The organism is Chitinophaga chungangae (assembly GCF_017742215.1).
Classification (GTDB): domain Bacteria; phylum Bacteroidota; class Bacteroidia; order Chitinophagales; family Chitinophagaceae; genus Chitinophaga; species Chitinophaga chungangae.
Genome location: NZ_JAGHKP010000004.1, coordinates 1 through 57,671 on the forward strand (window position 1 = coordinate 1; position 57,671 = coordinate 57,671).

The window sequence follows — 57,671 nt, forward strand, 5'->3', positions numbered from 1 at the left end:
AATACATCCGTTACTATAACAACGACCGAATAAAACTCAAATTAAAAGGCTTGAGCCCGGTACAATACCGAACTCAAGCCGCTTAAACTTCATTATTTAATCCGTCCAAACTTTTGGGGGCAGTACAGTTCAGGGCGGCTTTTTTTATGATATTTTATTCACGTAGCCTTCGCCTGTACGATCGGTATAGGTTGGGTATCGGAGAGGTATAGGAGAGCGCTATCCTGAGAGTGTTAAAATAGTATAAGAACAGGTGTCAGAACAACCGGATGTCCGGGATGATGGGCGTAACCTTCTCGACTTTGACGAGCTGGTTGAAATCCGGGAACAGCGGGTTGAGCAGGTAATTGTATTCCTGCTGCAGCACGGCGGAACGTACTTTTACGCCGATGTAACGGAGGTCTTTCATCAGCGCGTCGCCTTCTTCTTTCAGTTTGATATTTTCCGCTTCCATCCAGTTTTCGGGGAGTTTGTCGTCGGGGAAATAGAGGATGGGCGCTTTGTCGTTCACTTCGATCTCCATAATGAACATATCCGGGGGCATTTCCGATTCGTCTACATGCACGAGGGTTTCGAGCATGGCGAGCGAGCGGTTTTCGCTGGCGTAAAGCACAAAAGTGCCGGGATTGTTCCAGCGGCCGCCGAATTTAAATGCGCCGGTGCCGGAGAGGTCGCGGGTTCTTTCTTCGTTTTGAACGATTCGGTAAATGAGCATAGATCAGGAATAAACGCCTTCTTCCAAACGGCCCAGCACCTGGGTGACGAGTTTGATGCCCGTGGGAGTATTGAGCAGGTCGAACGGTTTCTGGTTGCTGAGGGCTTTATTTTCCTTGTTGAACCAGCGGGTGACCTTGCCCGCGTCCTGGAAAATGCCGAAAGCCATGGCATAGGTAGCAGCGATCTCGTACATGTGGCTGCTTACGTAGTCTTCCAGTTTCTCGTCCTCTTTTTTGCGGATGAGCGTTTTGTAAGACATGTTCAGCAAAGGCGCCATGAGCGTCATCGGTATGTCGAGGAATTGGGAGAAGTGGTCTACGGCGCTTTTGGGAATGCCTTCATGAAGAATCCGGAAAACGTCGATGGTGGAAGTGGGCGTTACTTTAATGAAACTGGCGGCGCCCAGCAGGTACCAGGTGAACTGGGACACGGAAAAGTTGCCCCTGGCGGTATAGGCCGAGGCCGGCGCAAGGGCGGCCAACGCTTCTTTTTTGTCGTGTCTCCTGATCATTATGGGTAATTTTACCCAAAGATACAGATAATTTGTCCGTTTTTCAAAATCATCCGCTTTTTTCATTCCTGTTGATAACCAGTCGAATGACATTCGCGGCGCGTTAAATTACATCCGATTAACATATCAATTACAAGATATGTATCCATATTGCTGTAATATTGCGGGGTGAATACGCTTATAAACGTGCTGATTGGTAGATTTAATATATACGCATGTTCTTAAAGAAAAAAAACCTGCTCGTGAGCGGCCTGCTGTTTACCACTATAGCCGCCTCCGCGCAGAAAGCCCCCAAAAATTACATCAAAAAGTACTCACCCGTTGCGGTTAACCTTATGAAAGAGACCGGCGTGCCCGCCAGCGTGATACTGGGCATCGCCATGCTGGAATCCGGCAACGGCACCAGCAAAAACGCCAAACTCCTGAAAAATCACTTCGGGATCGTAGGCAAAAACAACCTCGCCAAACGTGGCGAAACCTACCGCAGCGTATACCGCGAATTCGAAACGGATTCCGCTTCGTACCGTTCCTTTGTGAAGATCGTGCTGAAAAGAAAATGGTACCCGGCCATGAAAGGAAGCACCGATTATAACGCCTGGCTCGAGAAACTGATCCAATCCAATTATTCCTCCGCAGGCAACGTCTGGATCACCCGCGTACGGTCTATGATCAAAAAATATAAATTATATGAGCTGGATGGTGAATTAAATCTGGCAAAACGATAGATTTGTACCGGGTAATGCGGGGGTATAACCGGGCCGGGTATACGATCCTGCTACCAATATGCCGACTATGCCATCCGGAAACAAACATCCCTATCCATTTAAGATAGTGCTGGGCACCCTGCTCAGCCTTGCCGCGATCTCACTCGTCAATAACACCGTTTCTTTCGGCGGCTATACGCTCCGCCCGCTGGACATCCTGGCCGATTTTCGTACAGGCGCGCCGGTTGAAGACAGTGCCCTCGTTGCCGAAGCGGCCCTGGCAGATTCGCTGAAAGCGGATTCGCTCGCGGCGCCTATCCATAAAGACTTTGCGACCTACACCGGCATTCTCGACTACGGCTTCAACGCCGGGAACGAGGGCGCCGGCATGCAACATTTCATGCACGCGCTGAAGGAACTGAAAACCGGCCGGCGGAAAAAAGTACGCATCGCGTATTTCGGCGATTCCATGATAGAAGGCGACCTCATCACCGCCGACCTGCGGGACAGCCTGCAGGCCTACTTCGGCGGCGAAGGCGTGGGTTTTGTGCCCGCCACTTCCGTGGTATCGGGCTTCCGCACCACCATCACCCACAGCTTTTCTCCCAACTGGACCGATTATCATTTCCGGAACAACCCGCCCGCCGGTACCGAGCTGGGCCCTTCCGGCCACGCTTTTGTGCCCGCGCCCGAAAGCTGGGTAAGGTACCAGCCCGTAAAACATCACCGGCTGGACCAGTTCGAGGAAGTGAGCCTGCTGTACGGCAAAGGCCGGCGCAACATTATCGTGAACAATAAAACGCTGGAACTGAAAGGCAAAGGCAAGATCAACGCCTATTCGTTCATGAGCGATTCCACCCAAAGGTCCCTCACCCTCAAATTCCTCAACGAAAACCCCGCCCTCTTTTACGGCGTATGTTTCGAAAGCCCCAGCGGCATTTTCCTCGACAACTATTCTTTCCGCGGCATCAGCGGCATAGAGCTCGGCAAACTAAGCCGCACCATGTGGGACGAGCTGCAGGATGTGCGCCCGTACGACCTCATCGTGCTGCATTACGGCGCCAACGTGCTGTTCTGGCCCGAAAACACCAAGTTCGACTGGTACGAAAAACCGATGGTGAAAGTGGTGGATTCGCTGCGCAGGTATTTCCCCCAAACGTCTTTCCTGATCGTGGGCACGGCAGACAAAGCCTACAAAAAGAAAGGCAAATACGTAACCGCGCCCGGCGTAAAAGCGCTGATGAAAGTGCAGCATAAATTTGCCGAAAGCCGCAGCATCGCTTACTGGAACCTGTTTTCGGCCATGGGCGGCGAAGGCGCCATGACGCGCTGGGTAGACACGGCGATGGCCAACAGGGATTACACGCATTTTAATTTCCGCGGGGCTTCCAAAGTAGGCGCCCTCTTATATAAAGCGATTATGGATGAATATCAGCAGGCGGACATGTAAACGCCTCATACTGGTTTGGTTTTTCATGGGCAGTTGCGCGGCGTTCGCGCAGCGCAAACATCTGTACAACGACACGAGCCTGTACCCGGTGTATGCCCTGATGCGGCAAACCGGCGACACGGTGATATCCATCCTGCATGTGGGCGATTCGCATGTGCAGGCCGGCTTTTTCCCGGATGCGGTAAAAAACAGGCTGCAGGAAAAATTCGGCGACGCAGGCCCCGGCTGGGTGTTCCCCTACAACCTGGCCGGCACCAACGGTCCGAACGGCTACCGCTGGAGCAGCAATGTGCGCTGGAACGAAGAACGCATGGTGCAGCGGAACATCAGCCAGTGGACCGGCCCCGGCGGCATTTCGATCGGAAGGCCCGAAGGCCCGGCGCAGCTGAACTTTACGGGGCAGCCAGTGAAAAAAATGACATACTGGTTCGAAGGAAAAGCGATGCTGCCTGAAGATAAAAGCAGCAGCGTGTTTGAAGACGAACTGGAAAAAGATCTCCGCGTGGCGGAATTGAACGGAGATTCTGCGCGAAACGTGGCGAAGGCGAACTTTTCTTTCATCGGGCGTTTTTACGGTGCGGTGGCGGAGAACGGCGAGCCGGGAATACTGTATCATGCCATCGGCATCAACGGCGCGCAGTTCTCGCATTACAATCAATTCGGCGGGCGTACTGCCGTTTCGCAGATGGAACTGCTGAAACCCGCGCTGGTGATCGTTTCGCTGGGCACGAACGAAGCGTTCGGGGGAGTGGCTGCCGCGCAGCTGCGGCTGGAGATCGAAAAGATGACCGGCGAAATGAAAAAGATCAACCCGGAAGTACGTTTCCTGTTCACCACCCCACCTTCGGGGATGATGAAAAAGCGGCAGGTGCCATATAAAAAGAAAGGCAAAAAACGTACATACTACCGCGTTAGTTACACGAAAGTGCCCCAGGCCACCACCCTCCGCGACGCAATGATCACGCTGTGCAACGAAAACGGCTGGGCTTACTGGGACCTTTTCGGCGCTATGAAGGCAGATGCGCGTTTTGCCCGTGCCTGGAGCGGCGACCGCGTGCATTTTAACGCCTACGGTTACGGCCTGCAGGGCCAGCTGCTCGCCGAAGCCGTGCTGGCCTCTTACGAACAATGGAACCAAACAAACGTCAAACCATAATCCATGTCTTTTGAAAACCTGACATCGCTGTTGCTTTACAACAGGGAGGAATTACCCCTCTTCAACAGCGCGTTTTTCCTGTATTTTTTCACGGCTTTCCTGTTTTGTTACCAGCTGGCGAGAAAGAACGAAAGGGCCAGGGTATGGGTGTTCACGCTGTTTTCGCTTTATTTTTTCTACAAAGCCTGCAACGAATACGTGCTGCTGGTGATCCTTTCCGCCGTCGTGGACTTTTACATCAGTAACCGCATCCATACCGAAGAAAGGAACACCGTGCGCAAACGCCTGCTGTGGTTCAGCGTGGCGATCAACGTGGGCATGCTGTGTTATTTCAAATACACCAACTTCTTCATACAGGTCATAAACGATGTAACGGCGGGAAATATCAGTCCGCTGAACCTGGTGCTGCCCATCGGCATTTCGTTTTACACCTTCGAAAATCTCAGTTACACCGTAGACGTATACCGGCGGGAGATCAAGCCGGTGGACAAATTCATGGATTATCTCTTTTTCCTTTCCTTCTTTCCGAAACTGATGATGGGCCCCATTGTAAGGGCTGCGGACTTTATCCCGCAGATCAGGAAACCGTATGTGCTGGAGATGGAAGACGTGGGGAAAGGGATGTTCCTGATCATCAGCGGGCTGTTCAAAAAAGTAGTGCTTAGCGATTTTATCAACCAGAATTTCGTGCAGTACATTTTCGACGACCCGGGCCGGTATTCCGGCATCGAGTGCCTGTTTGGCGTGTATGCCTATGCGCTGGTGATTTACTGCGATTTTTCCGGTTATTCCGATATGGCCATCGGCATTGCCCGCTGGCTGGGCTTCAGGCTGCCGGCGAACTTCGATAAGCCTTACCGGAGCAGCTCCATCACCGAATTCTGGCGCCGCTGGCATATTTCTTTATCCTCGTGGCTGAAAGATTACATCTACATCCCGCTGGGCGGCAACCGCAAAGGCACGCTCAGGCAGTATGTGAACCTGATGCTGACAATGCTGATCGGCGGTTTCTGGCACGGGGCCAGCTGGAATTTCATATGTTGGGGCGGCGTTCACGGCGGCGCTTTGGGGATAGACAAATTGTGGGTCCAATGGCAGAAAACCCGCGGCTGGATGCGGGAAACCCCGTTGCGGGCGCGCCTCTGGAAGGCGGGGGGCGTGCTGTTTACCTTCCACCTGGTGTGTTTCTGCTGGATATTTTTCAGGATGGAACATTTCAGCGGCGCATGGACGCTGCTGGGGCAGATCACCGGCGAATTCCGGGGACATCTGCTGCCACAGCTGTTAAGCGCCTATCCGCAGGTGTTTATTCTGATGGCGGCGGGTTATTTCCTGCATTTTTTGCCGCCGGTGGCGGAAAAGAAACTGGAACTGGGGCTGCAGCGGATGCCCGTTTGGGCCTCGGTGGCGGTGATGGTGACGTTCATCTGGTTCCTGAACGAGGTGAAAACGCTGGAGCCGATGATCCCGATTTATTTGCAGTTTTAGGCCTTTTCATAGTGAGCGCATTTAAAATCTGAAGTGTATGCTGTTTTTTTTACATGCGTATGCTCAAACCTGATAATAAGTGAGTACCTTTGCGACCTAACTTTTGTCTTTAAAGTAAAACTTATGCGTACTGTTACACTGAGGAGAGTAGTGATAACCGGAATGGGAGCTATCACACCGATCGGTAATGATGTGAACACGTTCTGGAATAACCTGAAAGCCGGAATGAGCGGTGCGGGCCCGATAACGAAGTTCGACACCACTGAATTCAAAACGAAATTCGCCTGTGAACTGAAGGGGCTTGATATAGAAGCGTTTATTGAAAAAAAGGAAGCCCGCAAAATGGACACCTTTACGCAATACGCGATGGTGGTGGCACAGGAAGCGATCCAGCACTGCGGTGTGGACCTGGAAAAGACCGACCGCAGCAAATTCGGTGTGATCTGGGCGTCTGGCAACGGCGGTATGCAAACCTTCGAAGACCAGATCGTGGAGTTCACACAGGCCAACTTTGTGCCGAAGTTCAGCCCGTTCTTCATCCCGAGGCTCATCTCAGACATCGCGGCCGGTCAGATCGCCATTAAATATGGCCTGATGGGCATCAACTATTGCACGGTTTCTGCCTGCGCCTCTTCCAACAGCGCGCTGGTAGATGCTTTCAACTACATCCGCCTCGGCAAGGCCAATATGATCATTGCCGGCGGTTCCGAAGGCCCGATCACCCGTGCGGGCATTGCCGGTTTTAACGCCCTCAAGGCGCTTTCCACCCGCAACGACGATGCGGCGCATGCATCCCGCCCCTTCGATAAAGACCGCGACGGTTTTGTAATGGGCGAGGGCGCAGGCGCAGTGATCCTTGAAGATTACGATCATGCCATTGCCCGCGGGGCCACTATCTACGGAGAGATGGTCGGCGGTGCCATGAGCTGCGACGCATATCACCTTACCGCAACGCACCCTGAAGGCGTGGGCGCGCAGCTGGGCATGAAGGAAGCGCTGGCGGATGCCGGCCTTTCCCTCACCGATGTGGACTACATCAACGCGCATGCTACTTCTACGCCGCTGGGCGACATCAGCGAACTGAAAGCGATCAAGTCGCTGTTCGGCGAGCATGCATCCAAACTGAACATCAGTGCAACGAAATCGATGACCGGTCACCTGCTGGGCGCTGCCGGCGCGATTGAAGCGATCGCCTGTATCAAGGCGGTGCAGGAAGATATCGTTCCGCCGACCATCAACACGACCGCGCTGGGCGAAGACATTCCCGAAGGGCTGAACCTTACGCTGGGCCAGGCTCAGAAGCGTACGGTGAATGTAGCGCTGAGCAATACCTTCGGTTTCGGCGGTCACAATGCGATCGCAGCATTTGCGAAATTCAATGGATAAAAACAACGAACGTAATATTCTTTCAAGGGGTGGGAATAACAACTTCCACCCCTTTATATTTTTACATATTATCAAATCAAATATCCCGGTTTTTGCCGCCGGTGAATAAAAACATTCGTTAATTTTACGACCGTTAACCTTAATATTAAAATGATGTTTTGATTTGTTTGTTAGTGTACCCGCGTACTCGCCGTTTTATTCAGCACCGATTTGCAGATGTTTGTGAATGCCTTACCTGGCAAGCGTTTTCGCGCATGTTCACGGATGTTTTGTGATGTTTTTATCAGCAGGATGCGATGTTTTTTCCGGTTGTTATGTTTTTGCCGGCGCATGTATTGTAGCGGCATTGAAAGATCCGGCGGAAGAAATTCCGCGGGGGCAATGCTGTGAGAAATGTTGATGGTGGCAGGATGTTGCAACAGGAGAAATTATGCCGTGCTGCATGATGATTGCCGCAGTAAAATGCAAAAATCCTTTACATGCATGTCTGTAAAGTGTTGAAATGAACGGCCCGTACGCATCACCCGGATGTACGATGAACTACTTGTTAACCCGGCTCCCGGAGAGCCCTTAGTCCATTTTTTAATCTTTTAAATCACACGTGAAAAAATGAAACAGTTGAAAAAAAGTTTCGGGCTGGTGGCAGCCGCTTTTGTAATGTTAACCGTATCCTGTCAAACCCAGCATGAACTCGTAAAACCCATTCAGTACAATTTCCTGGAAGACCTCGACCCGGATTCCGTACTGATGCTTTGCCCGCCGCCGTTTACCGGTCAGTTGAGCAACGGCGTCTGGAACGGCAACCTGATCCGGTACGAACAGTACGCCGCGCCTCAACAGGCGTTGCGGAAAAGCGACAGGTAGTATTTTCTAAAAACAGGAACGGGAGAGTGATCCTCCCGTTCCTGATATACCCATTCATTCAAATCCATTCAAATGGTCTTATTAAACCCTCCGCTGCCGGTATTAACTCCCACCCCCCGTCACATATCCGAAACATGGGAAGGGAAAAAGAGAGCTCATGAAAAACGCGAAATCCACCTGATTATCAGCGAGATAGCCGTTCGCGGTATTTCCGCGCCCGGTGAGCGGCCATTTTATTTTTCATTCCCTGTACAAATACGTAGTTTAGTACTTTGAATTTCGTGTTCGGGAACTATATGGCAAAACAAAAGCAGAAAACTACAATACAACCCGCCCCGGCAGCTCACCAACAGGAGGAAATGATCGAAGTGTACGGCGCCCGGGAGCATAATCTTAAAAACCTGGATATCCGCATCCCGAAGAACAGCCTGGTGGTGATCACCGGTATCAGCGGCAGCGGAAAATCTTCTCTCGCATTCGACACCATTTACGCCGAAGGCCAGCGCCGGTATATGGAGAGCTTTTCCGCCTACGCCCGCCAGTTTATCGGCGATATGGAACGGCCGGACGTGGACAAGATCATGGGCCTTTCACCCGTGATCTCCATCGAGCAGAAAACCACCAACAAAAACCCGCGTTCCACCGTGGGCACCATCACCGAGATATACGACTTCCTCCGCCTCCTCTACGCCCGCGTAGGCGAAGCCTTCTCCTACAACACCGGCAAACGCATGACGCGTTTTTCCGAAGAAGAGATCATGGCCCATATCTTCGCCAATTTCCCTAAAAAGAAACTGGTGATACTCGCCCCGCTCGTGCGCGGCCGCAAAGGCCATTACCGCGAACTGTTCGAACAGGTGCGCAAACAGGGTTTCGTGAAAGTACGGGTAGACGGCGAAGTGCTCGACCTGAAAGAACGCATGCAGGTAGACCGCTACAAGATCCACGATATCGAACTGGTGATAGACCGCATACAGGTACAGGAAGACGCGCGCGTGCGCATCAGCCAGAGCATTCAGAAAGCGCTGCAGATGGGCAAAGGCCTCATGTTCATCATGGACCACGACACCGGCAAAGTGAATCAATACAGCCGCCAGTTGATGTGCGAAGACACAGGTATTTCTTACGAGGAACCCTCACCCAACACCTTCTCCTTCAACTCCCCGTACGGCGCCTGTCCGCGCTGCAAAGGCCTCGGCACTATTTACCAGATAGACATGGACGAAGTGCTGCCGGACCGCACCAAATCCATCAACGACGGCGGCCTCGCCCCGCTCGGCGAAGCCAGGGACACCTTTACTTTCAAGCAGATCCAGCAGCTCGCTAAAAAATATAAATTCTCTCTCGCCGCGCCCATCGAAAAAATCCCGGAAAACGCTATGAACGTGCTCCTGTTCGGAGACGAGAACGGCAAACTGGAAGTAGACATGGGCTTCGAAGAGAACGGCGCGGAAATGTACGCCACCGAATTTGAAGGCATCGTAAACATGGTGCGCCGCTATTTCAACGACACTTCGTCCGACGCAGTACGCAACTGGGCCGAAGGGTTCATGAAACTTTCCACCTGCCCCGAATGCAATGGCGCCCGCCTCAAAAAGGAAAGCCTGATGTTCAAGGTAGACGGGCATAATATTTCCGAACTGGGCGAAATGAACCTGAGCAAACTCGCCATCTGGTTTTCCGATATTGAGAAACGCCTGGACAAAAAACAGAACGCCATCGCCAAAGACGTGCTCAAGGAGATCCGCGAGCGCCTCGGCTTTTTGCTGGACGTAGGCCTCACCTACCTCACGCTTAACCGCGCCACCCGCACGCTCAGCGGCGGCGAAAGCCAGCGCATCCGTCTTGCCACGCAGATAGGCTCCCAACTCATGGGCATCACCTACATCCTCGACGAGCCCAGCATCGGCCTGCACCAGCGGGACAATATGCGCCTCATCGACGCGCTGCGTAATCTCAAAACCATGGGCAACACGGTGATCGTGGTGGAGCACGATAAAGACATTATGCTGCACGCGGACCATTTGATAGACATCGGTCCGGGCGCGGGCATACACGGCGGCAGCGTGGTGGCGCAGGGCCACCCGGACGAAATGCTGAAGCTGGACACGGCCACCGCCGGGTATCTCAATGGCATCCGCGAAATACCCGTGCCGGAAAAACGCCGTAAAGGCAATGGCAAGTTCCTGGAACTAAAAGGCGCCACCGGCAACAACCTGAAGAACGTTACGCTGAAACTGCCGCTGGGCGTGTTTACCTGCGTAACGGGCGTTTCAGGCAGCGGAAAATCCACCCTCATCAACGAAACCCTTTACCCCATCCTCTCCAAACACGCCTATGATTCCAAACTCGTGCCGATGCCTTACAAAAGCATCAAAGGGCTGGAGGAAATAGACAAGGTGATCGAAATAGACCAAAGCCCCATCGGCCGCACGCCGAGAAGCAACCCGGCCACATACTGCGGCTTCTTTACGGAAATACGCCAGTTGTTTGCAGCGGTGCCCGAAGCCAAGATCAGGGGGTACAATGCGGGGCGTTTTTCGTTCAACGTAAAAGGCGGCCGCTGCGACGTTTGCGAAGGCGCCGGCGTAAGGGTGATCGAAATGAACTTCCTGCCGGATGTGTACGTGCATTGCGAAAAATGCAACGGGCGCCGGTACAACCGCGAAACCCTCGAAATCCGTTATAAAGGGAAATCCATCAGCGATGTGCTGGACATGACGGTGGAAGAAGCCGTAGAGTTCTTCCAGGCCGTGCCTTATCTTTACCGCAAGATCAAGACCCTGCAGGATGTGGGTCTTGGTTACATCACGATCGGCCAAAGCGCGGTAACCCTTTCCGGCGGCGAGGCCCAGCGCGTGAAAGTAGCCACCGAGCTGTCTAAAAAAGATACCGGCAAAACCATTTACATCCTCGACGAGCCCACCACGGGTCTGCATTTCCAGGACATTCAGCTGCTGCTGAACGTGCTGAACAAACTCGTAGAGCGCGGCAACACCGTGCTGGTGATCGAGCATAACCTGGATGTGGTGAAAGTGGCGGATTACGTGGTAGACCTCGGGCCGGAAGGCGGCGAAGGAGGGGGGCAGATACTTTGCACCGGAACACCCGAAGAGGTCAGCAAATGCAAAGAATCCCATACCGCCGTATTTTTGAAAAAAGAACTAAAGAAATAGGCGGCCGTGCCAACAAATTGCTGTATGAAATATGTAATGCTGATAGCGGTTCTCGTAGCAGTGCTTACCGCCTGCGACGACGATACCAAGGTTTGCGACCTGGACACGCGCACCGAAGCGCGTGCCCGCTTCCGTTATCTCAATCCAAATAATAATAACGTCGAAAAAGATACCGCTTTCCCGAAACTGACGCTGTTTGCGCTGGGGAAAGACAGCATTTATGCAAAAAGGCCCGGTCTTACCGGCATGCAGTTCCAGCTGGACAGGCTGACGGATAGCGCCCGGTATTATTTCCAGACTGATTCAGCTAAAATAGCCGATACGCTCACCTTCCGCTACGCGCGCCAGCCCAAATTCATTTCCGCGGGCTGCGGGGTAGTGATGTATTTTAATATCGACACAGTATTTTCCACCACGCATGTTGTAAAATCTGTAGAAATTACCAGTAAGCAAGTAACGGAAGAAAATGAAAATACGATCATACTGCATTTTTAGCCTGCTGCTGTTGTGCACGGTAACCGCCACGGCCCAGTCGAAAAAGGATTCGATCAAGACCATCATGCTGGAAGTGCCTGCAGGTTTGCGTGTGGGGGTAGACCTCACCCGTTTCGTCATTCCCTTTTTCCAACCCTACCGCCGCGACGCTACCGTTACGCTCGACGCGCGTTACAAAGACCGGATCTATTTTGCCGCAGACCTCAGCTATAACCTCGTCGATCATTCCGATACCAATTATACCTATAAAAGCAGCGGCGTGGGTATTTCTATCGGCGCGAACTACAACCTGCTGAAAAAACAGGTGCCGAAGGAGAATTTTATGGTTTACGGCGGGTTTAAATACGGCTTTTCCCTTTTTACGTACGAAGTCCCGGGCTACAATATCCACAGCGATTATTGGGGCGATTACGTGGGCAGCGTGGGTTCCACGACCAAAACGGGGCACTGGGTGGAGCTGTCGCTGGGCATAAAGGTGGAAGTGCTGAAGAACCTGTACCTTGGCTGGAGCCTGCACGACCGCATCCTGCTGAACCGTGCGCTGGCGAAAAGCGACTTCCCGCCGCTCATTATTCCCGGCTTCGGGAAAGGGTATAAGGGGAACGCTTTCGACGTGCAATACACCATTTCGTACCTTTTCCCGCTGTACAAGGTGAAGCAGCAGATGAAGCTGAAATAAAACGATCTTTATAAAAAGAAACCGGCCCGGAACATGATGTTTCCGGGCCGGTCCGTTATAAAAAACCTTAGCCGTATCACCCGCAGGTGACGGCCGGTGCTCAGCTGTCAAATTCTTCTGGCATCTTCTCGTCGCCGGAGGAACGGTCGTATCCGCCGCCGCCGCTTCCGCCACGGTCGTAACCACCGCCACCGCGATCATAGCCGCCACTGCCGCTTCCGCCGCGATCGTATCCGCCGCCGCTCCCGCCACGGTCGTAACCACCGCCACCACGGCCGCCGCGATCATATCCGCCGCCGCCACCACGGTCGTAGCCACCACCGCCGCTTCCGCCGCGATCAAAACCGCCACCGCCGCGTCCGCCGCGATCAAAACCGCCGCCACGGTTGCCGCCGCCGCCGAAGCCGCCACGTCCGCCGCCACCGCCACGGTTGCCGCCGCCGCCAAATCCACCGCGACCGCCGCCGCCGCCGAAGCCACCACGGCCACCGCCGCCAAATCCGCCGCGGGGTTGTTTTTTCTCAATGCCCCAAAGATAACCTTCGCGGTAACGGATGATCCCCCGATTGTCTGCCCCGTATTTGCCCCAGGCGAAGCCGGCGCCTACGGGTTTGTTGCGCAGGTCGGCCACCATGAAGTTGAAAGGCAGCTGCTTGGCGAACTCGGCCAGTTCGGTATCCTCGGAATAGCGGGCTTCGTCCCGGGGAATGAGGCCGTCTTCGCGGTTCCAGATATCGTTTACCACGATCTCATGCACCACGTCGATGCTGGATTTTTTGATCTCTTTGCCATATTCGTGCAGCTGTTGCAGGAATTCGGTGATGTTTTCGGATTGTTTCACCACCACGGCGGGGTCGTTGCACACGTAAAAAACGTTGCCCCAGTTGCCGTCGCGGTCTACGTCGAGCACCCAGTGGTTGCCGTAGCCGTCTCCCGCAATGCGGATGGAATTGGGGACGAGATTGTAGAGGTCAAAATCGCGGGTGGCGTCGAAAGTAATGGCGTCCAGCCCGTAAAAAAGGAACCCGCTGCTGAATTGCAGCAACTCCCGGATTTCGTCAGGTATATTTCTGGTACGGAGTTGTTTGGCGATGTAATCGATTTCGGAGTCGGAAAGGCCCGGCATCAGCTCTACCGAGTATTCCTCTTTCTGATGCGTATGGTACTTTTCGTGTAACATCGCATTCAGTTGTTCGAGTGGCGTCATGTGTTTGAATTATCTGTATTAATTTAAGCTCTGATCGTTTTAATGCGCGGGATTTGTTTTCCTTATACACCTATCCATCCTGAGCTATCCCAAATATTTAAAAAAATCTGAAACCATCCGCAATTTGATTTTGTTCGAGTGGCGTCATGTGTTTGAATTATCTGTATTAATTTAAGCTCTGATCGTTTTAATGCGCGGGATTTGTTTTCCTTATGCACCTATCCATCCTGAGCTATCCCAAATATTTAAAAAAATCTGAAACCATCCGCAATTTGATTTTGTTCGAGTGGCGTCATGTGTTTGAATTATCTGTATTAATTTAAGCTCTGATCGTTTTAATGCGCGGGATTTGTTTTCCTTATGCACCTATCCATCCTGAGCTATCCCAAATATTTAAAAAAATCTGAAACCATCCGCAATTTGATTTTGTTCGAGTGGCGTCATGTGTTTGTATTCTGAACTATCCCAAAGATTCATAAAAAAATCTGAAATTCCCCATTTGTCCGCCTCCGGGCGGTCTCATGTGGCCTGTATTTCATGCCCTGATCATTTCAATGTGCGGAATATCGTCTTCCAGGTACATCTCACTGCTCTGAACGAATCCCAAAGATTCATAAAATTTCTGTAAATACAACTGTGCCCCAATCTTGATGGGGATTTTCCCCCATTTCTCCTCCACCGCCGCAATCGAAACTTCCATCAATTTACGGCCAAAACCCTTACCCCTGGCAGATGGAGACGAAACCACCCGCCCGATGGACGCCATATCGAATTTAATACCCGGTGCAAACAACCTTGTGTAGGCCACCAGCCCCTCTTCGTTTACCCCCTGCAGGTGGAGCGCCCGCTGGTCGTAATTGTCCATATCCAGGTAGGCGCACTGCTGCTCCACCACAAATACTTCGCTGCGGAGCCGTAATATCGCGTACAGTTCTTCGTTATTTAGTTCGGCGAACGTTTTGATACTCCAGCTGATTCCCATGAGGCGCGTAAACTTTAAGATAAAATTACAATCTCCGGGGTTTGATTTTTGAAAGAGAGTGCCGAAATTGGCTCCCGGAAACCTCCCCCGTTAATGATGAATAGTAGTATGATTCCTTTTCTGTCCCTGGACCACATCACTGTGCGCAACCAGTTTACGACCCTTTTTCCTGATCTTACCTGGCATATCCGTTCCGGAGAGCATTGGGCCGTTACCGGGAAAAGCGGTTCAGGGAAGACCAGCCTTCTACATACAATTCTTGGCAAAAATAATGTGATCAACGGCAGTATTCGTCATTATTTTTACGACAGATACCAGGAAACCCATGAAATTACCGACCCGTACTTCAATTATCGCCGCCTGATAGCCATGGTAGGGCATCACCACGATTTCAAAAATTTATCGCATACCTCCGATTTTTATTACCAGCAGCGTTTCAACAGCATGGATTCTTCCGATGCGCCCACCGTTCACCAATACCTGGACGGGCAAACGGATGATCCCGCGCTGGCTCCCCTGCAGATCGGGCGCCTGCGCGATAAGGAGCTGATCAAGCTGTCCAACGGCGAAACCCGCCGCGTGATGATCGCCCGGGCATTGCTGCAAAAACCGGAACTGCTGTTGCTCGATAACCCCTTCATCGGCCTCGACGTGCAAAGCCGGCAGGCGTTTCACGGCATCGTAGACCATGTGGCCGCTTCCGGCGCCACCGTGGTGCTCGTTACTTCCCCCTCCGAAATACCCCCCAGCATCACCCATGTACTTTGCCTGGACGAAGGGCGTGTAACCGGCACCTTTACCCGCGGCGAGTTCCTGGCCCAATACCGGCCCGAAGAGCCCGGCCCCGCACTGGACTTCGACCCCGAACTGCTCCGCCGTCTCACGGCCGATGCGCAGCCCCGGGATTACGGGCACATCGTGCAAATGGAGGACATCCACGTAAAATACGGTGAAAACACCATACTCGACGGCATTCAGTGGCTTGTCAGGCCCGGGGAAAAATGGGCCCTGCTGGGCCCGAACGGCTCCGGCAAAAGCACCCTGCTGAGCCTCATCAATGCAGACAATCCGCAATCTTACGCCAACCGCATCAGCCTGTTCGATCGGCGGCGGGGCAGCGGGGAAAGCATCTGGGACATTAAAAAGAAGATCGGCTTCGTATCCCCCGAGCTGCACCAGTACTTCGATTCCAACGCCACCTGCCTCCAGGTGGCCGGCTCCGGCTTTTACGACACCATCGGCTACATGCGCTCCTGCACCCCCGAACAGCTCGAAAAGGCCCTCGGCTGGATGCAGCTGCTCGAAATTAACGGTCACGCCGCCACGCAGTTCAAACATGTGCCCGAAAGCGTGCAGCGCCTCGTGCTGCTGGCGCGTGCGCTGGTGAAGAACCCGCCGCTGCTCATTTTCGACGAGCCCTGCCAGGGGCTGGACACTCACCAGAAACTCCATTTCAAAAAAGTGATCGAATCCCTCTGCGAATACATTCCCGTAACGCTCATCTACGTGACGCACTACGAGGAAGAGTTGCCCGCGCCTGTGAACCGTTTTTTACGCATCCGCAACGGGAAAATGATCTAAATTCGAATACTTGTTTTCTTTCGTCCTTTAAAACCTACACACTATGCGCCCGAACACACGGCCCCTCACCCTCGCATGCCTGTTCCTTTGCACCGCCATGGCGGCCTTTTTCGCCGGATGTAAGACCAAAGCCAAAGAAGTGAACCCGGCTTTCGTCAAATACATCTACGCCTATACCTCCGGGGTTATTTCCAAACAAAGCGCCATCCGCGTGCAGCTGACCGGCGAAGTGAACGTGACGCACGCGCAGAACGATCCCGTGGCAGACGAAGTGTTTTCCTTCTCGCCCGCCATCAAAGGGAAGGCGTTTTGGGTAGACGCGACCACGCTGGAATTCAGGCCGGACCAGAACCTGCAGCCGGGAAAGACCTACCAGGCGAAGTTCAGGCTGGGCAAAGTGATGACGGTGCCTTCCGATCTGAAAGTGTTCGAATTTGAGTTCCAGGTGATGAAACCCTCGTTTGAGGTGGAGCTGATGGGCCTGAAAAGCGCCAATACCAGCAAAGACCGCATGAATTTCTACGGCGCCGTGCACACCGCGGACGCGGAAGACGTGCAAGCCATCGAAAAGATCATCGCCGTGCGATACGACGGCTCCAAACCAACTATTACCTGGCAGCATGACGTAGCCCAGCGCATCTCGAAATTCACGATCAATAACATTATCCGCAAAACCGTGGCCGGCAACATGCACATCAGCTGGAACGGGCAGAGCATCGGCTCGGACCTGAAAGACGACCGCGAGATAGAAGTGCCCGCCATCGGGGATTTTAAAGTGATGGACATCAAACCCGTGTACGACCCGGAAGATTATGTGCTCGTGCAGTTCAGCTGCCCGCTCAACGGCGCGCAGAACCTGGACGGGCTGATCAGCATCAGCGGGCAGAGCGGGCTGCGTTACACCATCGAAGGCAGCGAAGTGCGCGTGTATTCTCCCGAACGGCTGGAAGGGAATTATACGGTAGTGGTGAACGAAGGCATCATGAGCGCGTTCGACGACAGGCTGGATAAATCCTTCACCGCCAGCATCAACTTCGAGAACCGCCTTCCTTCGGTGAGCATACCCGGCAAAGGCGTGATCATGCCGCAAAGCGGCAAACTGGTGATGCCGTTCGATGCCACCGGCCTGAAAGCCGTGGATGTGGTGGTAGTAAAGATCTATGAGAACAACATCCCGCAATACCTGCAGCGCAATAATCTCAACGGCGATGAAGAATTGCGTCGTGTAGGCAGTCCCGTTGTACAGAAAACCATCCGCCTCGACAACGATAAATCCGTGAGCCTCAACAGGCGCACGCGTTTCAGCCTCGACCTGGAGCAGCTCGTCAAAACCGAGCCCGGCGCGATCTACCGCGTTACCATCGGTTTCAGGAAAGAATATGCGCTGTACAGCTGCGCGGACGCGAAAAAAACGGACGAAGAAAGTTCCGGTGAGGAAGACGAAGAATATTACGGGGAAAGTATCGACGGGGACGACGCCTTCTGGCGCCGTTACGACAGTTATTACCCTTATGGTTACCGCTGGAGCGAAAGAGACGATCCCTGCACCAATTCCTACTACAACAAGGAGCGCTGGGCTTCGCGCAACATCATTTCCTCCAACATCGGCCTGATCGCCAAACGTGGCAACGACAACAGCATGGTAGTGGCCGTGACGGACATCCGCGACGCCAAACCCTTATCCGGCGTGGAACTGGAACTGCTCGACTACCAGCAGCAGGTGATCTTTTCCAGCCGCAGCGACGGCGACGGCTTCGCGAAATTCGAGCTGAAACGCAAACCTTACCTGCTGATCGCCAAAAAAGACAACGAGCGCGGTTATCTCAAGCTCGACGACGGCAGTTCCCTGCCGCTCGGCCGCTTCGACGTAAAAGGCGAGGAAGTGCAGCAGGGCATCAAAGGTTTCCTGTATGGGGAACGCGGCGTATGGCGCCCCGGTGATTCGCTGTACCTCACTTTTATGCTCGAAGACAGGGAGGGGAAATTGCCGCCGGACCATCCCGTGATGCTTGAATTGTACAACCCGAAAGGCCAGCTGTACAAACGCCTCAATCAACATATTTCCCTCAACGGCGTGTATAATTTTCATACCGCCACCGATGCGGACGTGCCTACCGGCAGCTGGCTCGCCAAAGTGAAAGTGGGCGGCGCCATCTTCAGCAAAAATATCCGCATCGAAACCGTGAAGCCCAACCGCCTGAAAGTGCGGCTGGACTTCGGCAACAAAACCGCGCTGGTAAAAGACGAAAGCCCGAAAGGCACGCTTTCCGCCGCCTGGCTTTTCGGCGCCCCGGCGCAAAGCCTCAAAGCAAAGGTAGACGTGTCGCTCACTTCATCCAGAACTGCTTTCCCAAAATTCGACGGGTATACATTCGATGATCCTACCGAACGTTTCAGCACCGAAAACAAAACCATTTTCGACGCCAGCCTGAATGAAGACGGAAACGCGCCCGTGTCGGCCGCCATTCCCGTGGGCGAGCGCGCCCCCGGCGTTTTGAAAGCGAATTTCGAAGTGAAAGTGTTTGAGCCCGGCGGCGATTTCAGCATCGATCATTTTTCCATGCCCTACCACGTGTTCGATTCATACGTAGGCGTGGCCGCGCCCGAAGGCGACCGCCTCACCGGCATGCTGCCCACCGACAAAACGCACCAGGTAAGCATCGTGAACGTAGATGCGTCCGGGAAATACGTGGGCGGCACCCGCGAAGTGGAAGTGCAGCTTTACAAGATCCGCTGGCGCTGGTGGTGGGACGAAAGCGATAACGACTACAGCAATTTCACCGACGATAATTACAACCAGCTGATACAAACGCAGAAAATAACATTGAAGAACGGCAAAGGCGCCTGGCCGCTGATGGTGCGCCAGCCCGCCTGGGGCCGCTTCCTCATTCGCGTGAAAGACCTCGAAAGCGGGCATATCACCGGGCAAAGCGTGTACCTGGACTGGCCGAACTACGCGGAGCGCCTGCAGAAGGAAAATCCCGCCGAAGCGGCCATGCTGGTGTTCACTTCCAACAAAACGAAATACAACGTGGGGGAAGACGTGGTGCTCACCATCCCCAGCAGCGAAGGCGGCCGCGGTCTCATCAGCATCGAATCAGGCAGCAAGGTGATCAAAACCGACTGGATCGGCACCGAAAAAGGGCAGACCGTGTATAAGTTCAAAGCAGAGAAAGACATGGCGCCGAACATCTACGTGAACGTGAGCCTGTTGCAGCCGCACGCGCAAACCGCCAACGACCTGCCGATACGTATGTACGGCACGATTCCCATATTGGTGGAAGATCCCAATACCATCCTCAAACCCGTTGTGAACCTGCCTGCCACGCTGCGGCCCGAAACGAACGCTTCCATTTCCGTGTCTGAATCCGGCGGCAAAGCCATGACGTACACCATTGCCATCGTAGACGAAGGGCTGCTGGACCTCACACGCTTCAAAACACCGGACCCGCACAGCGCGTTTTATGCGCGCGAAGCGCTCGGCGTAAAAACCTGGGATCTGTTCGACTACGTAATCGGCGCCTGGGGCGCGGACCTGGAGCGGATACTCAGCATCGGCGGCGACGAAAGTCTCAACAAAAACGCCAGCACCGCCAAAGCCAACCGCTTCAAACCCGTGGTGCAATTCATGGGACCTTTCTATCTCAAAAAAGGAGAAAAACAAACACATAATTTTAAACTGCCGCCTTACATCGGTTCCGTGAAAGCCATGGTAGTGGCCGGGCAGGAAGGTGCATACGGCAATGCGGAAAAGACCACTTCCGTGAAAAAACCGCTGATGCTGCTGGCGACGGTGCCGAGAGTGTTGGGTCCCGGGGAGACGATCCAATTGCCGGTAACGGTGTTCGGTCTTGAGCCGCATGTGCGGCAGGCGAACGTTACGCTGTCGTCTAACCCATACTTCGAAGTGGTAGGCGAAAACACCAAACAGGTGAGTTTCCCGAAACCGGGCGAGCAGGTGGTGTATTTCGATGTGAAGATCCGGTCGCAGGTAGGCATCGGCAAGTTCAAGATCGTTGCCACCAGCGGGAAGGAGCGGGCCGAAGAAAACGTGGAGCTGGACGTGCGCAACCCGAACCCATATCTCACCAATGTGATCGAACATACGCTGGAACCGGGCGCGGCGTGGAACACCAACTTCATGCCGGTGGGCATGGCAGGCACCAATACCGGTGTGCTGGAAGTGTCTACCATTCCCGCGCTCAACCTCGGCAAACGCCTCGAATACCTGATACAATACCCGCACGGCTGCGTGGAGCAAACCACTTCCGGCGTGTTCCCGCAACTGGCTTTGAACAACCTGATGGACCTCAGCGAGCGGCAGAAACAGCAAATAGACCGCAACGTAAAAGCCGGCATCAATAAACTCAGGGGTTTCCAGCTTACAGACGGCGGGATGGGCTACTGGCCCGGCGCCAGCTCGGCAGACGAATGGAGCACCAACTACGCGGGCCACTTCATGCTCGAAGCCCAGGCCGCGGGTTATGCGCTGCCCCCGGGTTTCCTCGACCAATGGAAAAAATACCAGCGCAACAAGGCGCAAAGCTGGTCGCCCAGCAGTTATACGTATTATGGCGGCGACCTGGTGCAGGCTTACCGGCTTTACCTGCTGGCCATGGCTAAAACGCCCGAGCTGGGCGCGATGAACCGGCTGAAGGAATTCCAGCATTTATCCGTCCCCGCCCGCTGGCGCCTTGCCGGCGCATACAAAATGGCCGGGCAAACCGAAGCGGCCAACGCGCTCATCAAAGGATTGAGCACTAACGTGGCTGCATATACGCAATTAAGCGGCACTTACGGCTCAGACCTGCGGGACAAAGCCATGATACTCGAAGTGCTCACCATTATGGACCAGCGCAACGCCGCCAACAGCCTGCTGAAACAGGTAGCCGCCGAACTTGGCAAAGAAACCTGGTACAGCACGCAAACCACCGCGTATTCGCTGGTTGCCATCGCGAAATTCTGCGGGGTGAACAAAGGCAGCAAAATGGCGTTCAGCTATTCGATCAATGGAAAAGGCGGAAACGTAAATGCAGCTTCCTACCTTTCGCAAACGCCGGTGGCCTTCACTTCCGGAAGCGGTGCGGCGGGCATTCAGAATAAAGGGCAGAACGTGTTGTACGTACGCCTCATCCTGCGCGGGCAGCCGGAAGCGGGGCAAAACCCGTACGCGGACAATAACCCTGAAATTCTCGGCATGAACGTGCAATACAACACCCGTGCAGGCAAACCGCTCAGCATCGAACAGCTGAAACAGGGAACGGACTTCGTGGCCACCGTCACCATCCGCAACCCGGGCAAACGCGGCTACTACGAACAAATGGCGCTCACGCAGGTGTTCCCCTCCGGATGGGAGATTATCAACACCCGCCTCTTGGGCAACGACAGCACCGTCACCTCGTCGCCGTACACTTACCGCGACGTTCGCGACGACCGTGTGTTCACCTACTTCAACCTGGAAGAATCCAAAACCGTGACTTACCAGGTATTGCTCAATGCGGCATACCTGGGCCGGTATTACCTGCCCGCCGCTTCCTGCGAAGCGATGTACGACAACACCATCCACGCGTTCGTGCCGGGCAAGTGGGTGGAAGTAACGAAATAAGAAACATTTCATCAACAGGGCCGGCACGCGGGATGAAGATTCCCGTGCGCCGGCCTTTACATTCGATATGCGGGAAAAGATCAAACAGTGGGTCATTAAAAGAAAATGGCGGCTCAGCATACTGGCAGGGCTGCTGCTGTGGTATTATTTCCTGCTGCCGGCAAAGTTGTTCACCGCGCCCACTTCTTTCGTGATAGAAGACATGAAGGGCGAACTGATGAACGCGGCCATCGCCAAAGACGGGCAGTGGCGTTTCCCGGCGGATAAACTGGTGCCGGAGAAGTTCGAAAAATGCATCGTGGCGTACGAAGACAAACGTTTTTTTTATCACTGGGGCATAGACCCGCTTGCAACGGCCCGGGCCATCAGGCAGAACCTTGGCGGCGGCAGGGTGGTGAGCGGGGCCAGCACGATCACGATGCAGGTCATACGCTTGTACCGCAACCAGCCCCGCACGTTCTGGCAGAAAACCATCGAAATGATACTGGCCACGCGGCTGGAGTTCCGTTATTCCAAAAGGGAAATTCTCGGCCTGTACGCCGGCAATGCGCCTTTCGGCGGCAATGTGGTAGGCCTGGAAGCCGCGTCGTGGCGGTATTACGGGCGCAAGCCCGACCAGCTGTCCTGGGCGGAAACCGCTACCCTGGCTGTTTTGCCGAACAGTCCCGCGCTGATACATCCCGGCCGCAACCGGCAGGTTTTGCTGGACAAACGTAACTCACTGCTGCAAAAACTCTGGCGGAACGGGACTATCGACAGCAGTACCTGCGCACTGGCTTGCATAGAACCATTGCCGGACAAGCCGCATGTGCTTCCGCAATACGCGCCGCATTTGCTGAACCGTTTCCGGCAGGATTACACGCGTGAAAGATCAGTAAACAGCACCCGGCTCAAAACCTCGCTGGACGGGGAGCTGCAGGAAAACGTCAATGAAATTCTGCTTCGTCATCATCACCAGCTCCGCGCCAACGGCATCAACAATGCGGCCGCGCTCGTGCTGGACGTGGAAACCGGTCATGCCCTGGCTTATGTGGGCAACGTGTATAATCCTGACAATCCCGAGTTGGAATCTTTCGTAGACATCATACAGGCCCCGCGAAGCCCCGGCAGCACGCTGAAGCCGCTGCTGTACGCCGGTATGCTCAACGACGGGCTGATGCTGCCGCATACGCTGCTGCCGGACGTGCCCACGCAGATAGCGGGATATACGCCGCAGAATTTCGATCAGTCGTACGACGGCGGCGTGCCCGCATCGCGTGCGCTGGCGCGCTCGCTGAATATCCCGGCGGTAAAATTGTTGCAGCAGTACCGCAGCGACCGTTTCCTGCTGTTGCTAAAAAAGCTCGGCATCAGCACGATGAACAAACCCGCGGCGCATTACGGGCTGTCGATGATCCTGGGCGGCGGCGAAACCTCGCTCTGGGAGCTTACCGGCGCCTATGCCAGCATGGCGCGCACCCTGCTGCACCTGGAACAATACAACGGCAAATACGATGCGGACGATTACCATGCGCCCGGTTACCGGCCGGACGAAACGTTGCCTTCGCGCAATTCGTTATCGCGTTTCGGCGTGCTGGACGCGGGCGCGATCTGGTATACGTTCCAGGCGATGGAAGAAGTGATGCGGCCGGGAGAGGAATTTATCTGGCAGGCGTTCGCCTCTTCCAAAAGGATCGCCTGGAAAACCGGAACCAGCTTCGGTTTCAGGGACGGTTGGGCCATCGGTGTAACCCCCACGCAGGTGGTAGGCGTTTGGGTGGGGAATGCGGACGGGGAAGGAAGACCGGGACTGACGGGCGTATCGACCGCCGCGCCCATCATGTTCGATATTTTCAGGTTGTTGCCCGGAGCGGCGCCCGTGCCGTTGCCGGCAGACAAACTGCAGCCGGTATTAGTGTGCCGGCAAAGCGGTTACAGGGCCGGGGAATATTGCCTGGAGAAAGACACGCTTCCCGTTCCTGCGGCGGGTTTGCGCTCGGCGGCGTGCCCTTATCACCAGCTTATTCACCTCGACGCATCCGGGCAGTACCGGGTAACGGCTGATTGTGAAGCGCCGCACCTGATGCAGCACAAAGCATGGTTCGTGTTGCCGCCAGCGATGGAACATTTTTACCGGATGACGCATGCTTACGAACCGCTGCCGCCGTTCAAGCCGGGTTGCGGCGTACAGGAGCAGGGGCGGTCGATGGAGCTGATCTACCCGCGGCCTGCGGCGAGGATATTCGTGCCCGTGGAAATAGACGGCACGCTGGGGGAAACGGTGTTCAAAGCCACGCACCGCCAGCAATCCGCGAAGATCTTCTGGCACCTGGACGAACATTTTATCGGCGTAACGACGGACTTTCACCAGGTATCGGTTCGTCCCGCGCCGGGAAGGCATACGATTACCCTGGTAGATGAGGACGGGGAAGAGATCCGGCAGGGATTTGAGATATTGGATAAGGCGACGGGGAAATAAAAAAAGGCGTTATTCAGCTCATTAGAGGTGATAATGGCGCTCATTTTTAACCGAATTGAGCTTCAGTAATTATTTGTTTTAAGTTGAAATGAGGCGCAGGAACTCAATAATTATACTTCTCCTTCCACAACGCTTTCAAATACCGCCTTAATTCCTCTTCCCGCGCGTTGTTGCCGGGCTCGTAGAACGTTGTGCCGGCAATTTCCTGCGGCAGGTATTCCTGCCGCGCGAAATTATTTTCGAAGCTGTGGGAGTACTTGTAATCTTTCCCGTAACCCTGTTGTTTCATCAGTTTTGTAGGCGCATTGCGGATATGTAGCGGCACGGGAAGATCGCCGGTTTGCGATACCATGTTCTGCGCCATGCCGATGGCCATGTACGACGCATTGCTTTTGGGTGACGAAGCCAGGTAAGTAGCGCATTGCGAGAGAATGATCCTCGCTTCGGGATGGCCGATCAGGTTCACGGCCGTGAAAGTGCTGGTGGCGAGCAGCAGCGCGTTGGGATTGGCGTTGCCGATATCTTCGGAAGCGAGGATCACCATGCGGCGGGCGATGAACTTCACGTCTTCCCCGCCTTCGAGCATCCTGGCCAGCCAGTACACCGCGCCGTTGGGGTCGCTGCCGCGGATGGATTTTATGAACGCCGAAATGATGTCGTAATGTTGTTCGCCGGCCTTGTCGTAGATCGCTACGCGCTGCTGCGCGATCTCCATCACTTTCTGGTTCGTGACAACGATCGGTTGTTCTTCCTGCAAAGTGTCCACCACCAGTTCGAACAGGTTAAGCAGCTTGCGCGCGTCTCCCCCGGCGATGTTGAACAGCGCTTCGGTTTCCTTCAGCTCGATCGTTTTTTCCGCCAGCCATTCGTCTTTGGCCATCGCCTGCCGCAATAACTGCTGCAGCTGGTCGGGGCCCAGCGCTTTCAGCACGTATACCTGGCAGCGGGAGAGCAGGGCCGCGTTCACTTCGAAAGACGGGTTTTCGGTGGTAGCGCCGATCAGCGTTACGATGCCTTTTTCCACGGCGCCCAGCAGTGCGTCCTGCTGGCCTTTGTTGAAACGGTGGATCTCGTCGATGAACAATACGGAATGTTTCTGCCGCGCCAGCTCGATCACTTCGCGGATATCCTTTACGCCGGAAGAAATGGCGCTGAGCGTGTAGAACGGTACCTGCAGCGTGTTGGCGATGATATTGGCGATGGTGGTTTTGCCCACGCCGGGAGGCCCCCAAAGGATCATGGAAGGCACTTTGCCCGCCAGTATCGCTTTACGGAGAATACTGCCGGCGCCGGTGAGATGTTCCTGCCCAACGAGATCGTCCAGTACAGCGGGCCGTAATCTTTCTGCCAGTGGTGCGCGCATGGTTGTTACGGGTTATTGATATCGAAAAAACTGTTGCTATCTTCTTCTTTTTCCTGTTGGTCTTTCCGCCAGCGGTTAAAAAAGATGCGGCTCAGCTCGCAATTCACCGCAATGGCGGCGGCGTGAATACTGCCCAGGATAATTGCCATTCTGCGGCCAAGCCGCAGGATGTCTTCCGCTGAAACGCCGTCTGTTTCCTTCAAGGCGCTTGTGTTCATCATTTTCATCAGCTCGCTGTCTGCCACCCGGCTGATGAAGATCAGGTTAACGGCTACCAGTATGGCATACATGAAAGCAATAATGCCGGAAACAAGGATCGTGCGGGGAAGGGTTTCCGGAAGCGGTGTTCCGGGATTGGCGATTGTGCGCTGCAGCTGCGTGCATAAAATGTTGTGATACAGCACTGCGCCCAGCAAAACCAGCGACATGAGCAGGCTCAGCGGCGACGGCGCCAGCAAGAGCGACATCAGCATAAATAAAATGAAAAAACATGCTACTACGATGTTTCCCCATGTCAGGAAACGGAAAAGCCCAAACAAAAATGACATAAACCCTCGGTATTATTGATCCTGCAAACCTACGAATTTACCATTTATAATAAAGGCCGCGCCGGAAGTGCCAAATCTTCGATAAATTTATTGCTCTAAACCTGATAATATGCATAAACTCCCATCCGCCGGAAAATGGATGGCGGCCGGTATGCTGATAGCCGTATGCTCGGCAGACGCCCTGGCCCAGTCACAAAAAGCCCCGGCATTCGAGGTGTCGTCGCTCGACCGCAGTATTCAGCCCTGTGCTGATTTTGACGGGTTCACCAACGACGGCTGGAAAAAAGCCAATCCCATCCCCGGCACCGAAAGCCGCTGGGGCGCGTTTAACGTGCTCGATAAAGAAAACAAGGAAGTACGCCTCAAAGGCATCATCACCGAGATCGCCCGCCGCCAAGGCCTTGCCAGCGGTACCGAAGAACAGCAGATCGCCGATTATTACGCCTCCTTCCTCGATACCGTTACCATCGAAAAAAGAGGCATCACCCCGCTTCGCCCGTATTTTGAAAAGATCGATAACATTCAAACGCTTGCAGACTGGGCGCGCGTTTGCGGCGAACTGCAGACCATGGGCGTAAGCACCTGGGCCGGTTTCGCGGTGGACGCTGACGCCAAAGACAGCAAGGTGAACGCCGTATACGGCGGGCAGGACGGGCTCAGCCTCGGTGAAAGAAGTTATTACGAAAGAGACGATGAAAGCACCAAAAACGTCCGTAAGGAATTTGAAGGCCATGTCAATAAAATGTTCGGTCTCGCCGGGTTCAAAGAACAGAACCCCGGTAAAACCATCCTCGATTTCGAAACGGCCGTAGCCAAACTGCAGCTTACCAACGTGGAATTGCGCGACCCCGTGAAAACCTATAACAAGATAGGTTTCGCGCAACTGCTGGAACTGGCGCCCGAGTTCGACTGGAAAGAATTTGTTGCACAACAGGGCCTGTATACCGACACCGTAGTGGTGCAGAACAAGGAATACCTCGCCAACGGCGCCAAGTTGCTGAAGTCCACGCCCATCAGCACGCTGAAAACATACACCAAATTCCAGCTGCTGTCTACCTTCGCTGGTTACCTGCCCAAAAAGTTCGACGATGAGAATTTCCGCTTTTTCGCCACGGTAATGACCGGCCGCAAAGCGCAACGCCCCCGCATCGACAGGGCCATCCGTTCCACAGACGGCATCCTGGGCATGCCGTTGGGCAAACTTTTCGCCAAACAATATTTCCCTGAAGCCAGTAAACAGAAAGTATCGGAGATGATCGAAAACGTGCGCACCGTGTACGGCGAGCGCATCGACAAACTGGCCTGGATGAGCCCCGCCACCAAGGAAATGGCGCATAAGAAACTGAAAGCCTTCACTTACAAGATCGGTTACCCGGACAACTGGAAAGATTATTCCAGCATCGAAATCAAACGGGACGAGCTGATAGAGAACATCATCAGCGCGGCGCATTACCGCAACGAAGAGCGGAACAAAAAAGTAGGCAAACCGGTGGATAAATCCGAATGGCTGATGACGCCGCAAACGGTGAACGCTTATTACAACCCGCTCAACAACGAAGTGGTATTCCCCGCGGGCATTCTTCAGCCGCCTTTCTTTAATGCTGATGCAGACGATGCGATCAACTACGGCGGCATTATTGCCGTGATCGGCCACGAGTTCACCCATGGTTTCGACGACCAGGGCTCGCAGTTCGACGCGGACGGCAACCTGCAAAACTGGTGGACGGAAGACGACCGTAAAAATTTCGATGCGCTGGCTAAAAAGTACATCGATTATTTCAGCGGCCTGGAACCCTTGCCCGGTTTCAAGATCAACGGCGCGCTCACCATCGGCGAAAACATCGCCGACCTCGGCGGGCTGACGCTGGCGTATTACGCCCTGCAGAAAAGCATCGAAGGCAAACCGGAGCCCCCGAAAGTAGACGGTTTCGACTGGAAACAACGTTTCTTCCTCGGATGGGCGCAGGTATGGCACGCGAACATCACCGATGCCGCGCTGCGCAACCAGATACAGACAGACCCGCACAGTCCGGCCCGTTACCGCATCAACGGCCCGCTGCCGCACCTCACCGAGTTCAGGGATGCATGGCATTGCGCCGAAGGCAGCAAAATGGTGCTGCCCGCCGCGGAACGCGTGGTAATTTGGTAAGCATTCCAAACCATCATACTGGAAAAGCCGCCCGGAAACCCCCGGGGCGGCTTTTTTATTTCATTGATAATTAATTAATTGTGCGGCACTGCGCCATGTTTGCAGCGTGGTAAAATGCGTATTTCTACGGTCAATTTCAGGTAGTGGTACGCTTTCATAATCATTATGAATATCAGACCTTTGAGATGGATCTAATCGGTCTTGCCGCAAGCGATACGCAGGTATCCCGGATGAAATTAAATGAATTTCGCGAACGGCAGTCCACCGGCCTGTCCACCGTTGTGACCCCAATTTCCCTGGCGGCCGGTGCAGGTTCCGTACAACCTGTGCCGGCACCAACGGCTTTCATCTTCACTGTTTTTCCCGCATGGCGCATATTCGCGCAAATACTATCAATAAGCAGCAATTAACTGTTAATCCTTTCTCCATGGCTTTCTTATCCTTGTACAAAATTCAAAAGGTATGAGATTCCACGATTGTATGAAGATTATTGCGATGACCGGCCTGCTTTCCGCCGGTTCTCCCGTTTTCGCGCAGCAGCCGGACCAGCTTTGGGGGCAGAACGCCGAAGCGGGGAAAGGAGAAAAGACGCGGTGGTTCACCGAAGCCAAGTTCGGCCTGTTCCTGCATTGGGGGCCTTATGCCCATTTTGGCGGCGACATCCGGGGGAAACGATATTACGGCATCACCGAATGGATCATGAACCGCGATAAAACGCCCGCCGCCGAATACGCCCGGCTTGCCGGGGGCTTCAATCCCGTTGAATTCGACGCTGAAGAATGGGTGCGCATCGCCAAAGCGTCGGGCGTGAAATATATCGTGCTTACCGCCAAACACCACGACGGCTTCGCCATGTGGGATTCCAAGGTTTCCGATTTCGACATCGTAGACGCCACGCCGTATAAAAAAGATCCCATCAAAGCGCTGGCCGCGGCCTGCAAAAAAGAAGGCATCAAGCTGGGGTTTTATTACTCGCAGTTCCAGGACTGGCACGAGCCCAACGGCGGCGGCAACAGCTGGGACTTTGACCCGAAGAAAAAAGATTACGCCGCTTATTACCGTGGAAAATCGTTGCCGCAGATCACGGAACTGCTGAGCAATTACGGCGAGCTGGGCATTATCTGGTTCGACACGCCGGGCAATATGAACAAGGAAGAATCCGCCGCTTTCCTCGAAAAAGTACACCAGCTGCAACCGAATTGCCTCGTGAGCAGCCGTGTAGGCAACGGTCTTGGCGATTTCAAGGATTTTGGCGACGGCGAAGTGCCCGCCGGCGTGGTGAAAGGCGCATGGGAGGCGATCTTTACGCATAACGACAGCTGGGGTTATTCCGCTTTCGACCAGAATTTCAAAACGCCGCAGGAGATCATCCGGCTGCTGGCGGAAGTGGCTTCCAAAGGCGGCAATCTGATGATGAACATCGGCCCGATGGGCAATGGCAAGCTGCCTGCTTTGTCCGAAAAATATTTCCGCGCTACGGGCGATTGGCTGAAAGTAAACGGCGAAGCCGTGTACGGCACCGGTTATTCACCGATTGCGCCGCAGCCCTGGGGCGTAATGACGCATAAGCCCGGGAAGCTGTACCTGCACGTGTTTCACCGTCCGCATAACGGCAAACTGCTGTTACCAGATTTTACCGCGAAAGCCGTGAAAGCCTCGCTGCTGGCTGGTAAAAAGCCGCTAACGATGCGCCAGCAGGGAAAAGACGTGTACATCAACCTGCCCGCCACGCTGCCGGATGAAAGGAACACCGTGGTAGTGCTGGATTACAGCGGGGAACTGAAAGAACAGCCCCAAACGCCACAGGTGATCAGTACGCAGTTCGAGCGACTGTCGTTGCCCGCGCAGGGAGCGAGTCTCAACGGCAACGCACAAACGAAATCCCTCACGCACAGTTATTATTTCGGCGACTGGAAACATGCCATGTGCATCGTGAACCAGCAGTCTGTGGCAGACAGCATCAGTTACCGGCTGCGTTTCACCGAGCCGGGCGACTATAAGGTAGTGCTGCAATATTCGGCCGATACGGCGAACGAGCGCCGGGAAGGCCTGCTGGAGCTGATCCCCGCGGGGAAGGCCATGCAGGAGTACCCGTTCCAGGTATTGCTCACGGGCAAACACGATACGCACAAACCCCTGCTGTTCATCGACCAGGCGGTGGCGGTGATCACGGTTCCTGTGCCCGGGGAATGGACGTTGCGCGTGCGCCCGGCCAAAGACGGCAAGGAATTGTTCAGGCTGAAGCAGGTACTGCTGGAGCCGTTGAAATAAGTCTGGGAAAAGATAAATAGACGTGTCCGGCCGCTGTGCCGGACATTTTTTTTGCGTTATTTTTTGGAAGCGGAGGCCGGTTGCATCATGAAAGTGAGCACGCCGGGGAAAATGTAGATCGTGCCGGAGATATATGCTTCCAGTTTCAGGTAATACGTGTTTGTTTTCAGGTATTTTCCGGGTTTGCCGGCGGCCAGGGCGTAAAATTCCGCCTGTGGTGAAGGCCAGCAGGGTAAAAGCAGCCCGAAAAACAGCACCCGCCCGGTTACGTTGCCCATGGCATCTAAATTTACCCTTTCTTTTTCAGCCTTTTGGAAAATTGCAAATAATTCCTATTTTTGCAGCCCCGCAAGGGAAATGGTGAGATGCCTGAGAGGCCGAAAGGACCGGTTTGCTAAACCGGCGTACGGGTCAAACTGTACCGAGGGTTCGAATCCCTCTCTCACCGCAAACTATTCGTAGTTTATTTAACTATAAATGTTTGAAGGCTCGGGATGTAGCGTAGTCCGGTCATCGCGCCTGGTTTGGGACCAGGAGGTCGCAAGTTCGAATCTTGCCATCCCGACGGAAATAATTGAACCCTTCAAATCCTTGGATTTGAAGGGTTTTTAATTTTAATGTTTATTTGGCCCCATATTCCTTCAAATCGACTGCTTAGGAAAGAGCAGCCGATCTTTTATAGAAGACCAGCCCTTTTTTGAAGCTGTATTATCTGCCGAATTTTTTTATCGTCCTTATTAACAGGAATAAAACTGATCGTCATCAATGACTCTCCCCGCAAACCCGGGCCGGATGTATGCATCATCCTGAGATTTCCGTTGAATGCCTGGTCGGTTTTGTAATAAAAGGAAACTTCCTTATTTCCAGGAACAAAGTATAACGTAACTACCGCTCCATTCAATGGCGTGACGCCTGAAGCAATATACCTTATGAGCCTGAAGTTCCGGCCACTTATTGTTGTATCCTTAGACGTGTATTTTTCACCGTTATAATGCCTGAAGCTAAACTGGGTGCCCATCTTGAGTATTTCCATCCTGCTCCAGTTTATTTTACCGGTGGATTGGGTAGGCCCGTCCATGCCTAAATCCGCCACACGGTGACGGATAAAATCGACAAAATAATATCCGTGTGTTTCATTGCGCCGTGAAAGATTGTCACCGACAATCAGATCCTGCACTTTCATTACTTTTTCAATACCGAACCCCTGGTGATAAAACACCGAATCATCCGGGAGAAAATCGGCATATGGCTGACCGGGTGACATCCGGGCCTTGACGGAAATCACGTATATCCCCGTTTGGCTGCGATCGCTGCCGGGTAGCCAGGGTAACGAGGAGAGAAATCCCGAGTAAATACTTATGACCAGTAGTAGCAGATTCATATGATGCGCGGTAAAAGCAAAAGATATTTTTTATTGCAACTGAGTTCCCTGGGATTGATAGACTACGCCAGGATTAACGTACCTCTGGCCTTCTTTTGGGACATTTATCCCGCCGTAGGAAAGAACTCCCTGGACCCGTAATGAACAAAAGTATTGTCCCTTTATATTCTGAGTTGCAGTTTCCGTCCAGCTGGTGCCGGGTGCAATGCCTATAAGGGCGGAACCCTGATGGGTCAAATCGTGTAATTCATACTTCGAACTAGGAGAGGGATCTCCTGTCCAATGCAGCTGAAAGCGTTCAGTTGACCGTATCCAATAGATACCAAGGGCATTAAAAAGAGGTACCCAGTTATACAGGAAATCTACATCATAAGGATGATATACAAATTCTCCCACGTTAATCACTTCGTCTTTGGCATTTGGCTCATCATCCGGACTTGGCACTACCCAGAAAGGATCTTCAGGGTCGGTGAGGCTATTCGTCGCCCTTGCCATTTTTTGCGATTCGGCCTTCAAAAGCGGCGCATTTAAATCGTGCATTTTTTTAAAAATGGCATCAACTTTCGCTTTGGGAGCATGGTCCAGGTAACTTACCAATTGTTCCCTTTTTTCGTCCGAGAGGCTGGCAAACTGCGCATAACTTGTCATTTGAAGTATTTCCAGGCTGATGTCGGTTGTGGGTTTTGCGTCCGGGTTAACATCATTTTTCGCACATGCGATTACTACCATGGAAAATGTTAAGCAAAGATACTTTTTCATTAGGGTTTGGGTCGTTGATCTGCGCAATATACTCTGAAGATCCTTAGTTTTTTATTTTTAAACATCAATTACTTATCAGGTAGGCGCTAACTTTCAGGTTAGCGCCTACCTGGATAATGAGATTTTCTCTGCCCGTTCTTCCAGAGTTTTTCATTACCTTCCTGCCATGAAACCCGCCGTACATATCAAACGCGCTTACGAGCCGCAACAAAAGGAAGACGGTTTCAGGGTGCTGGTAGACAGGCTCTGGCCGCGCGGATTAACGAAAGAAGAGGCCGCGGTGGACGAGTGGGCCAAGGAGCTCGCTCCTTCAAATGAACTGCGCAAGTGGTTCGGGCACGACCCCGAGCGCTGGAAAGAATTTCAACAACGGTACAAAACCGAATTAAAAGAGAATCCCGCCGTGAAAGAGTTTATCTCCGCGCATAAAAACAAAAAACACATTACGCTGATCTATTCGGCGAAAGACGAAGCGCACAACCAGGCTGTTGTGTTGAAAGAATACCTTGCGCATGCCTTTTCCGCCTGATAGGATATTAACCCCGGTTCAATACCGGATCAAGTCCGCCTCAATTAGGCCTGTCCCTTACTACTGGCATAGGTTTTCCGGTTATTTCATGTTTGTCTGCTGTAAATGCAAAATGCTATCGCTGGCGGAAGGAAATAAAAAAGCAGGAGCCCGCCGTAGCCATGGGGGCTTCCTGCCGCTGCTGTTTTTGATAAAACCGCACATTGTATCGTCTATGAGAGCGGGGCGTAATAAGTGCAATATCCGTTTTCCTCCACGGGCCCCTTGAAAAGCGAACAGCTGCCGCAGCTTTCGTTTTCGCCGGGAGGAAGATATAATTTACAATTGCCGCATTTGCTGTCGGCGATCGGTGTTTCTTCCACGTAGCCAAGCTTCTGCCGCTTCTCTTTTTCTTCTTCGCTGACGCCCGAAAGATCGCTGCAGGAGGCGGGTTGCTTTTTTGCAGCATCTTCCTTCGCCGGTTTTTTCCCTCCACCGCAGCCGGTGACGAGAAAAGCGCCGCCCAACAGCATGCCGCTCATCCCGAAAACATTCCTGATAAATTCTCTGCGCGTGTTCATGGTCGTTTTATTTTGTCGTGGAAACCAGTGTTTTTAATTCCGTGACGGTTTGCGGCGTCACATTTTTCAGTTGAGGGCGGAACGCTTTCAGCGCCGCTTTGAGCGCATCGGAACTGTTCGCCGATTTTTCCATTCCACCTGCCAGGCCCTTCACCGCCAGCGGCTGCCGGGAGCCGGTCTGCATTGCTTCATGCTCCAGCAGGCCGAGATATTGCGCCACCTGTTTCGCGTCGTTACGCGAACCGATGCAGTAAGACAGATCGTGTATAAAATTGTTGGCAAGCTGTACCGTGTCTTTTGCGATCGGACTGGCCAGCAGCGCGCTCAGCAGGGCGGGAGAAGATCCGGCTTCGGAGCTGAGCACCGCCAGCTGCATGTATTTGTCGGAGCCGTAACGCGAAAGCGCTTTCACAAAAGCGCCGGTAACGCGCGGGTCGGTGAACTGACCGAGGCTGAGGACCACCTGCACGGTGAGTTTGGCGGGGCTTTTCTCCGCCATCGCCAGCAGCTGCGGCAAACAGGCGGGAAAACTTTCCGCGAGCATCGCGGCATGTTCCTGCACGTTCACGGAACTGTCTGCCAGCGCGTTTTTCACGATGGAAACGTCCAGCGCATTGAGCGCTTCGAGCACGTAGAGCGCATGCACGCGGGCGCGGGGATCGGCGTTGGAAAGCATTTGTTTCACGGCGGGTATCACGGATCTATCCTGTCTTTCCACCAGCAGGCGGTGCGCCTGCTGCGCATACCACTGGTTGGGATGCGCGAAAAGCTGAACCAGGCTGTCGCCGGACATCTTGCCGAGTTTGGGCCATGCGGCTTTGTAGGTGCCATTGGCGGGCATTACACGGTAGATGCGCCCTTTGTCGGAACCCGCGTAGAAATCCATTTCGGCTTTGAGATCGTCGGGGATGGAAACGGGCGTTTCGATATGCTGACGGTAATAATCGAGCACGTAGAGATAACCGTCGGGGCCGGTGGTGAAGTTAACTGGGCGGAACCAGTTGTCTTCCGAATAAATGAACTCCCGTTTTGCTTCCGCCTCCGCGCGCCTGGCGGTGAAATGCACACTGTCGGGCGAATACACGAGCACGTCGCGGTGCACGAGGTTGCCGGCTACTTCGCCGGTGAAAATGTTGCCGTAGTATTCCGCGGGCAATGCATCGCCGAAATAAAACGTGCCGCCGGACGCGCCGGTGAAATGATCTCTTTCATACTCCACGCGTTTCAGTTTTTTTTCCTGGAACTCGGCGTTCCTTCTTCTCGTTCTTTCCGCCCGCCAGTATGGCGTGGGCGATTGCTGGTACATGATGGGATCGTGATCGGAAATATTCCGGATGGCGCGCGCGGAAGGCAGGTATTCGTGCCGGTGCGTGTACCGCCAGGGCAGCATGATCTGCTGGATGTGAATGGAGTTCTCCGTTACGAAACGGTTGCGGTAATCATCCAGCGCCTGGCCGAACTGGCCCGGACCGGTTTCCAGTTCAAAGAGGCCGCGGTCGAGGCGGAAACGGAAGTCCGCGCCTTTGACAGACAATGGTTTTGCGTCCGGTTTGTCGCGGAAGGCGATGTTGCCGTCCTGCCCGCGGTTGTTGGCGTAGATCCAGTTATCAACCCCGAACCGCAGATTGGTGATCTGCGTTTCCGGGTTGTCTTTAAAAAATCCGCTGAACAATACTTCACGAACATCGGCCACAAAATCGCCGGTAGTATCTTTCATGTATAAGATCTCGGGAGCGGCGGTAACGAGCAGGCCGCCTTTCCAGGGAAGAATGCTGGTGCCTTCGGAAAGTTTGTCGGCAAAAACGATGGAAGTGTCCGCCCTGCCGTCGCCATTGATGTCGCGCAATACGCGGATGTGGCCTTTTTCGGTGCCGGGGGCGGGTTTGTCCGGGTAGTCGGTCATTACGACCACGTAACAATTGCCGTCTTCGTCAAATTCCATAGACACGGGGTCTGTTACGAGCGGTTCTGCGGCGAACAGCTCAACTTTTAATCCGTCGGTTACCCGGAGGCTTTTGAGAGCGTCTTCCGGGGAAAGCGGCGCGGGATATTTTTCTTTGTTGCCGCAGCCGGAGGAAGTGATGAGCATTACAGGCAAAAGCAGGCCCGTGCATAGTTTGAGGACTTTCCGCATAGTGAGTAATGTATTTAAACCTGATTGATAAAACGAGCTTAAGATGATTTGACCGGTTTCCGGTAACGTACACAATATTGCATATTATTTCTGATATTCTATAGCCTGTTTTACAAAATTTGAAGAATGGCAGGCTTCTTTTTATGATTTTGCCGGTAACGTACACATTTTACGGAGCCACGGTTCGAAAAAAAATTTATGCAGGGGTGGAAAGAAGGAAAAACCGACATGGAAATGCTGCTTTTTGGTGAATGTAGATGGGTGTAAATCCGTTTACAGTAAACGATTATAGAGGATTTTCCGATATTCCTCAGAAACCTTGGATAAAACCGCCGGGTAAATGAAAAAACAGCCGTTTTTCGGGATAATTTCTTTTCCACTTGAAAAAAAAGTTGAGGAAAAATTACCGCTCATTCGAAATAATGATTATTTTCGGGTACGTTACCGATCAACCAAAAGCAACAGGCAGATATTATGCTGGCTGGCTCCGCTCCCGTATCTTATATTATTATCAACGTATAAATAACATTCAATGGGTCACTCTTCAAGAAGGAAGTTCCTGCGCCAAAGCTCTCTCGGGGCTGCCGGGTACCTGTTAGGCGCCGGGCTGGTGAACAGCTCGTTCGCCTCCTCTTCCGTTTTCTCCGCCTCCCGCACACCCGCCGCCCTCGGCGGCCAGCCGCTCTTCAATGCGGCCAGCTGGGTGAAATGGCCCATGTGGATCCAGTCGGAAGACGAACAGACGCTGATCCAAAGCGTTAGAAGCGGCGTTTGGTCGCGCGCCAAACTGGTAGACGAATTTGAAAGCAAATGGGCCGCCGCTGTAGGCGTTAAAAGATGCCTCACCGTCGTGAACGGCACCAACGCCCTCATCACCGCCATCAACCAGCTGGATATCGGCGCAGGCGACGAAGTGATCACCACCCCCTATACTTTTATCGCTTCCGTACAGGCTATTCTCGCCAACAACGCCATGCCGGTGTTCGCAGACGTTGATCCTGCTACTTATCAGATAGATCCCGCAAAGATCGAAGCGAAGATCACCAAAAAAACAAAGGCCATTCTCGTAGTGCACATCCTCGGCCTGCCCGCGGATATGGACCGCATCATGGCCATTGCGCAGAAACATAACGTCGCGGTGATCGAAGACGCCTGCCAGGCGCATCTCGCCGTGTACGATCATAAAGTGGTGGGCTCCATCGGGAAAGCCGGCTGCTTCAGCTTCCAGAATTCCAAAAACCTGCCCATCGGCGAAGGCGGCGCCATTGTGTCTAACGACGACCGCTTTATCGACAATTGTTTCGCCGCGCATAACCTTGGTTACGCGTACGGTACCTCCACCGGCGCCGTGGCGGGAGACAGTTTCATGAAAGCTTCAAAGATCAGGCTTACCGAATACGCCGCCGCCATCGGCCTCGCGCAGCTCAAACGGCTGGAAGAACAAACCAATACCCGTCATGAGAACGCGGCCTACCTCAGCTCCATGATCAAAGACATTCCAGGCATCCAGCCGATCAAACTCTACGATAAAGTGAATCGCGGCGCTTATCACCTGTATTCCTTCCGCTACGATCCCGCTTCCTTCAAAGGTCTCACCAGGGCCAAATTCATGGACGCGCTCCGCAAAGAAGGCATACCCTGCTCCGGCGGTTACAAGGAAATGCATACGCAGGAATTTATGCGGCAAACGTTCGGCACGCGCGTGTACAAAAGTTTTTATTCGCAAAAGATGCTGGACTTCGAAGATTACAAACGCCGTAATCATTGCCCCGAAAACGCCGCGCTCTGCAACAGCGCGGTATGGATGACGCAGAACATGCTGCTGGGCTCGCGTAAAGACATGGAAGGGATCGCCGAAGCCATCAAAGGCATCAGCAACAACGCGGGAAAGATCTAAAAAATATTATAGTCGAATTACATATTCATGCAAGCAGATAAGCAAGGTGAGCAGGCCATCCTGGAGACATATGCACCACAAACGGAGAAACTGACAGCAAAAACTTTTGATTCCGGCTTCGAGCTGGCGCACGATTCCTACAACGCCATTACGGTGGCAAGCGACGGGCGGGTGTATTACGTGTTGTCGTCAGACAAACACGACGTGGCGGGAAGAATGTACTCGTACGACCCGCGCACCGGAAAGATCAGCCTGTTGGGCGATCTGACCGAGATATGCGGGGAAAAAGGGGAAAAATTCATTTCGCAGGGCAAAAGTCATGTGGAGTTCTTTGAACGAAAAGGCAAACTGTATTTTTCCACGCACGTGGGATATTACGAACTGATAGACGGGATGGACCGCCTGCCGGTGAATGCGCCGGAAGGGTACAAACTGTACAGCGGCGGGCACATCCTGGCGTATGATATGAAAACGGGCGCGTTTGAAGACCTCGGCATTTTGCCCGGCGGCGAAGGCGCGGTGTCGATGACGATGGACGTGGAAAGAGGCAATGTTTTTTGCATTTCCTGGCCGCTTGGCAATTTTATCGCCTTTAACGTGGATACGAAGGATATGAAAAACTTCGGCGCCACGGCCGGCCGCGGCGAAGGCGGCACGCCGGGAAAAGATTTCCGTTCGCTTTGCCGCTCGCTGTTTGTAGACCAGCGCACCGGCGCCGTGTATTTCTCCACGGCTTCCGGCGACATCTACACTTACGCGCCCGGCGATAAACAACCAGGCAAACTCGGCGAGGTAGACCTGCGGATCGATTATTTCGGGAAATACCAGCCGGAACAGCCCGGCAGCATGGGATACAACTGGCGGAAAATATGCTGGCACGAAGAAGACGAAGTGGCCTACGGCGTGCATGGCAACTCCGGTTATCTTTTTAAGTTCGACCCCGCGGCGCAGAAAATAGAACTGATCGAAAGGATCACTTCAAGCCTGTCCCGCAAAAGCGGGATGTTCGACCAGTTCAGCTACGGTTACCTCGGTTTCCAGCTGGGGCCGGACAACGAAACGGTGTATTATCTCACCGGCGGCCCGATCTACGTCAACGGCAAACGCCTCGGCGGGCTGAACGAGATCGGGAAAGGAGCGGCCAAGGGATTGGAGAACCTTCACCTGGTCACTTACCACATCCCGACGGGCAGTTACAACGATCACGGCCCGATCTTTTACGAGAACGGCGACCGCCCGCTGTATGTGAACTCCATCGCCGTAGGGGCAGACGGGGGCATTTACACGCTGGCGAGAATAGAACGCAACGGCAGAACGGTAACGGACCTGATCCGCATCCCGGACCCGCTGCAAAAATCAAAGAACGGATGAAATACGTACTCATAGCGCTGCTGGCCATGCTGCAGCTGGATGTATCCGCGGCATTTGTAAAAGTTGGAACAGGAAGAGTGGTGATCACGCCGGAGCTGCCGTTTTACCTCACCGGTTATGCCGGAAGGGATTCCATGGCCACCGCCAAAGTGCACGACCTTTGGGCGAAAGCGATGGTGATAGAAGAAAACCCTTCGAGCAGGATCGTGATCGTAACCGCGGACGTGCTGGGCCTTACGCCCGCCATTTCCGAAGCGGCCGCGGCGAAGCTGAAAGAAAAATACGGCATCACACGCGCGCAGATCATGTTCAATTCGTCGCACACGCACTCTGGGCCTATGATCTGGCCCGCATTGAGCGTGATCGGCGATTACGATGCGGCAACCATATCGAAATTCACAGCATATGCGGTGAGCCTTACGGACAAACTTGTGGCGGCGGTGGATATGGCGATGCAGAACCTCGAACCGATGCAGCTCAGTCATGGTACAGGCAATGCAACCTTCGCAAAAAACCGCCGCTACAAGCCCGGAACAGACGCGGCCACGGGCGTTGAAAGAAGCAGCCGCAGCGATCACGACGTGCCGGTATTGCTGGCGAGGAACGCCAAAGGAGTAGTAAAAGCGGTGGTGTTCGGTTATGCCTGTCATAATACGACCATGACCGGCGCGCATAATGTGATCAATGGCGACTATGCGGGTTTTGCGCAGATCGAGGTGGAAAAAACGTACCCCGAAGCAACGGCTTTGTTCGTGCTGGGCTGTGCGGGCGACCAGAACCCAGAACCCCGCGGAACGCTGGAGCTCACCGGGCGGCATGGGAAAGAGCTGGCGGAAGCGGTGGAAAAAGTAATAACAGGAAAAACCGAAAATATCGGCGCGCCTTTGCGCAGCGCCTTCGTGAGAACGGAATTGCCGTACCAGCCCTTTACGGCGAAAACATTCCAGAAAGAATTGCAGGAAGGCACGAAATACGAAAAAAGAAGGGCGAAACTGATCATCGAAGCGATGGACAAAGGCTGGGACCTGTCGAACCACAACTACCCGGTGCAGGCGATGCGCATCGGCAACAAACTCACCATTCTTTCGCTGAGCGGCGAAGTGACGGTGGACTATTCGCTGAACGCGAAGAAAAAATATCCCGGCGAAAACCTTTTTGTAGCCGGCTATTGCAACCAGGTAGTGTGTTACATCCCGACGGAAAGGATCATCGAAGAGGGCGGCTACGAACCGGTATCGAGCCAAATGTATTACGGCATGCCGGGCCCTTTCGAAAAAAGCGTGGAAAAGAAAGTGAATGCGGCGATCAGTACGGTCATGCAAAAGGTCGGGCTTACAAAAAAATAACGCTATGCTACAACGATCCCTCATTTTCTGCTGTATGCTGCTGGCCCTTGCCTGCTCGAGCAGCAAGGTAAGCCGGCAGGATGCCGCGGCGGGAAAAACGCAGCTGCTGAAAAACACTTTCGGTACTTACGGCGCGCCGCCGCGCCTGGCAAGCGGCCGCGTGAACATGGAGCAGCTGCTCGCCGAACTGAAGGAGCTGAATGTTACGACCTATCACTGGCTGATATGGCAGAACGAAAATGACTGGGACGACCTGCAGCTGTTTCTCCCGCTGGCGCGCAAACAGAATATCAAAGTATGGGTAACGGTAGTGCCGCCAACGGAATCGAAACCGATCGCCAAAATGTCGTCTGAACCGTACCAGATGGACTATTTGCGCTGGGCGCAGGAATTTGCGCGCCTCAGTCTGAAAGAGCCCAATCTTACCGCCTGGAGCGTCGACGATTTTGCGCACAACCTGAAAACGTTCACGCCCTCTTACACCGATTCGTGCCTGAAAGCGGCAAGCGTCATCAACCCGCGCCTTTCATTCGTGCCATGCGTGTATTACCGGCAGATCACGCCGCAATTCGCCGCAGGCTACGGCTCCCTGCTCGACGGCCTGCTGTTCCCTTACAGGGCCGAATCCGCCGGGGCCAACCTCAAAGACCCGTCGATGGTGGAAAGCGAGATCGCAACGATCCGGAAACTGTTTAAACCGGGCATGCCCGTGTTCGTGGATATCTATGCCACAGCCCATTCGAGGCTGGGCGCCTCAACGCCTGAATATGTGAAGCAGGTGCTTGAATACAGCAAACTATATGCGGACGGGGTGCTGATCTATTGTCACCAGGACCCGGTAAAGTCCGCAGCAAAATACAACATCATCAAGGAAGGATTTAACAAGCGCTGAGAGAATTCAAACAGAGAGAGGTTTTCACTTCCCGTCTGATCCATTGTCGTGTACGTACCCGCAGCAGGTCGAAATTTTATCAATCATAACTATTCTGCTATGGAACGCAAGTGTATTCATTTTTTTGCTGCACTGCTCCTTGCCATGTGTATTGCCCTAACGCTCCCGTTCTCGTCTTACGCCCAGGCCCAGCCAGTGGTTACAGGACTAGTGGTAGAAAAAGGTACCAACACCGCCATGAAGGGAGTGACAGTGACTGTCAAAAACAGCAACCGTAAAACTTATACCGGCGACGATGGCCGCTATTCCATCAATGCCGGTCCCGCGGACATTCTCGTGTTTACTTTCATCAGCATGGAAGCGGTGGAAGAAAACGTAGCGGGAAGATCTACCGTCAACATCACCATGCAAACCAAAGAATCCGCTCTCGGCGAAGTGGTGGTGATCGGCTACAATACCATCCGTAAAAAGGACCTGACCGGCGCGGTAGGGCAGGCGAATGTAAAAGACATGAGCAAAGCGCCCGTGGCGAGTTTCACGGAAGCGCTGGCGGGGCGTGTTGCCGGCGTGCAGGTATCCAGCGCGGACGGGCAGCCAGGCGCCGGGGTGAACATCGTGATACGCGGGCCCGGCTCGCTTACGCAGGACGTTGCGCCACTGTATGTGATAGACGGTTTCCCTGTGGAAGACCTCGATCCCGCCACCCTGAACATGGACGACATCGAATCGCTGTCTATCCTAAAAGACGCGTCTTCCACGGCCATCTACGGCTCCCGCGCGGCCAACGGCGTAGTGCTGATCCAAACAAAAAGAGGAAGGGCCGGGAAACCCACCATCTCCTTCGGCGTTTCCACCGGCTTCCAGCTGGAAAGAAAAAAGATGGAACTGATGAGCCCTTACGAGTACATCAAATATCAGCTGGAAAGGTTCCCTTCCACCAGCGAAGGCTGGCGTTACCTCGCGGAAGGTAAAACGCTGGAAGATTATAAAAACGTAAAAGGAGAAGACTTCCAGGACTACGTTTTCACCCGGGGAAAAGTAGACATCTACAACCTCGCGATCAGGGGCGGCAACGAGCAGACGAAATACTCCGTTTCCGGCTCGCTGTTCGACCAGGACGGCATCATCATCAACACCGGCCTGAAACGTTACACCGCCCGCATCGGCCTGGACCATACCGTGAGCAAACGCATCAAGGTCGGGTTTACCGCCGGTTATTCCGATGTTACCACCTGGGGCCAGCCCATCAGCAGCACGCCCACCAGCAGCACTTCCAGCTACGTAATGTTCCGCACCTGGGCCTACCGCCCCATCGGTTTCCCGGATTCGGACGTGAACCTCGTGGAAGAAGATGCGGACGGCACCTCCGTGAACGCCAGCGATTTCCGCATCAACCCGGTGAGGGACCTCGAAAACCAATATCAGTATAATTACAACAAACAATTCGAAGGGCTGGGCAATGTAAGCGTAGACATCATCGACGGGCTGGTGCTGAAAGTGAGCGGCGGTGTGAGAAGAAATAATTACCAGTACGACAAATTCTTCAACTCCAAGACCACCAAAGGCAGCCCCACGAACCCCAATAACCAGGACGGCGTGAACGGTTCCATCCTTCATACCGAAACCAGCAGCTGGTCTAACGAAAACACGCTGACCTACACAAAAACGATCCGGGAGAAACATACGCTCACCGCGCTCGGGCTGCTCAGTTTTCAGAAAAACGAATTGTCGTCAGACGGGTATTCCAGCAGGCTGCTGCCCAACGAAAAACTCGGCATCGCCGGGTTGAACGATGGCGTAGCATACAATCCCGTGGCCACGCGCTCGCTCAACTCCCGCCAAAGCTACGGCGGCAGGATCGATTACAATTACGATTCGAGATACATGCTAACGCTTACTTTCCGGGCAGACGGCTCGTCGAAGTTCGCGCCCGCCAACCGCTGGGGATATTTCCCGGGAGCGGCCGTGGCGTGGAATATGCAGAATGAAAGATTTTTCGAGGACGCCAAAAGGATCGTCAGCACGTCGAAACTCCGCGGCAGCTTCGGCGTAGTGGGCAACGACCGTGTAGGCGATTTCAGTTACATTTCGGCGCTCACTACGAACATCAACGGTTATTCCTTCCAGAATGCCACGCCATTGCTGATGGTGTACCAGTCCAACCTCGGCAACGTAGACCTGACCTGGGAACGCACCACGTCGACAGACATCGGGTATGAGCTGGGATTGTTCAATAACCGCATCGAACTTACGGCGGACGTGTACAAACGCACGACGGACAACCTGCTGCTCAATGCGCAGCTGCCGCCTACCATCGGTTTTTCCAGCGCCTATAAAAACATCGGGAAGATCGAGAACAAGGGGCTGGAACTGACGCTCAACGCCGGCGTGATCTCCACGAAAGATTTCAGCTGGGAAAGCAGCATCAATATTTCTTTCAACAAAAACAAAGTACTCGCGCTCACCGAAGGCCAGCGTTCGCTGGACAATGCCGTGTCTACCGACGTGAATTACAGCGATAACCTGTACACGTCCGAGATCGGCAAACCTTCCGGCATGATGGTAGGGTATATCTGGGAAGGCAATTACCAGTATTCGGATTTCGACAACCCGGCGCCTGACGTGTACGTGCTGAAGCCGGACGTGCCCGCGAACGGCAGGCCGCGCAACACCATCCGGCCGGGCGACATCAAATACCGTGACCTCAACGGAGACGGCAATGTGAATGCGGACGACAAAACGATCATCGGGAGAGGCCAGCCGATACACACCGGCGGTTTCGTGAACAACTTCCGTTACAAGGGTTTCAGCCTGAACGTGTTTTTCCAGTGGTCGTACGGCGCGGACATTTACAATGCGAACCGCATCACGTTTGAAGGCAATACCAACGGCCGCCGCAACATGAACCAGTTCGCCAGTTATGTCAACCGCTGGACACCTGAGAACCAGACCAACGAACATTTCCGTGCGGGCGGCGAAGGGGTGATCGGCTACCATTCCTCCAAATACCTGGAAGACGGGTCGTACCTGCGGTTGAAAACATTGTCGCTGGACTATTCGCTGCCTTCAGCCCTGCTGAAAAAAGTGTACATGTCCAACCTGAGCCTCAACGTAGCGATGCAGAACCTTTTCACCTGGACGAAATACACCGGGCTGGACCCCGAGGTATCTACCCGCGGCAATATCCTTACGCCCGGGTACGATTATTCGGCGTACCCGCAGGCGAGAACGATCACTTTTGGTCTGAAAGCAAACTTCTAAATCGCTTAAAATCTTCAGGTATGAAAATCAGATATTTCATTTTACTGGGTTTTATCCTTCTTTCTTCAGGTTCGTGTAAAGATTTTCTCGATACAAAACCGGAAGACGCGCTATTCCCCGGCAATTATTATCAAACCGCCGAAGAGCTGGACTATGCGCTCACCGCGGTATATCATACATTAGGCTCAGACCCTACCTATGGCAACAACCTGCTGTACCTCCTCGGCTGGACGGCCGACGAAGGTTTCATGAACCGCAGCAGCATCGCCACCGGCGCGTTCCGGCTGAACCATTCGCCCGGCGATACCTACGTAACCGCGTTCTGGCGCGAGCTGTACAATGGCATCAACCGTGCGAACATTTTACTGGAGAACGTAGACAACAACCTATCGATCCCCGAGGAAAAACGGCGAACGGTGAAAGGCGAAGCGCTTTTCCTGCGCGGGTATCTTTATTTCCTGCTCGTGCAGAACTTCGGCGGCGTGCCGATTAAGGTTACTTCCAGCAAATCCGCTGTAGACGTGCATATCCAGCGAAACACGGTGAAAGAAACTTACGAACAGGTATTAAAAGACATGACCGAAGCGGAAGGGCTGGTACAGGACATTTCGACGCTGGGCTTCGGGGGAAGGGTGTCTAAATCCGCCGTGCGCGGCATTTTGATGAGGGTGAACCTCTATATGGCCGGTTACCCGCTGAAAGAAACCGCGCGTTACCAGGAAGTGATCAAATGGGGCGACAAGATCATGCAGGACGGCGCCTCCGGGCATGCCATGAACCCCAGTTTCTCCAATATTTTCATCACCATCGCGCAGGAGAAATACGACATTAAAGAAAGCATCTGGGAAGTGGAATTTATCGGCAACAGTTCGGAAGTATACAACGAAACCGGCCGCAATGGCTGGATCAACGGTATCGCCACGCCGAATACCAACACCGGCCGGTCTGACGGGTACATGACCTGGACGGCGAAACTCTACAACAGCTACGAGCCCGGCGACCTGCGCAAATACTGGTGCATCCCGCATTTCAACTATGCTGCGTTGCCCGCTGCCGCCGGTACCAAAACGCTGGTAAGCGAAAACTTTTCAGAAGCAACGAAATACGCCCGCACGCCCGGCAAGTTCAGAAGGGAATTTGAAACGCAGATACCCAAAAGCGCCACGCGTTCGCCCATCAACGTGCCCCTGCTGCGTTACACCGATGTGGTGATGATGTACGCCGAAGCGCTGAATGAAATACAAGGCCCCGTGCAGCAGGCCGTAAGCCTGGTGAACCAGGTAAGGCGCAGAAGCTGGTCTACCGGCATCAAAAGTTTCACCGTCACCAACGGCGGCAGCGGCTATACCGCCGCGCCCGCGGTAACCATTTCCGGCAACGGCGGCGCTTCCGCGAAAGCCGTGCTCACCAACGGCGTAGTAACCGGCATCGCGCTGGACCGAGACCCGACGGGCGTTACGTATTCGCTGGCCGGCACTTACACGTCGGTGCCCACCGTTACGCTCAGCGGCGGAGACGGTTCCGGCGCACAGGCCACCGCGGAAATATTCCGGCTCGAAGACGCGGACGTAAAACCCGCCTTCACCGCATCCAAAGAAACATTCCGGAAATTCATACAGGACGAAAGGATGCGCGAGTTCAATTTCGAGAACATGCGCCGTTCGGACCTTTTGCGCTGGGAAATTTACGACCAGGTGAACCGCGATATGGCGGCAATTATGACCACGGATATTCCCGGCTCGGTGTTCATCACCTACTATGGCAATATGGAATCGCCGAAACACCTGCTGCTGCCTATTCCCAGCGCTGAAATGGTGACGAACAACAAAATGGTGCAGAACCCGGGTTGGTAAACATCAAAAAAGAAATTTTTATGCAGTACAAATTCATATGGCTGATATGCCTCGTGCTCACGGTAAGCGCCTGCTCGGAAAAGCTCGGCGAGATCCCGGAACCGCAGCTGCAAGTGAAAGTGGACAAAACTACTTTCAGCGTGGATGAACCGGTGGTATTCACGTTTTCCGGCGACCAGACGAACATATCTTTTTATTCCGGCGAAGTGTTCAACGACTACGCTTTTAAAGACGGCCGCACGGTAGACCTTGCCGGGCAGGGCGCCACGCTCGATTTTTTTTCGCAGTTGTCCGGCACCGGCACGCAAACCGGGCAGGTAAGCGTGTGGTTATCTAACAACTACAGCGGCGCCGGCGATCTTGCCAGCGTAAAAGCCGCCGCATGGACGGACGTGACCAGCAGCTTCACCCTTGCTACAGCCGCTACCAACGTGGCTTCCGGCAAACTGGACGTGAGCGGATGGGTGGCGGACGGCAAGCCGCTTTTCATCGGTTTTAAATACATCACCAAACCGCAGGCCGTGAACGGGCTGGCGCGGGTATGGTGGATACAAAGCCTTGCAGTGCGGAGCAAAGCCGAAGCGCTGGGCGGGAAAGAACTTTTGCTCACCGACCAGGAAAATGCGGGCTTCAGAACGATCGACCAGTTTCCGGCAGATGCGCCGTCGCTTACAACGATCTCGGCTACACGCGTTACGCTGCTGGGCAACAAATACAAAGATCCGCTGGATTCCATCTACAACCCGGATTATTCCATCTACGACCCGAATAACCCGATCTACGACCCGAAAAGCCCGACGTACCAGCCCACAGCAAGGCCGCCGGTATTTGTGCCTTATGACCCGAACAGTCCGTACAACGATCCCGCGACCGAAACCTGGGTAATTTCCAAAGCGATAACGGAGGGCAAGATAAACCTCGGGCCAGACAAGGCGGTGTCCATCAAGGGCATCAACCTCGACGTGCTCGACAATTACACGTACACTTATAAAACGCCCGGCAAATACAACGTATATTTTGTAGCCAAAAACCATAACATCGACGGGGAAAAAACGGTAGTGCGCCAGCTGGAGCTTACCATTACGCCCTGATAAAAACAGCTCATGAACAGAAGGAATTTCGTCAGGAACATGGCAGGTTCCGCTTCCGGCATTCTTTTGGGAAGCGGCCTGCTGCAGGCTTCGGCCGCGGAAACGCCCGCTCATGCAACGGCAGGCGGCAGCGCGGAAGCACGCATCAAAAAAATGATGAGTTACCGCAAGCTCGACGCGCATGTGCACCTCGGCCTGTCTAACGACCCGCCCGAACTGAATGTCGACTTCGCGGAACGTCTCGGCATCGACCGGATGTACCTCTCCAAACCCGTTACCCGCGGCCCCGGCGCGCCGGAAGATTTCCGCGCCTGCAACGACGTGATCCTGAAAGCGATGAAAAAATATCCCAACAGGCTTTCCGGCATGCTCACGCTCAACCCGCAATTCCCGAAAGAATCGCTGGAAGAGATCAAACGCTGCACCGGCGAAGGAATGACGGGCATCAAGGTATATTACCAGGTGAAGATCAACGACCCGCTGTTTTATCCCATCATCGAAAAAGCGATAGCGCTGAAAATGATCATCCTCATGCACGCCGAAGCGTCGCTGGGCATTGCGGGCTACCGCATGAAGTACGACCAGAAGATCAAACCGCTGGTGTCCCGCCCGGAAGATTTCATCGAGGCCGCCACGCGATACCCGGAAGCGATGCTGCAATACGCGCACACCGGCGGCGGTCCGGACTGGGAGTACGCCTGCAAGGCGCTTCGTCATCATAAAAATGTATATGTGGACGTTTCCGGGAGCAACAACGAGAACAATATGGTGGAGTTCGCCGTGAAAACGCTGGGCGTGGAAAGAGTGCTCTTCGGCTCGGACAACATGTATTATCAATCCGTGGGAAAGATCATGGATGCACGGCTGACGGAAGAAGACAAAAAGAAAATATTCTTTGACAATTACAATAACATTCTGAAGAAAGGAGGCCATCATGTTGATTGACATCAATGCTTACACCGGGCACTGGCCATTCAAGCAGCTGCACGGCAATACCTGCGACGGGCTTCTCGAAAGGATGAAGGAGTACGGCACGGACCTGTCTGTGATCACGAACCTGCATGGCGTATTTTACAAGAACACACAATCTGCCAACGACGAACTGTACCGCGAAGTGCGTTCCAAAAGGGCGTTTAACGACCGTTTTCTTCCCTTCGGCATTATCAATCCCATTTACGCCGGCTGGAAGGATGATTTTAATACCTGTGTGAAGGACTACGGCATGAAAGGCATCCGTGTTTTCCCCAATTACCATGATTATACCATCGACGATCCTAACCTGGTGGAGCTGGTGAAAATGGCGAGGGACGCGGATGTTGCCGTAGCGCTCACCATGCGCGTCGTAGACAGCCGGCAGCGTTCCTGGATGGACCTTTCCACGGAATGGCCAATGAAAGACTACCTGCCGCTGCTGCGCGCCGTGCCCGACGCAAAGTTCATGCTGCTGAACCTCGGCACCAACATGGCATTGTCCGACGAAGACGTGAAAACCATCAAAGACGGGAACGTGCTGATAGACACGTCCGGCCGATACATTACGCATTTTGCGAATTATGTGAAACGTTTCGGCAAAGAGAAGTTTGCTTTCGGCACGCACTTCCCCGTGCTCGATTATTACAGCGGGCTGTTGCGGATAGAATCGTTGCGGAAAGAAGAAGCGAACGAAGAAGACAGGGAACTGTTCAGGCATCTCAACGTGAAGCGCTTCCTCAAGCTCTAGGTATGCCTTCCCGGGATATTTTTTCCTATTTTCGGGCCGGGGATCATTGTCCTAACCGCTAAAATGCCATGAAATCATCCAATAACGCAAAAAAGGAGCAACAGTTGTCGGGAATCAAGGAGATTGCCAGGAGGGCGAACGTGTCGATCGCTACGGTCGACCGTGTGATCCACGACCGGCCGGGCCTGGCGCCAAGCACGAAAGAAAAGGTACTGAAGATCATCAAGGAACTGAATTACCAGCCCAATATTCATGCGCGCCGCCTGAGCCTGGCAAAACAATTCAGGATCGCCACGCTGATTCCCGTGCGGTCGAAAGAGACGAGTTTCTGGGAAGGGCCGCTGAAAGGGATCGAAATGGCTTCCGCGGAGATCAGCCAGTACGGCGCAACGGTGGAGAAATTTTTTTACGACCAGGAATCCGTGGCGTCTTTTCAACAACAGGCCAACCTGCTGCTGAAATCCAAGCCGGACGGGCTTTTGTTCGCTCCTGCTTTTATGGACGAATCGGTGCTGTTCGTACAGAAATGCCAGAAACTGGGCATTCCTTACGTGCTGATGGATTCCGACCTGCCCGGCGAAAACAGCCTGGCGTATATCGGGCCGAACCAGAACGCCAGCGGCAGCCTGGCCGCGCACCTGATCAGTTACCTGGTGGAGAAAGACGACAGCATCCTGATCGTGAATATTTCGAAAGAGCTGGACGACCAGCATCACCTGCTGAAAAAGGAAGAAGGTTTCAGGAATTATTTCCGGACGCATCGCTGGGATAACCAGATATTAAAGATCAACATCAGCAAAACCGATCCGAAGTCCATCGAAAAAGGCCTGGCGGGGATGTTCAAAGACCATCCCAATATCAGGGTGGTGTTTGTGACCAACTCGCGTGTGTCGAACGTAGCGGCTTTCGTGGAAAAGCTGGACAGGAAAGTGATATTGATGGGATACGATTTTGTGAACGAAAACATCGAGTATATCGAAAAAGGTGTGATCGACTTCCTGATCTGCCAGAAACCGCTGGAGCAGGCTTACAAAGGCGTGATGACGTTGTACCAGCACCTGGCCATTTCTTTCCCGGTGAAAAAAGTGACGTTTATGCCGATCGATATCATCACGCGGGAGAATTATAGTTTTTACAATTACTGATAACGATAAAAGCGGGCGAGCCCCGCTCTTTTCAGGGCTTGATCCGGTAACGTTACCGGGTGTGTGGAAGGATCACTTTTACAAGCTATCGTATGGCAAATAAAGATATGGGCCGGCGGCACTTCATCGGCCGGCTCACGGCGGCATCCGTGGCGGGCATGATCGGGCCCGCGCTGCAGGCGTTTTCGGCCGTTCCTTCGAAAAAGGCCGGGGTACTGGCCGTGCTGGGCGGCGAGCCGGTGAGGGCGGCCGTTAAAAAATGGCCGAAGTGGCCGCATGTAGACGACCGGATGATCGAAGAAGTGGTGAAAACCACCAAAAGCGGCATCTGGAGCAGGATACAATCGCCCGTAAATGGCGCGGTGGCCACTTTTGAAAAACAATTTGCCGCCATGACCGGCGCAAAACATTGCATCGGCACGGGCTCAGGCACACAGGCGCTGGCCATTTGCGTGGAAGCGCTCGGCATCGGCCCTGGCGACGAAGTGATCACTTCGCCCTACACCGATTTCGGCACCGTATCCGCCATTCTCACCAGCAGGGCTTTGCCCGTGCTCGCCGACCTCGATCCCGCATCGTACCAGCTGGACCCGGCGGACGTGGAACGCAAGATCACGCCGCGCACCAAAGCCATCATGCCCGTGCACATCATGGGCCTGCCCGCCGATATGGACCGCATTATGGCCATCGCAACGAAACATAACCTGAAAGTGATCGAAGACGCCTGCCAGGGCGCGCTCGCAAAATACCGCGGCAAAGCGCTGGGCACCATCGGGCACCTGGGCTGTTTCAGTTTCCAGGCCAGCAAATCTATCGCCTGCGGCGAAGGCGGCGCCATCGTCGGTAACGACGATCAGCTGATGGACCAGTGTTACACCGTGCACAATCATGGCACCAACCGTAAAGGCAAACACGTTACCATCGGGCCGAAGAACAGGATGAACGAATTTGAGGCCGCCATTCTCAACGGGCAGCTGCCCACGGCTGCGGACCGTTTCCTGCTGCGCAATAAAAACGTGGCTTATCTGAATTCAAAGCTGAAAGGATTTGCCGGCCTCGTGCCGCAAAAACAATACGAAGGCACCGAAAGCGGCGGTTTTTACAACTGGGCGCTGTCTTACAAAAAAGAACATTTCAACAACGCCAGCCGCCAGCAGTTCCTGAAAGCCGTTGCAGCGGAAGGCATCGCGCTGAGCCCGTACATTCCCAACGGCCTGCACCGCGAAGCCTGGATCGATCACATCCTGGAGCTGGACGAATACAAAAATATATTCCCTGCGGAAAGGCTGAAAAAATTCCGGGAAGACGCAGCGCAGATGCCCGGCTGCGACCAGGTGTGCGCGGAAATGATCGTATTGCCCGGCTCCGGCCCGCTGATCGCCGGAACGGCGGACATGGACGACATTATCAACGCCATCATGAAAGTGTACGAAAACAGGGACAAGCTCGCATCGTTATGAAAATGACCATTCGTTTATATTGTATAATCCTCGTTGCGGCGTTGCTGCCGGATATCTCGAAAGCCGCGACCGGCGACACTTTGAAAGTATCCTGTTTTGACGTGGACGCCACGCCGCCGCCGGGCACCTGGCTGGTGTACGACAAAATGATCAACAGCTGGGACCAGGGGCTGCGCGCCAAAGGCATTGTGTTGACCGGCGCGGGCAAACCCATCGTGCTTTGCGTGGTAGACTGGATCGGCATTGCCAACGAAGGGTACGACCAGTTCTGCGAGGCGCTGGCGGAAGCGGCCGGTACCACGCCAGACCGTGTGGCGCTGCATGCGCTGCACCAGCACGATGCGCCGGTTTGCGATTTCGGCGCAGAGCGATGGTTGAAAAAAGAAGGAATGGACCCGCTCGGCTTCGAAGGCACTTTCGCCCGCGAAGTGATCCGCCGGCTGCGCGAAGCGGTGCCCGTCGCAATGAAACAGGCGAAACCCGTAACGCATATCGGGCTGGGGAAAGCAGAAGTATTTAAAGTAGCTTCCAACCGCCGCATCGTGAGCGACGGAAAAGTGATCGCATCGAGAACTTCGGCCACGCGGGATTCCGCGGTGAGAAGCCGGCCCGAAGGGCTGATAGACCCGATCGTATCGCTCATCAGTTTCTGGAACAACGAGAAACCCGTGGCGGTGCTGAGTTATTACGCCACGCACCCGCAAAGTTATTACCGCACCGGCGTTGCGAACCCGGACATACCGGGCGTAGCGCGCTTTTTCCGGCAACTGGCCGTACCCGATGCGCTGCACCTGCATTTCAACGGTGCAGGCGGCAACATCACCGCGGGCAAATACAACGACGGCGCGCACGAAAACAGGCTGATACTGGCGGAGCGCCTGGCAGACGGCATGCAGCGCGCATGGAAACAAACCGTGAAAACAAAGATCTCACCCAACGACGTAACATGGAGAACGGTGCCGGTAGCGCTTCCGCCGAAAGAAAGCCTGAACACGCTGGGGGAATTGCTGCATAAGGAAACCAGCACTTTCGTGGCGAACAATGCCTCGAAGATCGTCTGGCTGGAAAGAGTGAAAAAAGGCAGAACGATCAGCCTCAGCAGCCTGGGTATCGGCAAAGCGCGCATGGTACACCTGCCCGGCGAATGTTTCATCGAATACCAGCTGGCCGCCAAAGCCGTGCGGCCGGACCTTTTCGTGACCGTAGCCGCGTACGGCGATTATGCGCCCGGCTACATCGGTACCGCCGATGCATACGCCGAAGGCGGTTATGAAACCGGCCAGGCCTCGGCCGTAAAACCGGAAGTGGAAAAAATACTGATCAACGCGATAAAAAAACTACTGGCGAAATAAAAACATACAACAGGCGAACCATATTGAATCCGTAGCGCATTGAAGACCTTTAAATCCAAAAACTGAATTTTTGTTCCTGGCTCATTCGGAAACCGTTTCCATCCCTGTTGCCGGTAACGTTACCGAGCCTGTATGGTGGCCCGTTTTGAGCGCCCGCTTTATTTATTGACATACAAAATAAGATCGTTTTATGGCTGTCAACTTAATGTTGAAGACGGGATGTTATTTCCCCGTCGCCCGCTCCCGCATGTACCGCTCCCGGAGGGTGGCGGTGTGCTGTTGCATCCTGCTGCTGGTATGCATAATGCAGGCTGTGGCTGGTAATATGACCGGTAAAGACGTTGCGGTGAAAGGCCTGGTGACCGGCGAAGGCGGCATTGCGCTGCCCGGCGTTTCCATTGTGCAGAAAGGCGGCACGCGCAATGCCGCCATCACCGACGAAGCCGGCCGCTTCAGCATCAGCGTGCCGGAAGACGCGGTACTTGTATTTACCTACACCGGTTACCAGCGAAGGGAAGTGCCGGTGAATGGCGCCGCCACGCTCAACGTGCAGCTGTCGCCCGAAGTAAAATCGCTGGAAGCCGTTGTGGTAACGGCCCTCGGCCTCGAGCGCAAAAAACGGACGCTCACTTACAGCACCCAGGGCGTGAGCGCAAAAGAGCTGAGCGAAGCAAGAGCATTGAATATGGTGAACGCCCTGCAGGGAAAAGTAGCGGGGCTCAACATCAACTCCGGCTCAAGCGGCGTAGGCTCGCAGGCCAGGGTAACGCTGCGCGGCAACCGCTCCATCAGCGGGAACAGTCAGCCCCTGTACGTGATAGACGGTGTGGTGGTGCGCGCCAGCCCGGCAGACATCAATACGGATAACATCGCATCGATGAACGTGCTGAAAGGCGCGAACGCGGCGGCTTTGTACGGCAGCGCGGGGCAGAACGGCGTGATCGTGATAGAAACAAAAAAAGGCAGGCAGGGCATACAGGTCAGCCTGAACTCCACTTACATGGCCGAAACGGCGATCCTTACCACGCCCTATCAATACGAGTACGGGCAAGGCGTTTCGGGCAATTACCTGAAAACCTCCGAATCGTCTTGGGGCCCGAAGCTGGACGGCGGCATGGTGGATACCTGGAGCCTGGACCCGGCGGATGCGGGCGTGAAATACGCTTTCCTGCCAGACAGGAAAGCGCGTGAAAACATTTTCCGCACCGGGCACAATTGGGCCACCAACGTGTCCGTTAGCGCGGGCGGCGAAAAAACGCGCACGCTCTTCACCTACACGCACACCAATGGCGCGGGCATACTGCCGGAGAATGAGCTTTCCCGCCACAATGCCGCGCTGCGCGTCACCAACCAGATCACCAGCCGCCTTACGCTCGATGTAAAGCTGGATTATATGAAACAAAAGATCGACAACCGGCTTGACGAAGGCGAATCCAGCTTCAACCCGCTGCGGCAGGTGGCTACCATGCCCGCCAACATCCGCAGCCAGGACGTGGAGCATTTCGAATACGTAGATCCCGTGCTGGGCGTGATGCGGCAAAACTACTGGAACCCCGGCACGGTAACCGGCGCAAACCCTTACTGGACGCTGTACCGCAATCTTCGTTACAATAAAGTGGACCGGCTGATGGGCCTCGTGTCGCTCAGTTACCAGTTCTCCGAAAATTTCCGCGCCGCCATCCGCGGCTCTTTCGACGGGGAAAACAATGCCCTCGAAGAAAAATCCTACTACGGCACCTACCGCGATCCTTCCGGCCGTTACGCCGTGGGCAAAGGCTCGTCTATGCTGGTAAACGGCGATTTTTTGCTGAGCTACAACAAAAAGATCAATGCGGACTGGGGCGTTACGGCCAATGCGGGCGGCGAGATCAGGCATATCAAAGACGATGCGCTGAGCGCCAATACCGGCACGGGCATGAGCATCCCGAATTTCTTCGCATTGTCTAACCTCGCGCTGGCGCCTGCCGCCGCTTACACGCCGGGCGTTGCGATGGAAACGCAATCATTTTATGCCAATGCGCAGCTAGGGTGGAAAGACGCCGTCTTCCTGGAATTAACGGGCAGGAACGACTGGAGCTCCACCCTGGCAGCGGATAACCGTTCTTATTTTTACCCCTCCGCAGGCGTCAGCGCGGTGATCTCCGAACTGGCGCAATTACCTGCGGCCTTCACTTACCTGAAGCTCCGCGGCTCCTGGGCGCAGGTGGGCAACGGCGCATCGCCCGGATTGCTGCAACGTTTCGCGGCCAGCGCCCCGGGCGGCAACCTGGGGTATCTTTCGCTGAACACGACGCTGCCGAACAAAAACCTGAAACCCGAGATCACGCGCTCGCTGGAAGCGGGGCTGGAACTGCGGATGTTCAACGACCGCATCGGCATCGATGCAACCGTTTACCGCACAAACACGAACAACCAGATCTTCCTGCAGGCCTTGCCTGTGGGCAGCGGCGCGCTCAGCTTTTACACCAACGGCGGAGATGTCGAGAACCGCGGCGTGGAAGTGATCCTCAACACGACGCCGGTACGCGCCACGCATTTCAACTGGGACCTCAACTTCAATTTCTCGCGCAACGTGAATACCGTAAAGGAACTGTCTGACGAAATACCCACGCTGATCGTAGGCGGCGATACCTACATGCGGAATTTTGTGCTGGAAGAAGGAAAACCCTTCGGGCAGATCTACGGCAAAGGTTTCGCGCGCGACACGAAAGGCCGCGTAATAATAGGTTCCAACGGCCTGCCGCAAACCACGCCGGGCAAAACGGTGCTGCTCGGCAACGTCAATCCCGACTGGACGGGTGGTGTATCCAGCGTGTTCGGCTGGAAGAACTGGTCTGCCAGTTTCGTGATCAGCCATAAACAGGGCGGGGACATCGCTTCGTTCACCGACGCGATCCTTTACGGCGAAGGGCTTACCGAAGAAACGCTGCAGGGCCGGGACGGCGGATTGATTTTCGGGAAAAACATCCTGCAGGATATTCCCGCGGCGAGAGCGGACGGTTCGGAAAATACGGTGGCGGTGAACGCGCAGCAGCTCTGGCAATTCCTCGGCGGAAGAACCGCGCCCGTAGGCGAAATGTTCGTGCGTTCCGCTACCAATACGCGTTTGCGCGAGTTCACGCTGGGTTACAAGCTGCCGGGATCTTTGTTCAGCAAAGGCCCGCTGGCATCCGTGCAGGTATCGCTGGTGGGAAGGAACCTGTTTTTCCTCTACCGCGAAGCCAAAGGGCTCGACCCCGATTACACGCAGGGCACGGAAACGATATCCGAAGGTTTCCAGTCGTTTGCCCTGCCGCCGTCGCGTTCGTTCGGCGCTAACATCAAGATCAACTTTAAATAGGTAAAGATGAAAAAACATATTATTCCCCTAATAACCTGCGCCATGGCGCTATTCGCCCTGGCCGCCTGTACAAAGCGGTTCGACGAGCTGAATACGCCGGAAAACCTGTTGCCGGAAGAAGAGATAACACCCGCGCTTATCGGCCAGGCATTCGCTTTTTCGCAATACCACGGTCTGTGCGCGGTGTATGTGGAAGTGGGGCAAACGCTGCATGCGGACATGTACGCGCAGTATTTCACCAGCGTGCCCGCTGCGTTCAGCACCGATCAGTTCATGCCGAACGGTTCGTGGGTAGACCTTTTCTGGAAGGACTTTTACACCAAAGCCGCGCCGCAGTTGTACCTCACGGAAAAAGTAACGGCGGAGAACGATCTTGCCGTGGCCAATGCGATCGCAAAAATATGGAGGGTAGTGATCTACAGCCGCATGACGGATTATTTCGGGCCGGTGATCTATTCGCATTTCGGGGAGCAGGCCAACAGCGTGCCTTTCGATTCGCAACACGATATTTACAACGACTTTTTCAAAACGCTGGACGAGGCCGGCGCCGTGCTGAAACAAAATCCCGCCGGCAACGGTTTTGGCCAGCACGACCAGGTGTATGCCGGTAACGCGGCGAAATGGCTAAAGCTCGCCAATTCCCTCCGCCTGCGCCTCGCCATGCGCATCGTGTATGCGGATGCAGACAAAGCCAGGACCGAAGCGGAAAAAGCAGTGACAGACGGGGTGATCATGGTCAACGAAGAGAATGCCAACGTGCTGTCTACCACCAACAGCGTTAACATCCTGT

41 protein-coding genes and 2 tRNA genes (1 of these 43 running past the window's edge) are annotated in these 57,671 nt (G+C 54.1%); 32 read left to right on the forward strand and 11 right to left on the reverse strand.

Translation table 11 applies throughout. From position 1 onward, the window contains the following. A partial coding sequence (locus J7I43_RS19755; RefSeq protein WP_209148395.1) for an IS3 family transposase occupies nucleotides 1-86 on the forward strand: 86 nt, incomplete at its 5' end. Between the two features lie 170 nt (nucleotides 87-256). Here the strand turns inward: J7I43_RS19755 and J7I43_RS19760 are convergent. Both J7I43_RS19760 and parS read right to left on the reverse strand, forming a co-directional pair. Then, nucleotides 257-715 carry an RES family NAD+ phosphorylase gene (locus J7I43_RS19760; RefSeq protein ID WP_209147590.1) on the reverse strand — a complete coding sequence of 153 codons (459 nt, stop codon included), beginning with the start codon at nucleotides 713-715 and terminating at the stop codon, nucleotides 257-259. Nucleotides 716-718: 3 nt separating this feature from the next. Further along, on the reverse strand, nucleotides 719-1,228 hold the full coding sequence (parS, locus tag J7I43_RS19765; protein ID WP_209147591.1) for a type II RES/Xre toxin-antitoxin system antitoxin: 510 nt from the start codon (nucleotides 1,226-1,228) through the stop codon (nucleotides 719-721). Nucleotides 1,229-1,443: 215 nt separating this feature from the next. Between parS and J7I43_RS19770 the strand changes: the two genes are divergently transcribed. From J7I43_RS19770 to J7I43_RS19810, 9 genes are all read left to right on the forward strand, one after another. Next, the gene (locus J7I43_RS19770; RefSeq protein WP_209147592.1) at nucleotides 1,444-1,953 is read left to right on the forward strand and encodes a glucosaminidase domain-containing protein; all 510 of its coding nucleotides are present in this window, start codon (nucleotides 1,444-1,446) and stop codon (nucleotides 1,951-1,953) included. 67 nt (nucleotides 1,954-2,020) lie between these two features. Then, on the forward strand, nucleotides 2,021-3,382 hold the full coding sequence (locus J7I43_RS19775; protein WP_209147593.1) for an SGNH/GDSL hydrolase family protein: 1,362 nt from the start codon (nucleotides 2,021-2,023) through the stop codon (nucleotides 3,380-3,382). A 25-nt stretch (nucleotides 3,383-3,407) separates the two neighbouring features. Beyond that, nucleotides 3,408-4,538 (forward strand): GDSL-type esterase/lipase family protein, encoded by a 1,131-nt coding sequence (locus J7I43_RS19780; protein WP_209147594.1) that lies wholly within the window; start codon nucleotides 3,408-3,410, stop codon nucleotides 4,536-4,538. Nucleotides 4,539-4,541: 3 nt separating this feature from the next. Further along, complete coding sequence (locus J7I43_RS19785) at nucleotides 4,542-6,026, forward strand: MBOAT family O-acyltransferase (protein WP_209147595.1); 1,485 nt, start codon at nucleotides 4,542-4,544, stop codon at nucleotides 6,024-6,026. 123 nt (nucleotides 6,027-6,149) lie between these two features. Next, complete coding sequence (gene fabF, locus J7I43_RS19790; RefSeq protein ID WP_209147596.1) at nucleotides 6,150-7,412, forward strand: beta-ketoacyl-ACP synthase II; 1,263 nt, start codon at nucleotides 6,150-6,152, stop codon at nucleotides 7,410-7,412. 609 nt (nucleotides 7,413-8,021) lie between these two features. After that, on the forward strand, nucleotides 8,022-8,276 hold the full coding sequence (locus tag J7I43_RS19795; RefSeq protein ID WP_209147597.1) for a hypothetical protein: 255 nt from the start codon (nucleotides 8,022-8,024) through the stop codon (nucleotides 8,274-8,276). A gap of 359 nt (nucleotides 8,277-8,635) precedes the next feature. Further along, entirely contained in the window at nucleotides 8,636-11,452 is a 2,817-nt protein-coding gene (gene uvrA, locus J7I43_RS19800; RefSeq protein ID WP_209147598.1) for an excinuclease ABC subunit UvrA, read from the forward strand. 24 nt (nucleotides 11,453-11,476) lie between these two features. After that, a complete protein-coding gene (locus J7I43_RS19805) occupies nucleotides 11,477-11,947 on the forward strand; it encodes a DUF6452 family protein (protein ID WP_209147599.1) in 471 nt (156 codons plus the stop codon). Next, a complete protein-coding gene (locus J7I43_RS19810; RefSeq protein WP_209147600.1) occupies nucleotides 11,919-12,626 on the forward strand; it encodes a DUF6048 family protein in 708 nt (235 codons plus the stop codon). The genes J7I43_RS19805 and J7I43_RS19810 overlap by 29 nt, the downstream gene beginning before the upstream one ends. A gap of 100 nt (nucleotides 12,627-12,726) precedes the next feature. On the opposite strand, the gene J7I43_RS19815 is transcribed toward J7I43_RS19810, so the two are convergent. Then, nucleotides 12,727-13,833, reverse strand: a complete 1,107-nt coding sequence (locus J7I43_RS19815) for an SMI1/KNR4 family protein (RefSeq protein ID WP_209147601.1) — start codon at nucleotides 13,831-13,833, stop codon at nucleotides 12,727-12,729. Nucleotides 13,834-14,368: 535 nt separating this feature from the next. Next, entirely contained in the window at nucleotides 14,369-14,815 is a 447-nt protein-coding gene (locus J7I43_RS19820) for a GNAT family N-acetyltransferase (protein ID WP_236023442.1), read from the reverse strand. A gap of 108 nt (nucleotides 14,816-14,923) precedes the next feature. Here J7I43_RS19820 and J7I43_RS19825 point away from each other — a divergent pair, with 108 nt between their 5' ends. The 3 genes from J7I43_RS19825 to pbpC all read left to right on the forward strand — a co-directional run bounded on the left by J7I43_RS19825 (nucleotide 14,924) and on the right by pbpC (nucleotide 24,459). Further along, complete coding sequence (locus tag J7I43_RS19825) at nucleotides 14,924-16,396, forward strand: ATP-binding cassette domain-containing protein (RefSeq protein WP_209147602.1); 1,473 nt, start codon at nucleotides 14,924-14,926, stop codon at nucleotides 16,394-16,396. Nucleotides 16,397-16,439: 43 nt separating this feature from the next. Beyond that, nucleotides 16,440-22,001: an alpha-2-macroglobulin family protein gene (locus tag J7I43_RS19830; RefSeq protein ID WP_209147603.1), complete on the forward strand. Its 5,562-nt coding sequence runs from the start codon at nucleotides 16,440-16,442 to the stop codon at nucleotides 21,999-22,001. Nucleotides 22,002-22,068: 67 nt separating this feature from the next. Next, the gene (gene pbpC, locus J7I43_RS19835) at nucleotides 22,069-24,459 is read left to right on the forward strand and encodes a penicillin-binding protein 1C (RefSeq protein WP_209147604.1); all 2,391 of its coding nucleotides are present in this window, start codon (nucleotides 22,069-22,071) and stop codon (nucleotides 24,457-24,459) included. A 103-nt stretch (nucleotides 24,460-24,562) separates the two neighbouring features. Here the strand turns inward: pbpC and J7I43_RS19840 are convergent, their stop codons facing one another. Further along, the gene (locus tag J7I43_RS19840; protein WP_209147605.1) at nucleotides 24,563-25,822 is read right to left on the reverse strand and encodes a replication-associated recombination protein A; all 1,260 of its coding nucleotides are present in this window, start codon (nucleotides 25,820-25,822) and stop codon (nucleotides 24,563-24,565) included. A gap of 5 nt (nucleotides 25,823-25,827) precedes the next feature. Then, nucleotides 25,828-26,370 (reverse strand): hypothetical protein, encoded by a 543-nt coding sequence (locus J7I43_RS19845; protein WP_209147606.1) that lies wholly within the window; start codon nucleotides 26,368-26,370, stop codon nucleotides 25,828-25,830. Nucleotides 26,371-26,479: 109 nt separating this feature from the next. On the opposite strand from J7I43_RS19845, the gene J7I43_RS19850 reads away from it, so the two are divergent. Beyond that, the gene (locus J7I43_RS19850; protein WP_209147607.1) at nucleotides 26,480-28,519 is read left to right on the forward strand and encodes a M13 family metallopeptidase; all 2,040 of its coding nucleotides are present in this window, start codon (nucleotides 26,480-26,482) and stop codon (nucleotides 28,517-28,519) included. A 462-nt stretch (nucleotides 28,520-28,981) separates the two neighbouring features. Further along, on the forward strand, nucleotides 28,982-30,790 hold the full coding sequence (locus J7I43_RS19855; protein WP_209147608.1) for an alpha-L-fucosidase: 1,809 nt from the start codon (nucleotides 28,982-28,984) through the stop codon (nucleotides 30,788-30,790). A 56-nt stretch (nucleotides 30,791-30,846) separates the two neighbouring features. Here J7I43_RS19855 and J7I43_RS19860 read toward each other — a convergent pair whose 3' ends face one another. Beyond that, a complete protein-coding gene (locus tag J7I43_RS19860) occupies nucleotides 30,847-31,068 on the reverse strand; it encodes a hypothetical protein (protein ID WP_209147609.1) in 222 nt (73 codons plus the stop codon). An 81-nt stretch (nucleotides 31,069-31,149) separates the two neighbouring features. On the opposite strand from J7I43_RS19860, the gene J7I43_RS19865 reads away from it, so the two are divergent. Both J7I43_RS19865 and J7I43_RS19870 read left to right on the forward strand, forming a co-directional pair. Continuing rightward, nucleotides 31,150-31,238, forward strand: a tRNA-Ser gene (locus J7I43_RS19865). Nucleotides 31,239-31,280: 42 nt separating this feature from the next. Next, nucleotides 31,281-31,355, forward strand: a tRNA-Pro gene (locus tag J7I43_RS19870). A gap of 111 nt (nucleotides 31,356-31,466) precedes the next feature. Here J7I43_RS19870 and J7I43_RS19875 read toward each other — a convergent pair. Beyond that, the gene (locus J7I43_RS19875; protein WP_209147610.1) at nucleotides 31,467-32,171 is read right to left on the reverse strand and encodes a hypothetical protein; all 705 of its coding nucleotides are present in this window, start codon (nucleotides 32,169-32,171) and stop codon (nucleotides 31,467-31,469) included. A gap of 30 nt (nucleotides 32,172-32,201) precedes the next feature. After that, nucleotides 32,202-32,900, reverse strand: coding sequence for a hypothetical protein (locus J7I43_RS19880; RefSeq protein ID WP_209147611.1), 699 nt, complete (start codon nucleotides 32,898-32,900; stop codon nucleotides 32,202-32,204). A gap of 196 nt (nucleotides 32,901-33,096) precedes the next feature. Here J7I43_RS19880 and J7I43_RS19885 point away from each other — a divergent pair, with 196 nt between their 5' ends. Further along, the gene (locus J7I43_RS19885; RefSeq protein ID WP_209147612.1) at nucleotides 33,097-33,459 is read left to right on the forward strand and encodes a DUF488 domain-containing protein; all 363 of its coding nucleotides are present in this window, start codon (nucleotides 33,097-33,099) and stop codon (nucleotides 33,457-33,459) included. A gap of 212 nt (nucleotides 33,460-33,671) precedes the next feature. On the opposite strand, the gene J7I43_RS19890 is transcribed toward J7I43_RS19885, so the two are convergent. Both J7I43_RS19890 and J7I43_RS19895 read right to left on the reverse strand, forming a co-directional pair. Continuing rightward, entirely contained in the window at nucleotides 33,672-34,019 is a 348-nt protein-coding gene (locus J7I43_RS19890; protein ID WP_209147613.1) for a high-potential iron-sulfur protein, read from the reverse strand. Between the two features lie 7 nt (nucleotides 34,020-34,026). After that, nucleotides 34,027-36,153 carry a PVC-type heme-binding CxxCH protein gene (locus J7I43_RS19895; protein ID WP_209147614.1) on the reverse strand — a complete coding sequence of 709 codons (2,127 nt, stop codon included), beginning with the start codon at nucleotides 36,151-36,153 and terminating at the stop codon, nucleotides 34,027-34,029. Nucleotides 36,154-36,685: 532 nt separating this feature from the next. On the opposite strand from J7I43_RS19895, the gene J7I43_RS19900 reads away from it, so the two are divergent. The 14 genes from J7I43_RS19900 to J7I43_RS19965 form a co-directional block, all read left to right on the forward strand. Beyond that, a complete protein-coding gene (locus J7I43_RS19900; protein ID WP_209147615.1) occupies nucleotides 36,686-38,050 on the forward strand; it encodes a DegT/DnrJ/EryC1/StrS family aminotransferase in 1,365 nt (454 codons plus the stop codon). A 27-nt stretch (nucleotides 38,051-38,077) separates the two neighbouring features. Beyond that, a complete protein-coding gene (locus J7I43_RS19905) occupies nucleotides 38,078-39,421 on the forward strand; it encodes an NHL repeat-containing protein (protein ID WP_209147616.1) in 1,344 nt (447 codons plus the stop codon). Beyond that, nucleotides 39,418-40,767 (forward strand): neutral/alkaline non-lysosomal ceramidase N-terminal domain-containing protein, encoded by a 1,350-nt coding sequence (locus J7I43_RS19910; RefSeq protein ID WP_209147617.1) that lies wholly within the window; start codon nucleotides 39,418-39,420, stop codon nucleotides 40,765-40,767. The genes J7I43_RS19905 and J7I43_RS19910 overlap by 4 nt, the downstream gene beginning before the upstream one ends. Nucleotides 40,768-40,771: 4 nt before the next feature. Further along, nucleotides 40,772-41,659: a hypothetical protein gene (locus J7I43_RS19915; RefSeq protein WP_209147618.1), complete on the forward strand. Its 888-nt coding sequence runs from the start codon at nucleotides 40,772-40,774 to the stop codon at nucleotides 41,657-41,659. Between the two features lie 144 nt (nucleotides 41,660-41,803). Continuing rightward, complete coding sequence (locus J7I43_RS19920) at nucleotides 41,804-44,920, forward strand: SusC/RagA family TonB-linked outer membrane protein (protein ID WP_209147619.1); 3,117 nt, start codon at nucleotides 41,804-41,806, stop codon at nucleotides 44,918-44,920. Nucleotides 44,921-44,940: 20 nt separating this feature from the next. Next, entirely contained in the window at nucleotides 44,941-46,773 is a 1,833-nt protein-coding gene (locus J7I43_RS19925) for a RagB/SusD family nutrient uptake outer membrane protein (RefSeq protein ID WP_209147620.1), read from the forward strand. 20 nt (nucleotides 46,774-46,793) lie between these two features. Continuing rightward, complete coding sequence (locus tag J7I43_RS19930; RefSeq protein ID WP_209147621.1) at nucleotides 46,794-47,864, forward strand: DUF5017 domain-containing protein; 1,071 nt, start codon at nucleotides 46,794-46,796, stop codon at nucleotides 47,862-47,864. A gap of 12 nt (nucleotides 47,865-47,876) precedes the next feature. Beyond that, entirely contained in the window at nucleotides 47,877-48,809 is a 933-nt protein-coding gene (locus J7I43_RS19935; RefSeq protein ID WP_209147622.1) for an amidohydrolase family protein, read from the forward strand. Continuing rightward, the gene (locus tag J7I43_RS19940) at nucleotides 48,799-49,584 is read left to right on the forward strand and encodes an amidohydrolase family protein (protein WP_209147623.1); all 786 of its coding nucleotides are present in this window, start codon (nucleotides 48,799-48,801) and stop codon (nucleotides 49,582-49,584) included. The genes J7I43_RS19935 and J7I43_RS19940 overlap by 11 nt, the downstream gene beginning before the upstream one ends. A gap of 68 nt (nucleotides 49,585-49,652) precedes the next feature. Continuing rightward, on the forward strand, nucleotides 49,653-50,729 hold the full coding sequence (locus tag J7I43_RS19945) for a LacI family DNA-binding transcriptional regulator (protein ID WP_209147624.1): 1,077 nt from the start codon (nucleotides 49,653-49,655) through the stop codon (nucleotides 50,727-50,729). A 92-nt stretch (nucleotides 50,730-50,821) separates the two neighbouring features. Then, on the forward strand, nucleotides 50,822-52,189 hold the full coding sequence (locus tag J7I43_RS19950; protein ID WP_209147625.1) for a DegT/DnrJ/EryC1/StrS family aminotransferase: 1,368 nt from the start codon (nucleotides 50,822-50,824) through the stop codon (nucleotides 52,187-52,189). Then, nucleotides 52,186-53,541, forward strand: coding sequence for a hypothetical protein (locus J7I43_RS19955; RefSeq protein WP_209147626.1), 1,356 nt, complete (start codon nucleotides 52,186-52,188; stop codon nucleotides 53,539-53,541). The genes J7I43_RS19950 and J7I43_RS19955 overlap by 4 nt, the downstream gene beginning before the upstream one ends. A 190-nt stretch (nucleotides 53,542-53,731) precedes the next feature. Further along, nucleotides 53,732-56,881 carry a SusC/RagA family TonB-linked outer membrane protein gene (locus J7I43_RS19960; RefSeq protein ID WP_209147627.1) on the forward strand — a complete coding sequence of 1,050 codons (3,150 nt, stop codon included), beginning with the start codon at nucleotides 53,732-53,734 and terminating at the stop codon, nucleotides 56,879-56,881. A gap of 42 nt (nucleotides 56,882-56,923) precedes the next feature. Then, nucleotides 56,924-57,671: the start of a SusD/RagB family nutrient-binding outer membrane lipoprotein gene (locus tag J7I43_RS19965; RefSeq protein ID WP_209147628.1), read on the forward strand. The gene runs 791 nt beyond the window's last position; only the first 748 of its 1,539 coding nucleotides appear in the window; the start codon lies at nucleotides 56,924-56,926; its stop codon lies off the right edge, out of view.

Bases quoted from the DNA above. Each gene is read 5' to 3' on its own strand.
- J7I43_RS19880 (WP_209147611.1), bottom strand. From the start codon at position 32,900: ATGGTAGTAATCGCATGTGCGAAAAATGATGTTAACCCGGACGCAAAA.
- J7I43_RS19830 (WP_209147603.1), top strand. From the start codon at position 16,440: ATGCGCCCGAACACACGGCCCCTCACCCTCGCATGCCTGTTCCTTTGC.
- J7I43_RS19895 (WP_209147614.1), bottom strand. From the start codon at position 36,153: ATGCGGAAAGTCCTCAAACTATGCACGGGCCTGCTTTTGCCTGTAATG.
- J7I43_RS19950 (WP_209147625.1), top strand. From the start codon at position 50,822: ATGGCAAATAAAGATATGGGCCGGCGGCACTTCATCGGCCGGCTCACG.
- J7I43_RS19875 (WP_209147610.1), bottom strand. From the start codon at position 32,171: ATGAATCTGCTACTACTGGTCATAAGTATTTACTCGGGATTTCTCTCC.
- J7I43_RS19785 (WP_209147595.1), top strand. From the start codon at position 4,542: ATGTCTTTTGAAAACCTGACATCGCTGTTGCTTTACAACAGGGAGGAA.
- pbpC (WP_209147604.1), top strand. From the start codon at position 22,069: ATGCGGGAAAAGATCAAACAGTGGGTCATTAAAAGAAAATGGCGGCTC.
- J7I43_RS19905 (WP_209147616.1), top strand. From the start codon at position 38,078: ATGCAAGCAGATAAGCAAGGTGAGCAGGCCATCCTGGAGACATATGCA.
- J7I43_RS19760 (WP_209147590.1), bottom strand. From the start codon at position 715: ATGCTCATTTACCGAATCGTTCAAAACGAAGAAAGAACCCGCGACCTC.
- parS (WP_209147591.1), bottom strand. From the start codon at position 1,228: ATGATCAGGAGACACGACAAAAAAGAAGCGTTGGCCGCCCTTGCGCCG.
- J7I43_RS19915 (WP_209147618.1), top strand. From the start codon at position 40,772: ATGCTACAACGATCCCTCATTTTCTGCTGTATGCTGCTGGCCCTTGCC.
- J7I43_RS19780 (WP_209147594.1), top strand. From the start codon at position 3,408: ATGGGCAGTTGCGCGGCGTTCGCGCAGCGCAAACATCTGTACAACGAC.
- J7I43_RS19850 (WP_209147607.1), top strand. From the start codon at position 26,480: ATGCATAAACTCCCATCCGCCGGAAAATGGATGGCGGCCGGTATGCTG.
- J7I43_RS19935 (WP_209147622.1), top strand. From the start codon at position 47,877: ATGAACAGAAGGAATTTCGTCAGGAACATGGCAGGTTCCGCTTCCGGC.
- fabF (WP_209147596.1), top strand. From the start codon at position 6,150: ATGCGTACTGTTACACTGAGGAGAGTAGTGATAACCGGAATGGGAGCT.
- J7I43_RS19890 (WP_209147613.1), bottom strand. From the start codon at position 34,019: ATGAACACGCGCAGAGAATTTATCAGGAATGTTTTCGGGATGAGCGGC.
- J7I43_RS19815 (WP_209147601.1), bottom strand. From the start codon at position 13,833: ATGACGCCACTCGAACAACTGAATGCGATGTTACACGAAAAGTACCAT.
- J7I43_RS19940 (WP_209147623.1), top strand. From the start codon at position 48,799: ATGTTGATTGACATCAATGCTTACACCGGGCACTGGCCATTCAAGCAG.
- J7I43_RS19810 (WP_209147600.1), top strand. From the start codon at position 11,919: ATGAAAATACGATCATACTGCATTTTTAGCCTGCTGCTGTTGTGCACG.
- uvrA (WP_209147598.1), top strand. From the start codon at position 8,636: ATGATCGAAGTGTACGGCGCCCGGGAGCATAATCTTAAAAACCTGGAT.
- J7I43_RS19920 (WP_209147619.1), top strand. From the start codon at position 41,804: ATGTGTATTGCCCTAACGCTCCCGTTCTCGTCTTACGCCCAGGCCCAG.
- J7I43_RS19930 (WP_209147621.1), top strand. From the start codon at position 46,794: ATGCAGTACAAATTCATATGGCTGATATGCCTCGTGCTCACGGTAAGC.
- J7I43_RS19795 (WP_209147597.1), top strand. From the start codon at position 8,022: ATGAAACAGTTGAAAAAAAGTTTCGGGCTGGTGGCAGCCGCTTTTGTA.
- J7I43_RS19775 (WP_209147593.1), top strand. From the start codon at position 2,021: ATGCCATCCGGAAACAAACATCCCTATCCATTTAAGATAGTGCTGGGC.
- J7I43_RS19925 (WP_209147620.1), top strand. From the start codon at position 44,941: ATGAAAATCAGATATTTCATTTTACTGGGTTTTATCCTTCTTTCTTCA.
- J7I43_RS19825 (WP_209147602.1), top strand. From the start codon at position 14,924: ATGATTCCTTTTCTGTCCCTGGACCACATCACTGTGCGCAACCAGTTT.
- J7I43_RS19860 (WP_209147609.1), bottom strand. From the start codon at position 31,068: ATGGGCAACGTAACCGGGCGGGTGCTGTTTTTCGGGCTGCTTTTACCC.
- J7I43_RS19945 (WP_209147624.1), top strand. From the start codon at position 49,653: ATGAAATCATCCAATAACGCAAAAAAGGAGCAACAGTTGTCGGGAATC.
- J7I43_RS19820 (WP_236023442.1), bottom strand. From the start codon at position 14,815: ATGGGAATCAGCTGGAGTATCAAAACGTTCGCCGAACTAAATAACGAA.
- J7I43_RS19805 (WP_209147599.1), top strand. From the start codon at position 11,477: ATGAAATATGTAATGCTGATAGCGGTTCTCGTAGCAGTGCTTACCGCC.
- J7I43_RS19840 (WP_209147605.1), bottom strand. From the start codon at position 25,822: ATGCGCGCACCACTGGCAGAAAGATTACGGCCCGCTGTACTGGACGAT.
- J7I43_RS19900 (WP_209147615.1), top strand. From the start codon at position 36,686: ATGGGTCACTCTTCAAGAAGGAAGTTCCTGCGCCAAAGCTCTCTCGGG.
- J7I43_RS19910 (WP_209147617.1), top strand. From the start codon at position 39,418: ATGAAATACGTACTCATAGCGCTGCTGGCCATGCTGCAGCTGGATGTA.
- J7I43_RS19955 (WP_209147626.1), top strand. From the start codon at position 52,186: ATGAAAATGACCATTCGTTTATATTGTATAATCCTCGTTGCGGCGTTG.
- J7I43_RS19845 (WP_209147606.1), bottom strand. From the start codon at position 26,370: ATGTCATTTTTGTTTGGGCTTTTCCGTTTCCTGACATGGGGAAACATC.
- J7I43_RS19885 (WP_209147612.1), top strand. From the start codon at position 33,097: ATGAAACCCGCCGTACATATCAAACGCGCTTACGAGCCGCAACAAAAG.
- J7I43_RS19855 (WP_209147608.1), top strand. From the start codon at position 28,982: ATGAGATTCCACGATTGTATGAAGATTATTGCGATGACCGGCCTGCTT.
- J7I43_RS19770 (WP_209147592.1), top strand. From the start codon at position 1,444: ATGTTCTTAAAGAAAAAAAACCTGCTCGTGAGCGGCCTGCTGTTTACC.
- J7I43_RS19960 (WP_209147627.1), top strand. From the start codon at position 53,732: ATGGCTGTCAACTTAATGTTGAAGACGGGATGTTATTTCCCCGTCGCC.